Annotated in this window: 51 protein-coding genes and 1 riboswitch (2 of these 52 running past the window's edge); of the genes, 23 read left to right on the top strand and 28 right to left on the bottom strand. The window is 58.4% G+C overall.

Annotation, left to right across the window (positions count from 1 at the left end; translation table 11 throughout):
• On the bottom strand, nt 1-1653 hold the 5' portion of the coding sequence (locus ACUTSW_RS18100) for a ShlB/FhaC/HecB family hemolysin secretion/activation protein (RefSeq protein ID WP_445585005.1). Its footprint begins 63 nt before the window's first position; the window shows 1653 of its 1716 coding nt (coding positions 1-1653); its start codon is at nt 1651-1653; its stop codon lies beyond the left edge, outside the window.
• Between the two features lie 621 nt (nt 1654-2274).
• Between ACUTSW_RS18100 and ACUTSW_RS18095 the strand changes: the two genes are divergently transcribed.
• From ACUTSW_RS18095 to ACUTSW_RS18070, 6 genes are all read left to right on the top strand, one after another.
• Complete coding sequence (locus tag ACUTSW_RS18095) at nt 2275-3204, top strand: aminoimidazole riboside kinase (protein WP_445585004.1); 930 nt, start codon at nt 2275-2277, stop codon at nt 3202-3204.
• A gap of 190 nt (nt 3205-3394) precedes the next feature.
• Nucleotides 3395-4804 (top strand): carbohydrate porin, encoded by a 1410-nt coding sequence (locus tag ACUTSW_RS18090; protein ID WP_004948205.1) that lies wholly within the window; start codon nt 3395-3397, stop codon nt 4802-4804.
• 68 nt (nt 4805-4872) lie between these two features.
• Nucleotides 4873-6243, top strand: a complete 1371-nt coding sequence (locus tag ACUTSW_RS18085; RefSeq protein WP_004948206.1) for a sucrose-specific PTS transporter subunit IIBC — start codon at nt 4873-4875, stop codon at nt 6241-6243.
• Nucleotides 6243-7652: a sucrose-6-phosphate hydrolase gene (locus tag ACUTSW_RS18080; RefSeq protein WP_445585061.1), complete on the top strand. Its 1410-nt coding sequence runs from the start codon at nt 6243-6245 to the stop codon at nt 7650-7652. Before ACUTSW_RS18085 ends, ACUTSW_RS18080 begins: the two co-directional genes overlap by 1 nt.
• Before the next feature lie 21 nt (nt 7653-7673).
• Nucleotides 7674-8717: a substrate-binding domain-containing protein gene (locus ACUTSW_RS18075; protein WP_445585003.1), complete on the top strand. Its 1044-nt coding sequence runs from the start codon at nt 7674-7676 to the stop codon at nt 8715-8717.
• Between the two features lie 31 nt (nt 8718-8748).
• Entirely contained in the window at nt 8749-9567 is an 819-nt protein-coding gene (locus ACUTSW_RS18070; protein WP_445585002.1) for a shikimate 5-dehydrogenase, read from the top strand.
• 71 nt (nt 9568-9638) lie between these two features.
• Here the strand turns inward: ACUTSW_RS18070 and exbD are convergent, their stop codons facing one another.
• Both exbD and exbB read right to left on the bottom strand, forming a co-directional pair.
• On the bottom strand, nt 9639-10061 hold the full coding sequence (gene exbD / locus ACUTSW_RS18065; protein WP_006328132.1) for a TonB system transport protein ExbD: 423 nt from the start codon (nt 10059-10061) through the stop codon (nt 9639-9641).
• Between the two features lie 3 nt (nt 10062-10064).
• Entirely contained in the window at nt 10065-11036 is a 972-nt protein-coding gene (gene exbB / locus ACUTSW_RS18060; RefSeq protein WP_445585001.1) for a tol-pal system-associated acyl-CoA thioesterase, read from the bottom strand.
• A gap of 456 nt (nt 11037-11492) precedes the next feature.
• On the opposite strand from exbB, the gene metC reads away from it, so the two are divergent.
• Nucleotides 11493-12689 carry a cystathionine beta-lyase gene (gene metC / locus ACUTSW_RS18055; protein WP_004948223.1) on the top strand — a complete coding sequence of 399 codons (1197 nt, stop codon included), beginning with the start codon at nt 11493-11495 and terminating at the stop codon, nt 12687-12689.
• Nucleotides 12690-12843: 154 nt separating this feature from the next.
• Nucleotides 12844-13503 carry a DedA family protein gene (locus ACUTSW_RS18050; RefSeq protein ID WP_004948226.1) on the top strand — a complete coding sequence of 220 codons (660 nt, stop codon included), beginning with the start codon at nt 12844-12846 and terminating at the stop codon, nt 13501-13503.
• On the opposite strand, the gene ACUTSW_RS18045 is transcribed toward ACUTSW_RS18050, so the two are convergent.
• Nucleotides 13500-14426 carry a LysR substrate-binding domain-containing protein gene (locus ACUTSW_RS18045; protein WP_445585000.1) on the bottom strand — a complete coding sequence of 309 codons (927 nt, stop codon included), beginning with the start codon at nt 14424-14426 and terminating at the stop codon, nt 13500-13502. The genes ACUTSW_RS18050 and ACUTSW_RS18045 overlap by 4 nt on opposite strands.
• A 108-nt stretch (nt 14427-14534) precedes the next feature.
• Between ACUTSW_RS18045 and ACUTSW_RS18040 the strand changes: the two genes are divergently transcribed.
• Nucleotides 14535-15563 carry a zinc-dependent alcohol dehydrogenase family protein gene (locus tag ACUTSW_RS18040; protein WP_445584999.1) on the top strand — a complete coding sequence of 343 codons (1029 nt, stop codon included), beginning with the start codon at nt 14535-14537 and terminating at the stop codon, nt 15561-15563.
• A gap of 28 nt (nt 15564-15591) precedes the next feature.
• On the opposite strand, the gene ACUTSW_RS18035 is transcribed toward ACUTSW_RS18040, so the two are convergent.
• A complete protein-coding gene (locus tag ACUTSW_RS18035) occupies nt 15592-16497 on the bottom strand; it encodes an AraC family transcriptional regulator (protein WP_424838901.1) in 906 nt (301 codons plus the stop codon).
• A gap of 194 nt (nt 16498-16691) precedes the next feature.
• Here ACUTSW_RS18035 and yqhD point away from each other — a divergent pair, with 194 nt between their 5' ends.
• On the top strand, nt 16692-17855 hold the full coding sequence (gene yqhD / locus ACUTSW_RS18030; RefSeq protein WP_445584998.1) for an alcohol dehydrogenase: 1164 nt from the start codon (nt 16692-16694) through the stop codon (nt 17853-17855).
• 291 nt (nt 17856-18146) lie between these two features.
• A complete protein-coding gene (gene dkgA, locus ACUTSW_RS18025) occupies nt 18147-18971 on the top strand; it encodes a 2,5-didehydrogluconate reductase DkgA (protein WP_013814602.1) in 825 nt (274 codons plus the stop codon).
• 45 nt (nt 18972-19016) lie between these two features.
• On the opposite strand, the gene ACUTSW_RS18020 is transcribed toward dkgA, so the two are convergent.
• The 4 genes from ACUTSW_RS18020 to ACUTSW_RS18005 all read right to left on the bottom strand — a co-directional run bounded on the left by ACUTSW_RS18020 (nt 19017) and on the right by ACUTSW_RS18005 (nt 22473).
• A complete protein-coding gene (locus ACUTSW_RS18020; protein ID WP_445584997.1) occupies nt 19017-20420 on the bottom strand; it encodes a GH1 family beta-glucosidase in 1404 nt (467 codons plus the stop codon).
• Nucleotides 20417-20746, bottom strand: a complete 330-nt coding sequence (locus ACUTSW_RS18015; protein ID WP_073440990.1) for a PTS lactose/cellobiose transporter subunit IIA — start codon at nt 20744-20746, stop codon at nt 20417-20419. The genes ACUTSW_RS18020 and ACUTSW_RS18015 overlap by 4 nt, the downstream gene beginning before the upstream one ends.
• A complete protein-coding gene (locus tag ACUTSW_RS18010) occupies nt 20743-22062 on the bottom strand; it encodes a PTS sugar transporter subunit IIC (protein ID WP_445584996.1) in 1320 nt (439 codons plus the stop codon). Before ACUTSW_RS18010 ends, ACUTSW_RS18015 begins: the two co-directional genes overlap by 4 nt.
• 105 nt (nt 22063-22167) lie before the next feature.
• Nucleotides 22168-22473, bottom strand: a complete 306-nt coding sequence (locus tag ACUTSW_RS18005; RefSeq protein ID WP_006320614.1) for a PTS sugar transporter subunit IIB — start codon at nt 22471-22473, stop codon at nt 22168-22170.
• Nucleotides 22474-22739: 266 nt separating this feature from the next.
• On the opposite strand from ACUTSW_RS18005, the gene ACUTSW_RS18000 reads away from it, so the two are divergent.
• Nucleotides 22740-23345 (top strand): transglycosylase SLT domain-containing protein, encoded by a 606-nt coding sequence (locus ACUTSW_RS18000; RefSeq protein ID WP_062868755.1) that lies wholly within the window; start codon nt 22740-22742, stop codon nt 23343-23345.
• 64 nt (nt 23346-23409) lie between these two features.
• Here the strand turns inward: ACUTSW_RS18000 and ACUTSW_RS17995 are convergent, their stop codons facing one another.
• Nucleotides 23410-25575 carry a YgiQ family radical SAM protein gene (locus ACUTSW_RS17995; RefSeq protein ID WP_445584995.1) on the bottom strand — a complete coding sequence of 722 codons (2166 nt, stop codon included), beginning with the start codon at nt 25573-25575 and terminating at the stop codon, nt 23410-23412.
• Between the two features lie 181 nt (nt 25576-25756).
• Here ACUTSW_RS17995 and ACUTSW_RS17990 point away from each other — a divergent pair, with 181 nt between their 5' ends.
• On the top strand, nt 25757-26644 hold the full coding sequence (locus tag ACUTSW_RS17990; protein WP_445584994.1) for a PfkB family carbohydrate kinase: 888 nt from the start codon (nt 25757-25759) through the stop codon (nt 26642-26644).
• Nucleotides 26645-26681: 37 nt separating this feature from the next.
• Here ACUTSW_RS17990 and ACUTSW_RS17985 read toward each other — a convergent pair whose 3' ends face one another.
• Both ACUTSW_RS17985 and xapA read right to left on the bottom strand, forming a co-directional pair.
• The gene (locus ACUTSW_RS17985) at nt 26682-27941 is read right to left on the bottom strand and encodes a nucleoside permease (RefSeq protein WP_445584993.1); all 1260 of its coding nucleotides are present in this window, start codon (nt 27939-27941) and stop codon (nt 26682-26684) included.
• A gap of 78 nt (nt 27942-28019) precedes the next feature.
• Complete coding sequence (xapA, locus tag ACUTSW_RS17980) at nt 28020-28841, bottom strand: xanthosine phosphorylase (RefSeq protein WP_445584992.1); 822 nt, start codon at nt 28839-28841, stop codon at nt 28020-28022.
• 151 nt (nt 28842-28992) lie between these two features.
• Between xapA and ACUTSW_RS17975 the strand changes: the two genes are divergently transcribed.
• Nucleotides 28993-29931, top strand: coding sequence for a LysR family transcriptional regulator (locus ACUTSW_RS17975; RefSeq protein WP_445585060.1), 939 nt, complete (start codon nt 28993-28995; stop codon nt 29929-29931).
• Here ACUTSW_RS17975 and ftsP read toward each other — a convergent pair.
• The 3 genes from ftsP to parC all read right to left on the bottom strand — a co-directional run bounded on the left by ftsP (nt 29909) and on the right by parC (nt 34824).
• Nucleotides 29909-31324 carry a cell division protein FtsP gene (gene ftsP / locus ACUTSW_RS17970; protein WP_062868767.1) on the bottom strand — a complete coding sequence of 472 codons (1416 nt, stop codon included), beginning with the start codon at nt 31322-31324 and terminating at the stop codon, nt 29909-29911. The two genes, ACUTSW_RS17975 and ftsP, sit on opposite strands and share 23 nt — an antisense overlap.
• A 132-nt stretch (nt 31325-31456) precedes the next feature.
• On the bottom strand, nt 31457-32194 hold the full coding sequence (locus ACUTSW_RS17965) for a 1-acylglycerol-3-phosphate O-acyltransferase (protein ID WP_063200855.1): 738 nt from the start codon (nt 32192-32194) through the stop codon (nt 31457-31459).
• A 356-nt stretch (nt 32195-32550) separates the two neighbouring features.
• Entirely contained in the window at nt 32551-34824 is a 2274-nt protein-coding gene (gene parC, locus ACUTSW_RS17960; protein WP_062868771.1) for a DNA topoisomerase IV subunit A, read from the bottom strand.
• A 324-nt stretch (nt 34825-35148) separates the two neighbouring features.
• Here parC and ACUTSW_RS17955 point away from each other — a divergent pair, with 324 nt between their 5' ends.
• The gene (locus tag ACUTSW_RS17955; protein WP_445584991.1) at nt 35149-35730 is read left to right on the top strand and encodes an NAD(P)H-dependent oxidoreductase; all 582 of its coding nucleotides are present in this window, start codon (nt 35149-35151) and stop codon (nt 35728-35730) included.
• 47 nt (nt 35731-35777) lie between these two features.
• Nucleotides 35778-36086, top strand: coding sequence for a putative quinol monooxygenase (locus ACUTSW_RS17950; RefSeq protein WP_004948272.1), 309 nt, complete (start codon nt 35778-35780; stop codon nt 36084-36086).
• A 21-nt stretch (nt 36087-36107) separates the two neighbouring features.
• On the opposite strand, the gene ACUTSW_RS17945 is transcribed toward ACUTSW_RS17950, so the two are convergent.
• The 6 genes from ACUTSW_RS17945 to nudF all read right to left on the bottom strand — a co-directional run bounded on the left by ACUTSW_RS17945 (nt 36108) and on the right by nudF (nt 41561).
• On the bottom strand, nt 36108-37004 hold the full coding sequence (locus ACUTSW_RS17945) for a LysR substrate-binding domain-containing protein (RefSeq protein ID WP_445584990.1): 897 nt from the start codon (nt 37002-37004) through the stop codon (nt 36108-36110).
• A gap of 90 nt (nt 37005-37094) precedes the next feature.
• Nucleotides 37095-38990, bottom strand: coding sequence for a DNA topoisomerase IV subunit B (parE, locus tag ACUTSW_RS17940; protein ID WP_062868773.1), 1896 nt, complete (start codon nt 38988-38990; stop codon nt 37095-37097).
• Nucleotides 38991-39067: 77 nt separating this feature from the next.
• On the bottom strand, nt 39068-39649 hold the full coding sequence (yqiA, locus tag ACUTSW_RS17935; RefSeq protein ID WP_004948280.1) for an esterase YqiA: 582 nt from the start codon (nt 39647-39649) through the stop codon (nt 39068-39070).
• Nucleotides 39649-40476 carry a 3',5'-cyclic-AMP phosphodiesterase gene (cpdA, locus tag ACUTSW_RS17930; protein ID WP_062868777.1) on the bottom strand — a complete coding sequence of 276 codons (828 nt, stop codon included), beginning with the start codon at nt 40474-40476 and terminating at the stop codon, nt 39649-39651. Before cpdA ends, yqiA begins: the two co-directional genes overlap by 1 nt.
• A 27-nt stretch (nt 40477-40503) precedes the next feature.
• Complete coding sequence (locus ACUTSW_RS17925; protein ID WP_004948286.1) at nt 40504-40929, bottom strand: DUF1249 family protein; 426 nt, start codon at nt 40927-40929, stop codon at nt 40504-40506.
• Nucleotides 40926-41561: an ADP-ribose diphosphatase gene (nudF, locus tag ACUTSW_RS17920; protein ID WP_445584989.1), complete on the bottom strand. Its 636-nt coding sequence runs from the start codon at nt 41559-41561 to the stop codon at nt 40926-40928. Before nudF ends, ACUTSW_RS17925 begins: the two co-directional genes overlap by 4 nt.
• Nucleotides 41562-41845: 284 nt before the next feature.
• On the opposite strand from nudF, the gene tolC reads away from it, so the two are divergent.
• Nucleotides 41846-43348 carry an outer membrane channel protein TolC gene (gene tolC, locus ACUTSW_RS17915; protein ID WP_434461523.1) on the top strand — a complete coding sequence of 501 codons (1503 nt, stop codon included), beginning with the start codon at nt 41846-41848 and terminating at the stop codon, nt 43346-43348.
• Nucleotides 43349-43498: 150 nt separating this feature from the next.
• On the top strand, nt 43499-45448 hold the full coding sequence (gene dhaR, locus ACUTSW_RS17910) for a dihydroxyacetone kinase operon transcriptional regulator DhaR (protein ID WP_445584988.1): 1950 nt from the start codon (nt 43499-43501) through the stop codon (nt 45446-45448).
• Between the two features lie 9 nt (nt 45449-45457).
• On the opposite strand, the gene dhaM is transcribed toward dhaR, so the two are convergent.
• Genes dhaM through ACUTSW_RS17890 form a run of 4 tightly spaced genes read right to left on the bottom strand, consistent with a single transcriptional unit; the run spans nt 45458 to nt 49771 of the window.
• Nucleotides 45458-46888: a dihydroxyacetone kinase phosphoryl donor subunit DhaM gene (gene dhaM, locus ACUTSW_RS17905; RefSeq protein WP_445584987.1), complete on the bottom strand. Its 1431-nt coding sequence runs from the start codon at nt 46886-46888 to the stop codon at nt 45458-45460.
• Nucleotides 46889-46899: 11 nt separating this feature from the next.
• Nucleotides 46900-47532 (bottom strand): dihydroxyacetone kinase subunit DhaL, encoded by a 633-nt coding sequence (dhaL, locus tag ACUTSW_RS17900; protein ID WP_004948299.1) that lies wholly within the window; start codon nt 47530-47532, stop codon nt 46900-46902.
• A 9-nt stretch (nt 47533-47541) separates the two neighbouring features.
• Entirely contained in the window at nt 47542-48612 is a 1071-nt protein-coding gene (gene dhaK / locus ACUTSW_RS17895; protein WP_041417396.1) for a dihydroxyacetone kinase subunit DhaK, read from the bottom strand.
• Between the two features lie 52 nt (nt 48613-48664).
• Complete coding sequence (locus tag ACUTSW_RS17890; protein WP_445584986.1) at nt 48665-49771, bottom strand: glycerol dehydrogenase; 1107 nt, start codon at nt 49769-49771, stop codon at nt 48665-48667.
• A 352-nt stretch (nt 49772-50123) separates the two neighbouring features.
• Between ACUTSW_RS17890 and ACUTSW_RS17885 the strand changes: the two genes are divergently transcribed.
• Together ACUTSW_RS17885 and ACUTSW_RS17880 are read left to right on the top strand one after the other, a co-directional pair.
• Nucleotides 50124-50789: a DUF1190 family protein gene (locus tag ACUTSW_RS17885; RefSeq protein ID WP_004948305.1), complete on the top strand. Its 666-nt coding sequence runs from the start codon at nt 50124-50126 to the stop codon at nt 50787-50789.
• A 3-nt stretch (nt 50790-50792) separates the two neighbouring features.
• Complete coding sequence (locus ACUTSW_RS17880; protein WP_062868785.1) at nt 50793-51953, top strand: glutathionylspermidine synthase family protein; 1161 nt, start codon at nt 50793-50795, stop codon at nt 51951-51953.
• A gap of 57 nt (nt 51954-52010) precedes the next feature.
• On the opposite strand, the gene ygiD is transcribed toward ACUTSW_RS17880, so the two are convergent.
• Complete coding sequence (ygiD, locus tag ACUTSW_RS17875) at nt 52011-52793, bottom strand: 4,5-DOPA-extradiol-dioxygenase (RefSeq protein WP_063200871.1); 783 nt, start codon at nt 52791-52793, stop codon at nt 52011-52013.
• Between the two features lie 208 nt (nt 52794-53001).
• Here ygiD and zupT point away from each other — a divergent pair, with 208 nt between their 5' ends.
• Nucleotides 53002-53769 (top strand): zinc transporter ZupT, encoded by a 768-nt coding sequence (gene zupT / locus ACUTSW_RS17870; RefSeq protein ID WP_037431762.1) that lies wholly within the window; start codon nt 53002-53004, stop codon nt 53767-53769.
• A 254-nt stretch (nt 53770-54023) separates the two neighbouring features.
• Nucleotides 54024-55556, top strand: coding sequence for an alkaline phosphatase (locus tag ACUTSW_RS17865; protein ID WP_445584985.1), 1533 nt, complete (start codon nt 54024-54026; stop codon nt 55554-55556).
• A gap of 67 nt (nt 55557-55623) precedes the next feature.
• On the opposite strand, the gene ribB is transcribed toward ACUTSW_RS17865, so the two are convergent.
• Nucleotides 55624-56277 (bottom strand): 3,4-dihydroxy-2-butanone-4-phosphate synthase, encoded by a 654-nt coding sequence (ribB, locus tag ACUTSW_RS17860; RefSeq protein ID WP_004948318.1) that lies wholly within the window; start codon nt 56275-56277, stop codon nt 55624-55626.
• Between the two features lie 112 nt (nt 56278-56389).
• A riboswitch (FMN riboswitch) is annotated at nt 56390-56551 on the bottom strand.
• A 145-nt stretch (nt 56552-56696) separates the two neighbouring features.
• Here ribB and ubiK point away from each other — a divergent pair.
• Complete coding sequence (gene ubiK / locus ACUTSW_RS17855; protein ID WP_004948322.1) at nt 56697-56975, top strand: ubiquinone biosynthesis accessory factor UbiK; 279 nt, start codon at nt 56697-56699, stop codon at nt 56973-56975.
• A gap of 32 nt (nt 56976-57007) precedes the next feature.
• On the opposite strand, the gene yjeH is transcribed toward ubiK, so the two are convergent.
• On the bottom strand, nt 57008-57303 hold the 3' end of the coding sequence (yjeH, locus tag ACUTSW_RS17850; protein ID WP_006328185.1) for an L-methionine/branched-chain amino acid transporter. 955 nt of this gene lie beyond the right edge of the window; only the last 296 of its 1251 coding nucleotides appear in the window; its start codon lies off the right edge, out of view — the gene reads right to left on this strand; it ends in the stop codon at nt 57008-57010.

Below are 57303 nucleotides of genomic sequence, written 5' to 3'. Positions count from 1 at the left end.
GGAGAACGGCACGCCGGCGAACAGGTCGTAGCCCACCTTGAAGGCGTAACCGCGCAGGCCGACCACCCCGCCCGCCAGGTGTTGCCCGACCAGGTAATCGGTGCCGTAACCGCCCACTTCGCCATAGTCGGCCCCTAGGTACAGTTCTTGCCCCGGCAGCGGCGTGCGCCAGGCCAGATCGTTGCGCACGAACCAGCCGCGGTTGGCGTTCAGGGTGCGTTCACCGTCAAAGCCGCGCACCGTCCAACGGTTGCCGATAGCAAACTGATCCTGCGGCGTCAGCGGGGTATCGCTGATCTGACGCTGGTACTGCACGTTGTATCTGAAGTTCTGGTTGAACAGGCTGAACGGCACGTCAAGCTGGGCGTTGAGCTGCACGATTTTGCTGAGCGCCGTGGCCTCGCCAAAGGTCTCTTCCGGCGCAGGCAATGCGCCGAACCAGCGAGTGCCGCGCTGATAGCTGACGCCGGCATCCAGCGTGGCCTGCTGAATGTAATGGCGGTGCTGCAAGCCCAGCCGCCAGCCGGAGGTGCGGCGGCGCTGCACTTCCACTTCGGTATCGTTGATGTAGTTGCTGGATTCACGCGCCAGCACGTCATAGGTCAGCGTGGTTTTCTGGCTGCCGTTACGGTGCAGCACCCGACTGAGCTGGAAATCCAGGTTTTTGCTCTTGCCGCTGTAGCGGTAATCCTGATTCTGCCCGGCGATGGTCTGGTGATAGTCATAACTGTTGGCGGTCACCCCGGCCATCCAGTAGCCGAACGGCACCGAATAATGGCCGGTGATGTTTTTGGTGCCTCTGCCGCCCTGGTTTTGCAGGTCGGTGGTGCCGGAGATGTAGAACAGATCGCTGAGCGAGAACGGGTTATCCAGCGACAGCGTCAGGCCGCCCTGATAGCGACCGGTGCTCTTGGTGCCAGAGTCATCCAGCGAAGCGCCAACGCGCCACATGCGTTCTTGCTTCCAGCTCAGGGCGATATCGCTTTCGCCGGGCTGCTCGCCGGGGATGATTTCCATATTGGCCTGCACCGTCGGCAGGCGCTGCAGGTTTTCCAGCCCCTGCTCGATATCACGCAAGTCCAGCAGGTTGCCGGCATGGGCCGGGAAACTGCTGTAGGGCTGAATGTAGCGGCCGCTGTCCGGCGTCAGTTTCACCTGGCGCACATAGCCGGGCACTACCACCAGCCGCAGCTTGCCGCTTTTCAGATCCTGCGTCGGCGCCAGCACCCGCGTGGTGATATAGCCGCTATCCACCAGTCGGTTTTGCAGGGTGCTCATCAACAAGTTGATGCCCTGCCCACCCAGGCACTGGCCCTGCGCCTGGTTGGCAATGCGCTGCAACGGCAGCCAATGCGGGAGTTTGTCCTGGCCGGTCAGAACGACCTGTTCGATAGGGAAGCAGGGTTTTTCCTGCGGGAAAGCAATACGGCCAAAACCGGACGAAGGCGGCGACAGCCGCACATCCGGCGTCGGGGGGGTTAGCTGCTGCTCCAGCGCTTTTTGCCGCTGCTGCTGTATGATCAGCTGATCGCCATTTGGCGCTGCCGCCAGAACCGGTTGATTGAATATAAACAGCGGCAAAACAACGGAGCCAAATGGAATACAGCCCTTGCGCACAGCAAGGCTGAGCGAAGAATAAGCAGAGACGCGCATGACTTTTTCCCTGTCGAAGGACAAATAAAAGATAAGAATTGTAAGTAAACGCGAACATTATGCGCGTGAATAGCGCGGGATCAACCCTATTTTGGCCAATAATGAGCGCCGGATAACAAATACGTGGTATGAATAATCCGAGAGGTTAGTTCCCTTACCCTGCCACCCCATGGCTTGACAATTCAACTTACTGTTTATATTAAAAAATAATAATATCACTAAAATATCAACCCAAAAGGGTTAGGAATAATCGCATTCCAATAATGCAATTATTCATCATAACCAGTTATTGAAAAACACTGCCAAAATTTAAGACATTTCCTATTTAAAGCGCATTTAATCATGAATTAATCACCGTAATGAATGATATTGTTATTAATCCCACCTCCAATTTTTAATTATATTCATCCTATTTCTAGCTGTAGCCTTGCTGGCCGTAATTTAAGGTTCACAGGGCGGCGTTATCAACCTGCACCCCTTATTCCCGGAGACAGTAACTGGCTCTCTATCCTTTCTTCCGGCGCCCGGATTTAGGGCCTTTGCGGATTATTTCATTGCATTGCTAAACCGGTTCTTCTATTTTAGCTCGCCATCTGACACAGGTTAAAACAGAGGTTGATCATGGGAAATCGCGTATGGGTGCTGGGTGACGCTGTAGTCGATCTGGTTCCTGAAAATTCAAACAGTTATCTCAAATGCCCCGGCGGCGCGCCTGCCAACGTAGCGGTCGGCATCGCCCGTCTGGGCGGCGATAGCGCCTTTATCGGCCGGGTCGGCAAAGATGGTTTCGGCGCGTTCTTGCAGCAGGTGCTGAGCGAAGAGCAGGTAGATATCCGCCACATGACGCAGGATGACAAATATCATACCTCCACCGTGGTGGTGGATCTCGATCTGCTCGGCGAACGCACCTTCACTTTCATGGTCACCCCCAGCGCCGATCTGTTCCTGCAACCTGAAGATCTGCCTGAGTTCAAAGCGGATGAGTGGCTGCACGTTTGCTCTATCGCCCTGTCGCAAGAGCCCAGCCGCAGCACTACCTTTACCGCGATGGAGAACATCAGGGCGGCCGGTGGCTGGGTGAGTTTTGATCCTAATATTCGTGAAGATGTCTGGCGCCAACCGGAAGCGCTGCGCCCCTGCCTGCAAAAGGCGCTGCTGCTGGCGCACGTGGTCAAAATCTCACAGGAAGAATTGAGTTTTATCAGCAATATCGGTGAGCTGGAAAGCGCCATCGACTGGATGATGCAGCGTTATCCGCTGCGTTTGCTGCTGGTGACGCTGGGCGGCGATGGCGTATGCGTGCATGACGGCAAACGGATCCGTCATTTCCGTGCCCCCTTGATCGTCCCGATCGACACCACCGGCGCGGGCGATGCTTTTGTCGCCGGTCTGCTGGCTGCGCTGGCGCAACTCGGCGCGCTGCCGGAGGATGAACAGTGGCCAGAGGTGATCGCCCAGGCCCAAGCCTGCGGTGCGTTGGCCACCACCGCCAAAGGCGCCATGACTGCGTTACCCACCGCCGACGAGTTGCAGACTTTCCTCCAACGCTAATCTCATCACGGTGGGCCAGGCTCACCGTTTTTCCGCTGCTGGGCCGAATTTGCGCACTCGATCACAATAGCTGAATCGGGTTAGCAAACTTGGTTGCCAGCCGCCTTTCAACTCTCTATCTTTCCCCATGAAAAACCGGTTTAGCAATTTAGCACAAAACAAAAACAACTTACCCGGATGATAGAGAACCATGAAAAAACTTAGCTATTTGGCTGTAACTACAGGGCTCCTCATTTCCACCTCTGCAGCGGCGGCTGGCGCCGACAGCAGTATCGAAGCACGCCTGAATGCGCTGGAACAACGGCTGCAACAGGCTGAACAACGTGCCACCCAGGCCGAAACACGCGCCACGGCGGCAGAACGTCACGCACAACAGCTGGAACAACGCACCGCCAACACCGAGCGGCAAACCGTACAGGTTGCGCAGCGTACCGCAACGCTGGAAACCAAGGCTGCGCCGACTTCCAGCCTGAAGTTGAACGGTTTTAACGATCTGAAACTGTATGGCGACGTCGAGTTCAACCTCGACGGTGCCAGCCGCAGCGGCCAGCTCACCTCGTTGAAAACCAGCAACAACAAGGACTGGAAACCCGGCAACAAAGAGCGTTGGGATATCAATGGCCGCATTCTGGTCGGCGTGGACGGTTACCGTCGCAACCAGGACGGCAACTTCTCCGGTTTCAGCGTACAACCGCTGGCCGACATGACCGGTAAAATGAACCTTGATGATGCCGCCTTCTTCTTCGGCAACGAAAAGAACTGGCAGACCAAAATCGGGCGCTTTGAAGCCTACGACATGTTCCCGCTCAATCAGGACACCTTCATCCAGTATTCCGGCAATACCGCCAACGATCTGTATGCCGATGGCTTCGGCTATATCTACATGATGAAAGAAGGCCGCGGCCGCAGCAGCAGCGGCGGCAACCTGATGCTGAGCAAATACGCCGGCGACTTCTACTTCGAGCTCAATACGCTGGTGGAAGACGGTTCCTCACTGTTCCAGGACAAGGCCTACCACGGCAACAGCCTGGATAATAAGAAAAACGTCGCCTATCTGCGGCCGGTGCTCGCCTGGAAGAAAGACCAGTTCAGCGCGGCGGTGGCGATGGAAAGCAACGTGGTCAACAATGCCTATGGTTATCAGGACAATCAGGGAAAATTCGTCGACCAGTCCAAACGTAACGGCTATGGCATGACCATGACCTGGAACAACACCGCCGCCAATCCGGACAACGGTGTGGTCGCCAACCTGAGTACCGCCTATCTGGACGCGTCGGGCGAAAAAGACTTAACCGCCGGCATCAACGTGCTGTGGCGTCGTTTCGAAGTGGGATATATCTACGCCCACAACGACATCAAAGAGTTTAATACTGCCGGCATGGCGGCCGACATCAATAACCCGCTCAGTGAACCGGGCAAGTATGACATTCACACCATCCATACTTCGTATCAGATACCTAATATCATGAATATGAAGAACTTCAATTTGTACCTCGGGGCCTACGTCTCGATGCTTGAAGCCAATGCCGACAACAAAATAGCCAACGCCAATAACGATCAGCGCTACGGCGTGCGCGCCAGATTCAAGTACTTCTTCTGACGCAGTCTGGTGACGAATTTCCGCCGCGGAAAGCCGCGGCGGTGTTTTGATTTATTAAGGGAGAAAACATGGACATTACCGCAACCGCTAACGCGCTTTTGCCGCTGCTCGGCGGCAAAGAGAACATCGCCAGCGCCGCCCACTGCGCCACCCGTCTGCGGCTGGTGCTGGTGGATGACAGCAAGGTGGATAAAGCTGCAATCGGCAAACTTGACGGGGTGAAGGGCTGCTTCAGCAATGCCGGGCAGATCCAGGTGATTTTCGGCACCGGGCTGGTCAACAAGGTGCATGCGGAATTTATCAAGGCGGCGGGCGTCAGCGAATCCAGCAAGTCTGAAGCCGCCGACATCGCGGCGAAAAAACTCAACCCGCTGCAACGTATCGCCCGCCTGCTGTCGAACATCTTTGTGCCGATCATTCCGGCTATCGTCGCCTCCGGTTTGCTGATGGGGCTGCTCGGCATGGTGAAAACCTACGGCTGGGCCGACGCCAACAGCGCGCTGTTCGTGATGCTGGACATGTTCAGCTCGGCGGCGTTTATCATCTTGCCGATCCTGATCGGCTTCACCGCCGCGCGCGAATTCGGCGGTAACCCTTATCTGGGCGCCACGCTGGGCGGCATTCTGACCCACCCGGCGCTGACCAACGCCTGGGGCGTCGCCGGCGGTTTCCACACCATGAATTTCTTCGGACTCGAGATCGCCATGATCGGCTATCAGGGTACGGTATTCCCGGTGCTGCTGACGGTGTGGTTTATGAGCGTGCTGGAAAAACAGCTGCGCAGAGTGATCCCCAACGCGCTGGACCTGATCCTGACGCCATTCCTGACGGTGGTGATCTCCGGCTTCGTCGCCATGCTGTTTATCGGCCCCGCCGGGCGCGCACTGGGTGACGGCATCTCCTTCGTGCTCAGCACGCTGATTGCCCACGCCGGCTGGTTCGCCGGATTCCTGTTCGGCGGCCTGTATTCCGCCATCGTCATTACCGGCATTCACCACAGCTTCCACGCCGTAGAGGCCGGGCTGCTCGGCAACCCGAAAATCGGCGTTAACTTCCTGCTGCCGATCTGGTCGATGGCCAATATCGCCCAGGGCGGCGCTTGCCTGGCGGTGTATTTCAAAACCCGCGACGCCAAGATTAAAGCCATTGCGGTGCCTTCGGCATTTTCCGCCATGCTCGGCATTACCGAGGCGGCGCTGTTCGGCATCAACCTGCGCTTTGTGAAGCCCTTCCTGGCGGCGCTGGCAGGCGGTGCGCTCGGCGGTGCCTGGGTGGTGGCCAATCACGTCGGCATGAACGCCGTCGGGCTGACGGCGATCCCAGGGTTGGCGATCGTGCAGGCCAGCTCGCTGCTGAGCTATATCATTGGTCTGGTTATCGCCTTCGGCAGCGCCTTTACGCTCTCGCTGCTGCTGAAATACAAAACGGACAGTGAATGATGGAAGAACTGAATTTGATGAAACAGGCCGTTCAGGCGCTGATGAAGGGCATGCCGCTGGCGCTGCGCGATCCTCATCGCCCGGCATGGCATCTGGCCCCCAGCGTCGGCCTGCTGAACGACCCCAACGGGTTTATTCAGCATAATGGGGTTTATCATCTGTTCTATCAGTGGAACCCGTTGGGCTGCGATCACCGCAACAAATGCTGGGGCCATTGGCAATCGACGGATCTGCTGAACTGGCAGCATCAGCCGGTGGCGCTGGTGCCCGGCGCTTGTTACGACAGCCACGGCTGTTACTCGGGCTCGGCGGTGGTGGCAGACGGAAAAATCATGCTGGCGTATACCGGCAACGTAAAATACCCCGACGGTTCTCGCACCGCGTACCAGTGCCTGGCGCTGGAAAATGCGCAGGGCGGGTATGACAAGCTCGGCCCGGTGCTGCCGCTGCCGGAAGGCTACAGCGGCCACGTGCGCGATCCCAAGGTTTGGCGCCACCAAGACAGCTGGTACATGGTGCTCGGTGCCCGTGACCTGCAGGATCGCGGCAAGGTGCTGTTGCTGCGCTCCGCCGATCTGCGCAGTTGGCAGCTGTTGGGGGAGATTGCCGGATCGCAGTTGAACGGCATGGGCGATTTCGGCTATATGTGGGAATGCCCGGACCTGTTCATGCTGGCGGGTGCCGAGGTGTTGATTTGTTGCCCGCAGGGGCTGGCGGCGCAGGACGAACGTTATCTCAACGTTTACCAGGCGGGCTATCTGACCGGCAAGCTGGATTATCGGCAGGCGGCCTTTGAACATGGCGAATTCCACGAGCTGGACGCCGGGTTCGAATTCTATGCGCCGCAAACTACGCTGGCCGAAGACGGCCGCCGGCTGCTGGTCGGCTGGATGGGCGTACCGGAGCAGGACGAAGCCTGTCACCCAACGTTGCAATACGGCTGGATCCATACCATGACCTGCCCGCGCGAGCTTTCTTTGCACAACGGCAAGCTTTACCAACAGCCGGCCCGTGAGTTGCAACGGCTACGCGGCGAGGGCAGCCAATGGCAGGGAATCGCGGATAACGCACCGGGTTGGCCGGTCGGCAGCGCCGAAGTGATGATGACGCCCAACGGCGCATTCAGCGCCGACTTTGGCGATGCGATGACGTTGAGTTGGGACGGCGCCTTGCTGCGCCTGACGCGCAACAACCTGCGCAACGGGCAGCCTGAACACCGTTACTGGCGCGGTGAGGTCACCCATCTGCAAATGCTGTTCGACAGCTCCAGCGTGGAGATTTTTATCAACCACGGCGAAGGGGTCATGAGCTCACGCTACTTCCCTGGCCCGCAGCCGCGCCTGCGTTTGAGCGGTGAGGCGCAGCTTGCACTGGAGCACTGGCCGCTGACGCCATGCATGCTAGAATGACGCATCTCCCGTTGAACTCAGATGCCGTCAGTGAAAAAAAACAAACGCATAACCATCAGTGATATTGCCGCGCTGGCCGGCGTGTCGAAATCGACCGCCAGCCTGGTGCTTAACGGACGCAGCAAAGAATACCGGGTGTCCGACGACACCCGTGACCGCATTCTGGCGCTGGCCAGCGAGCACCACTATCAGCCTAGCTTCCATGCACGTTCGCTGCGATCCTCCCGCAGCCATACCCTGGGGCTGGTCGTGCCGGAAATGACCAACTACGGTTTTGCCGTGATTTCACGCGAGCTGGAAACCCTGTGCCGCGAGGCGGGTTTGCAGTTGCTGATCGCCTGTTCCGATGAAAACCCGGCGCAGGAAATGATGGCGGTGAACAGCCTGGTGCAACGTCAGGTCGACGGCTTGATCGTCGCCTCCAGCCAGCTCAGCGATGTGGAATACCAAAAGATTAACGCCGGCCTGCCGGTGGTGCAGATGGACCGCCTGATCACCGGCTCCGAGTTGCCGCTGGTGATGACAGACTCACTGACCTCGACCGCCACGCTGGTGGAAAACGTCGCGCGCCAGCATCCGGACGAATTTTATTTCCTCGGTGGCCAGCCGCGCATCTCGCCAACACGCGATCGCTTGGCCGGTTTTCAGCTCGGCCTCGAACGCGCCGGGGTGACCTGTAAACCGGAATGGATCATCAACGGCAATTACCACCCCAGCTCCGGCTACGAGATGTTCGCTCAGCTTTGCGCGCAGCTTGGCCGGCCGCCGAAAGCGCTGTTTACCGCCGCCTGCGGCCTGCTGGAAGGGGTGCTGCGCTATCTGAATCAGCATCAGTTAATGGAAAGCGACCTGCATCTTTGCAGTTTCGACGACCACTACCTGTTCGATGGCCTGACGCTGAAAATCGACACCGTAGCCCAGGATTGCCGCTCCCTGGCCCAGCACAGTTTCGATATGGTCAGCCGGCTTATCGACGAGCAGCCGTTGGCGCAGAATTCATTATATCTGCCGGGCAGCATCCACTGGCGTCACCCTGGTTCGAAGGCACTGCTCGGCCAGCCCTAAATTCAGGTTTTCCCCGATTAAGGAGCCCATCATGAGTCGTGAGATTAACAAAGATACCCAGCTGTGCATGTCGCTGGCCGGCCGCCCTGGCAACTTCGGCACCCGCTTCCATAACTATCTGTACCAGGAACTGGATCTGAACTTTATCTATAAGGCATTCACCACCCAGGATATTCAGGCGGCGGTAGGCGGCGTGCGCGCTCTGGGTATTCGCGGTTGCGCGGTCTCCATGCCGTTCAAAGAGAGCTGCATTCCCTTCCTCGATGAGTTGGACGCTTCCGCCACGGCGATTGAATCGGTCAATACCATCGTCAATGACGGCGGCTTCCTGCAGGCCTATAACACCGACTATATCGCCATCGCCAAACTGCTGGCACAGCATCAGATCCCGGCGGACACCACTTTCGCCCTGCGCGGCAGCGGCGGCATGGCAAAGGCGGTGGTCGCCGCCCTGCGCGACGCCGGTTTCAAGCGGGGACACATCATCGCCCGCAATCCGGTGGCAGGCCAGGCGCTGGCTAGCGCTTACGGTTATCAGTGGCTGGCGGAAGTCGGGGAGTTAACTGCGGATATGTTGATCAACGTGACCCCCATAGGTATGGCCGGCGGCGCAGAGGCGGAACAGCTGGCCTTTGCCCCGGCAACCCTCGAAGCGGCGAAAATCGTTTTCGACGTGGTGGCGCTGCCGGCGGAAACCCCGCTGATTCGCAACGCGCGCGCACAGGGCAAACGGGTGATCACCGGTGCGGAAGTGATTGCATTGCAGGCGCTGGAGCAGTTCGTACTCTATACCGGCGTGCGCCCTACCGATGAGCAGATCGCCCGCGCCGCGGCGCATGCTCGCGGCTGAATTCTATCAAAGCATTTAAATAGAAAAAGGGCGCCTCAGCGCCCTTCTCATCGTTAGCGATATCCGGCCCGCTACTTCGCGGCGCCTTCCATCCCCACCAGCCCCACTTTCAGGTAGCCGGCTTTACGCAACGTATCCATCACGCTCATCAGCGTTTCGTAGTCCACGGTCTTGTCGGCCTGGAAGAAGATGGTGGTCTCTTTGTTCGCCTGAGTGCGCTGATCCAGCACCGCCGTCAGTTGATCGGCGCTGACCGCTTGCTCACCCACGTACAGCTGCTTATCCGCTTTCACCGACAGGAACACCGGTTTTTCCGGGCGCGGCTGCGGTTTGGCTGAAGAAGCGGGGAGATCGACGCGGATATCTACCGTTGCCAGCGGCGCGGCCACCATAAAGATGATCAACAGCACCAGCATGACGTCGATAAACGGCGTCACGTTGATTTCATGCAGTTCGCCGCTGTCGTCCAGATCTTCATTTAAGCGCATCGCCATAACTCACCCCACCCGCAGTTGGTGTGAATGCTGTGAGCGTTTGGCCTCTACCGTCGCGGCCAGATCCAGATCGCGGCCCAACAGCAACAGCACCTGCGCCGCCACGTCGCCAACCTGAGCACGATGGCCGCTGATGACACGGGCAAAGACGTTATAAATCACCACCGCAGGGATCGCGGCGACCAACCCCAATGCGGTCGCCAGCAGCGCTTCCGCAATGCCGGGCGCGACGACGGCCAGGTTGGTGGTTTGCGAGTGGGCGATGCCGATGAAGCTGTTCATGATGCCCCAAACGGTACCGAACAGACCGACGAACGGCGAGATAGCGCCAATGGTCGCCAGGAAGCCATTGCCACGCCCCATGTTTCGGCTGTAACCCGCTACGCGGCGCTCAAGGCGGAAACCGGTACGTTCTTTGATACCGTTGTTGTCGTTGGACTCCGCCGACAGTTCCAGCTCGTTTTGCGCGTCGTTCAGCAACACCACGCTGATGCTTTCTTCGGAGAAACCCTGCGCCAGTTCGCTGGCTTCATCCAGCGTACGCACATTGGCCAGCGCCAGCTGCTCGCGGCGCAGACGGCGCTTGGCGCGGAACAGTTCGCTGCCTTTGGAGAACAAAATGGTCCAGGTGACGATAGACGCCAGCACCAGACCGATCATCACTATCTTCACAACGATGTCCGCGTGCTGGTACATGCCCCAAACGGACAGATCCATGCCGCGGGTTTCCGGTGGCTGAAGGGTCGGCGCCGGATTGAGCGGGGTCAGGCTTTCAGGTGCTGCAGCAGCAGGTGCGGCGGCCGGAGCAACGCTCTCGGTCACGGCGGGGTTGGCCGCCGGTGCAGCCTGTGCGCTGCCGGCCAGCCCAATCACCAATACCATCGAAGCGATCAGACCACGGCCTAACGCCTTGCCCCATTGCGCCCGGCCTTGGCCGAACGATCCTTGATTTAAATGCTTGCCAGCCGTTTTCACGCTGTGCCTCCACCCGTTACCGATCAAAATTGAGGAATAATTCAGCGTGCGATCATATCAAACCAATCAGGGATTGATAGTAGTTCTCATTATTATTTACCAAATAATCGGCAATATTTCAGATCTCGCGGCGTCGGAGCCGCAACATTCGCCCATTCGCTGCCGGTTAGGCCCTTTACTCCCCTTTTAAAGGGTTTTTCGTTACTTTTCGCCCACAGAGATGCAACAAACGCGCGCCGACAGCATTTTTGCCTGTGGGCTGTCCGTTTGCCGATATGCGTGCGAGTTAAACGCCGTCATGCAGAATGATGGCATGCCAGAACGCGCTCCGACAGAGGATTATGGCCGTTTCTATATCTGGAAGTTAAAACGTCTGGATGGCTATTATATGTCATGTTAACCTAAGGGCTATCGCAAAAACGCCAGTGAAAAGCCAGTAAAAGTGAGCCCATTCCTATGACGTCAAAAAATATCGAAACCACGCTGATCGCCGCCGGGCGCAGCAAACGCTATACCCTGGGCTCCGTCAATCCCGTCACCCAGCGCGCTTCCTCACTGGTATTTGACTCCGTTGCGGCCAAGAAACACGCCACAGCCCAACGCGCCCACGGCGAACTGTTTTATGGCCGCCGCGGCACCCTGACCCACTTCGCGTTTCAGGATGCGATGGTCGAGCTGGAAGGCGGCGCGGGCTGCGTGCTTTATCCGTGCGGCGCGGCGGCGGTATCCAACGCCATTTTGTCTTTTGTCGGCGCCGGCGACCACGTGCTGATGACCGGTTCGGTCTATGAGCCGACGCAGGATTTTTGCAGCCACATCCTTAGCCGCATGAACGTGACGACCACCTATTTCGACCCGCTGATCGGCGCCGACATCGCCGGGCTTATTCAGCCCAACACCCGCGTGGTGTTTCTTGAATCCCCCGGTTCCATCACCATGGAAATTCAGGATATCCCGGCGATGGTGCAGGCCATCCGCGCCGTAGCGCCGGAAATGGTGATCATGATCGACAACACCTGGGCGGCCGGCGTGCTGTTCAAGGCGCTGGATTTTGATATCGATATTTCGATTCAGGCCGGCACCAAATACATCATCGGCCATTCCGATTACATGCTCGGGACCGCCGTGGCCAACGAACGCTGTTGGGACCAACTGCGCGAATATTCTTACCTGATGGGCCAGATGGTGGACGCCGATACCGCCTATATGGCAAGCCGCGGCCTGCGTACGCTGGGCATACGTCTGAAGCAGCACGAGCAAAGCAGTATCGAAGTCGCCAACTGGCTGGCGGAACGGCCGGAGGTAGAGGTGGTCAATCACCCCGCGCTGCCCGGCTGCAAAGGCCATGAATTCTACCGCCGCGATTTCAGCGGCTGCAACGGCCTGTTCTCTTTCGTGCTGAAACAGCGGCTCAGCGACAAACAACTGGCCGACTATCTGGATAACTTCAGCCATTTCAGCATGGCCTATTCCTGGGGCGGCTATGAGTCGCTGATCCTGGCTAACCAACCGGAAGAGCTGGAGGCGATCCGTCCGGCGGGCGGCGTTGATTTCTCCGGCACGCTGATACGCCTCCATATCGGCCTGGAGAACGTGCAGGATCTGATCGCCGACCTCGCAAAAGGGTTCGAGCGTATCGCCAACGCACGCTGATCCGCAGCCCGTTGCGCTGCCAATTTTATTCTGCTTCGTTTAATGTGTGCTTAAGCTATTAGCAGTACACTACGCGAGTAATGGTCAGATACGGTCAACATCGCCTCCTGGAGAAGGGGGCCCCGGGCGCAACCGGCATGCAACAGGACTTAAAATGGATGTATTACGAGAGATTGTTCATGCGCTTTGGCAGCAGGACTTCATTGCCCTTGCCGACCCAAGCGTAATTTGGGTGGTTTATGCCGTGCTTTTCACCACTTTGTTCCTTGAAAATGGATTACTGCCAGCCTCCTTCCTGCCCGGCGACAGCCTGCTGCTGTTATCCGGTGCATTGATCGCCAAAGGCGTGATGGCTTTTGTCCCCACGCTGATTATTCTGACCCTCGCCGCCAGCCTCGGCTGCTGGCTCAGCTATTTGCAGGGCCGCTGGTTGGGGCATACCAGCCTGGTGAAAGGCTGGCTGCTGCAACTGCCCGCCCAGTACCACCAACGCGCGCACAACCTGTTTAACCGTCACGGCCTGATGGCCCTGATGATCGGCCGCTTCCTCGGCTTCGTTCGCACCCTGCTGCCGACCATAGCCGGCATCTCTGGGCTGAACAGTACGCGTTTTCATCTGTTTAACTGGTTAAGCGCGGCAGTTTGGGTCGGCACTCTGGTCAGCCTCGGCTACGCTTTCAGCCAGATCCCGCTGGTGAAACGCTACGAAAGCCAGGTGATGACCGGGCTGATGCTCTTGCCGCTGCTGCTGCTGTTGGTGGGCTTACTGGGCGCCATGCTGGTTATCTGGCGCAAAAAACGCGCTTCCGCCTAGCCGACAGGCTTCGCTTCGATCAATTCCATATTGGCGGGCAACTCGCTCGCCAACCGATCCACCGCCAGCCGCACCTTCAACGGCAGATGCGGCGTCTGCGGCCACACCGCATGAGCGTCGAAAAACAGCCCTGGCCTATCCCGCATAACCCGCACCAGTTCACCTTTAATCAGTTGCCCGCGCACCAGCCAACACGGCAGCCAGGCAATGCCGAACCCGGCAACCGCCGCATCCGCTATCGCCTGCAGATCATCCATCTGCAGATGGGTGCCTGGCATCATCTCCCGCGTCACGCCGTCCGCTTCGGGGATCAACCAGTTACGCACCACGCCGGCACGCACATAAGCCACCGCGTCGTGCTGCGCCAGTTGTTCAATGTTCTGCGGTTCACCGCGGCGCTGCAAATAAGCCGGCGCGGCGCAAAGCGCCATGCGATGGTTACCGAGCCGCCGTGCCACCAGCCCGCTGCTGTTGCCCAACTCGCCGTTGCGGATTGCCAGATCAAAACCGTCCTCAATCAAATCCACGACGCGATCGTTAAACGACAGCTCCAGCTCCAACCCGGGATGCTCGCGCGCCAGTTCAGTCAGCAGCGGCGCGATGCAGATGCGGCCAAACAGCACCGGCATCGTTACCCTTAGCCTGCCGCTGACTTCTCGTTTGCCCGACTCCAGCAGCGTTTCCGCCGTGCGGATTTCCTCCAGCGCTCGTAGGCAGCGTTCGTAGAACAGCGCCCCGTCGTCGGTCAGGCTCAGGCTGCGAGTCGTGCGGTGGAACAGGCGCACGCCAAGCCGCTGTTCCAGTCTGGCGATGGTCTTCCCCACCGCCGAGCGCGAAAGATGCAGCCGGCTGGCAGCCAGCGCAAAGCTCCCCGCTCCCACTGCGGTGACAAATACCGAAATGCCGTTCAACCGATCGGTCATGGTTTGTATCTCTGAAGGAAACAATCAAAGGAAATATTATCGCCACTGGCGAATATCAATCAACGATAATATTGACAGGTCTACTTATTACCGACTTTGGAGTGAACCATGACTGACACAATGCAACGCTGGACAATGACCGCCCTGGGGCGTGAACACCTGCAACTGACCGAAAGCGCCATCCCGCAACCGGGGCCGCACGAGATCAGGGTGAAAGTGAAAGCGGTGTCGCTTAATTACCGCGACAAACTGGTGATTGAAACCGGGATGGGGATGACGCTGCCGCAACCCTTTACTCCCGCCTCCGACATGGCCGGCGAAGTGGATGCCATCGGCACCGGCGTCAGCCGCTTCCAACCCGGCGATCGGGTGATCTCCACCTTCAGCCCCGACTGGATCGATGGCCCCCGGAAACCGCACGGTGACGCGCGAACGTTGCCCTACCGCACCCTTGGCGGTTTCTATCAAGGCATGCTGGCGGAATACGTGGTGCTGCACGAAGACTGGCTGACGGCAGCGCCTGCTTCGCTGGACGACGTTCAGGCCAGCACCCTGCCGTGCGCCGGGCTGACCGCATGGTTCGCGCTGGTGGAACAGGGCCGCCTGCACGCCGGCGAATCGGTGTTGGTGCAAGGCACCGGCGGTGTGGCGCTGTTCGCGCTACAGATAGCCAAGGCGCACGGCGCTGAGGTGTACATCACCTCCGCCAGCGATGAAAAACTGGCGCGCGCCAAAGCGCTGGGTGCCGATCACGGCATTAACCGCCTGAACGGCGACTGGGTGGACGCCGTGTATGAACTGACGCAAGACCAGGGTATCGACCATATAGTTGACACCGTTGGCGGCCCCAACCTCGGCAATTCGGTTCGCGCCGTGGCGGTTCACGGGCGCATCTCGGTGATCGGTGCCCTGGAAGGTTTCGAAGTCTCTGCCCCTGCCGGCCCGCTGCTGATGAAATCGCCGGTGATCCAAGGGATTGGCGTCGGCCATCGCCGCGCGCTGGAAGATCTGGTGCGCGCCGTAGATACCCTAGGGCTGCAGCCGGTGATCGACCGGGTTTACCGCTTCGATCAACTGCCGCAGGCGCTCGATCATCTTGACCGTGGGGCCTTCGGCAAAATCGTGCTGACACCGTAAAGCGCTGCCCGGCGGCAGGCAGCCGACGTTAACCGAGTGGGCTGTCGCGCAGCCGGGCAATTTCATCGCTCGGCGTCACGCCAAAGAAGCGTTTGAATTCGCGGCTGAACTGCGAGGCGCTTTCGTAGCCGACGCGGATCGCCGCAGTGCTGGCCTTCAGGCCGTCGTGCACCATCAATAAACGCGCCTTGTGCAGCCGATACGATTTCACATATTGCAGCGGCGAAGTGTTGGTCACCGCCTTGAAGTTATGGTGAAACGCCGAGATGCTCATATTGACCTCACCCGCCAGTTGCTCCACGTTGAGGCCTTCCGCATACTGGTTCTCGATGCGCCGCAGCGCCTTGGCGATCTGGCTAAAATGCGTATGGCGGTTGACCAGTTCCTGCAACGATGCCCCGCAGGAGCCGCGCAGCACGTGATAGAGGATTTCACGCACGATCTGCGGCCCGAGCACCCGGGCGTCCAGCGGTTTGGCCATCACGTCCAGCAAGCGCTCGGTGGCGCACAGCATCTCTTCCGACAGCGCAGCCAGATTCACCCCGCTGCTTTCCCGGCGCGGCTGCATCAGATAGTCGTCATCGCCGATGTCGATCAACAGATCCTGCAGCATCTGGGTATCGATATTGACCGCCAGCCCCACCAACGGCAGCTCAGGGCTGGCGAAGGTTTCGCACTCGAACGGCAGCGGTACCGACATCAGCAAATAGTTGCGCGGATCGTATTGGAACACCTTGTTGCCGCAATAACCGACCTTATGCCCCTGAAAAACGATCACTACCCCAGGTTCATACATCACCGGTTGACGCGGGCAGTAGCGATCGACGTACAGGATCTTGACCCGCGGCACCGGCGACGGCGTATAGCCGTTGCCCTCGGCAAAGCGCGTGGCCTGGCGCGCCATGCGGCAGCGCAGCTCATCGATTTCCGTCACTGAAACACCCTCTTACACTCAGAACAATCCGGCATAAATAATAGTTTAAAACTCTATTTTTCTACAACATTTTGTAGGAATAGGCAAGACTTGCACAGGAATGTGCATTGTGCTGCGAGGCTAAGTTACTGACAATACGCCTCAGATATTTTTGCGCCGCCGGCGCTTTCCCCATGCAGAAGAGAAATGACCCCATGCAAAACTTTATTCTCCATACCCCAACCAAAATCCTGTTCGGCCAGGACCAAATTGCCGGCCTGGCACAGCAGATCCCTGCGGACGCACGCATCCTGATCACCTACGGTGGCGGCAGCGTGAAGAAAAACGGCGTGCTGGATCAGGTTTATGCCGCGCTGGCCGGCCGTAACGTGCAGGAGTTCTCCGGCATCGAACCTAACCCAACCTACGAAACGCTGATGAAAGCGGTCGAAGTGGTACGCGCGGAAAACATCGATTTCCTGCTGGCGGTCGGTGGCGGTTCCGTGGTTGACGGCACCAAGTTCATTGCCGCAGCGGCGCATTACCAGGCGGACAGCGATCCGTGGCACATCCTGAAAACCGTCGGCAGCCAGATCACCGGTGCGGTGCCAATGGGCTGCGTGCTGACGCTGCCAGCTACCGGTTCTGAATCCAACAGCGGTGCGGTGATCACCCGTAAAAGCAGCGGCGACAAGCAACACTTCTTCTCGCCGCACGTGCAGCCGCTGTTCGCGGTGTTGGATCCGGTAGTGACCTACTCGCTGCCGCCGCGCCAGATCGCCAACGGCGTGGTAGATGCCTTTGTGCACACTATTGAGCAGTACCTGACTTACCCGGTCAACGCCAAGGTGCAGGACCGTTTTGCCGAAGGCCTGCTGCTGACGCTGCTGGAAGACGGCCCGCGCGCGCTCGCCGAGCCGGAAAACTACGGAGTGCGCGCTAACGTGATGTGGAGCGCCACCATGGCGTTGAATGGCCTGATCGGCGCCGGCGTGCCGCAGGACTGGGCGACCCACATGCTGGGCCATGAGCTGACCGCAATGCACGATCTGGACCACGCACAGACGCTGGCGATCGTTCTGCCGGCCCTGTTGACCGAGAAAAAAGCGCAGAAGCGCGAAAAACTGCTGCAATACGCTGAACGCGTTTGGGGCCTGCGCGACGGCAGCGAAGACAGCCGTATCGACGGTGCCATCGCCGCCACCCGCGCCTTCTTCGAGCAAATGGGCGTGCCGACCCGCATGGCGGATTACCAGCTCGACGGCAGCTCGATCCCGGCACTGCTCGACAAGCTGCATCAGCACGGCATGACCGCACTGGGCGAACACCAGGACATCACCCTGGAAGTCAGCCAACGTATTTATGAAGCGGCGCGTTAATCGCAAACCGGCGATTTCCTGCTAGGCTTTAGTTTCTGTTTACCGTTTCTGCACCCTGCGCCCGACCGATCACCGGGCGCAGTTCAGCGCTTTCTCTGCGCTGCCGATCGCATCGCATCACCTCGTCTCGTTAATTTAATGGGAGAAAAACATGACCTGTACCAGACCGTGCCGCAACCGCTGAAATTTGGTTAGCAAACTCAGCACCACCCCGGTTTGCCAACTAGAATTTATTTATAGCCGTTTTCCGGCGCATGCTGTGCCGGGCAATCAGTTCACAAGGAGACGCGCATGACAACGCAACAACCCATCATCAAACTCCACGATGGTAATCTGATGCCGCAGTTGGGTCTCGGCGTTTGGCAGGCGAGTATTTCAGAGACCACCAATGCAGTGACCAAAGCGCTGGAAATTGGTTATCGCTCGATTGATACCGCTGCGATCTACAAGAACGAGGAAGGGGTCGGCGCCGCGCTGCAATCGGCCTCGGTGCCGCGCGAGCAGCTGTTCATTACCACCAAACTGTGGAACGACGATCAGGGCGATCCGCAGGCCGCGCTGGAAACCAGCCTGGAAAAGCTCAAGCTGGACTATGTCGATCTGTATCTGATCCACTGGCCAAAACCGCAGCAGGATCAGTATGTCGACGCCTGGCGCGGGCTGATCAAGCTACGCGAACAGGGGCTGATCAAGAGCATCGGCGTGTGCAACTTCCACATTCCGCACCTACAGCGTCTGCTGGATGAAACCAGCATCGCACCGGTAATCAATCAGATCGAGCTGCACCCGCTGCTGCAACAGCGTCAGCTGCGCGCCTGGAATGCCACACATCATATCGCCACCGAGTCCTGGAGCCCGCTGGCACAGGGTGGCGAAGGAGTATTTGACCAGCAGGTGATCAAGCACCTGGCGGACAAATACGAGAAGACACCGGCGCAGATCGTGGTGCGCTGGCATCTGGACAGCGGTCTGATTGTGATCCCGAAATCGGTCACGCCGTCGCGCATCCGTGAAAACTTCGAGGTATTTGATTTTAAACTGGATAAAGACGAACTGAGCGAGATAGCCAAACTGGATATCGGCAATCGCCTGGGGCCGGATCCCGAGTCGCTGTGATGTTCCCGGCCCTCTCCCCAACGAGAGGGCTATTTTATTTCCCCGCTATAACTGCTCGCCGTTGGTGGCGATCACCCGCTGATACCAGCCAAAGCTCTGCTTCTTCTTGCGCGCCAGATTGTCGTTATGATCGACATAGACGAAACCGTATTGCTTCTGATAGCCGTTGAGCCAGGAAAGCAGATCGATAAACGACCAGGGGTAATAGCCGCGCACATCGGCACCCTGTTCGATCGCCGCGCCGATCGCCTGAATATGATCGCGCAGATAATCAATGCGCGGCTGATCGCGCACCTCGCCGTCGACAATCGGATCCTTGGCCCCCAGCCCGTTCTCGGTGATGTAGAGGGGAATATTGCCGTAGCGTTTGACGATGCGGCCAATGGCGTCGGTCAGCCCTTGCGGGTAAACCTCCCAATCCCAATCGGTGTAAATGCCGTTCGGGTTGCGCACCAGTTTGAACAGCCCCTTAAAGCCCAGTTCGCGCCCGCTGCCCTTCTGGCCGCTGGTGTTGATGGCATAGCCGTCCACGTCGTCGTTATGCGCCACCATCTCACGCTTGTAGTAATTCAGGCCGATAAAATCGACGATGTTCTGCTTCAGCAGTTCTTCGTCACCCGGCGCGAAATACGGCACGCCAAACGCCTGCTGCGCCATCGCCAGCAGCTCTGCCGGGTATTCGCCCTTCAGCACCGGATCGTACAGCCAGTGGGTGAAGATCCCTTCGGCGATCTCGCAGGCGCGCCGATCCTGCGGCGAATCGCTGATCGGATCGTTAGGTTGCAGTACGTTGACGAAGCCGATCTGCCCGTCGATCCCCATTTCGCGGAAGCTTTTCACCGCCCGCGCATTGGCCAGAAACACGTGGTGGCAGGCCTGAATGCCCTTTTTCGGGTTGGTCAGTCTGGGTGGATGCGCGCCGGTCATGTAGCCCATACCGATAAACACGATGGTTTCGTTGAAGGTTGACCACAGCTCGACGCGATCGCCAAAACGCTGATAGCACAGGCGAGCGTATTCATCGAAGGCGTCGACGATCTCACGCAATTCCCAGCCGCCGAACTGTTCCTGCAAAGCCTGCGGCAGATCCCAGTGATAAAGGGTGATCATGGGTTTGATATTGTGCTTCAGCAGTTCGTCGATCAGTTCGCTGTAGAAGCGGATCCCGGCTTCGTTCACCTCTCCCCGCCCCTGCGGCAACAGCCGCGGCCAGGAGATCGAAAATCTATAGGTCTGCATGCCCAGTTCGGCCATCAGCGCCACGTCTTCCCGGAAGCGGTGATAATGATCGACCGCCACATCGCCGTTGGTGCCCTGATAGGTAGTACCGGGCAGATGGGAAAACAGATCCCAGTTGGACAGGCCCTTGCCGTCGGCATCATGGCCGCCCTCAACCTGATAAGACGCGGTCGCCGCGCCCCAGAGGAAATCCTTTGGAAATACGCTCATGCGGTTTGCACTCCGTTCTGCTCCAGCAATCGATAAATTCTGACCAGCTCTTCCACCAGATCGCGCGCCAGCATGGCGTTCATGATGTGGTCCTGCGCGTGCACCATAATCAGGTTGACCGGCAGCTTGCCTTCGCCCTCGTCAAAGCCGATCAGCTCAGTCTGGGTCGCGTGGGCACGCTTTGCCGCCAGTTGCGATTCCGCCAGCAGAATATCCACCTGATCCCACTGGTATTTACGCGCCGCGTACAACGCCTGCATGGCGCAGCTCCGCGCCTCGCCGGCATTGATGATCAGCTCCATTACCGCCGTTTCCATGTCGATCATTCGGTCACTCCTTGCGTTTGTTCAATCGGATCCGCGTCACTCACTTCCTGATCCAGCAGTTGCTGTTCATAGACTTTAAAAAACGGGTAGTAGATCAACGCCGATACCGCCGCCAGCACCATCACCAGCAGCGCGGCGCGGAAATCCCAGCCGGTGGCCCAGGCTGCGCCAATCGGCGCCGGTGCGGTCCAGGGCACCACCGAGATCACCCGGCCGATCAGATCCAGCTTCACCGCCGCATAGGCGATGATCGAATTGACGATCGGCGCGGTGATAAACGGGATAAAAAAAGTGGGATTCATCACGATCGGCGTGCCGAAGATCACCGGTTCGTTGATGTTGAAACAGCTCGGCACCAGGCTCAGCTTACCGATCGACCGCAGGTGCGCCGAACGGCTGCGCAAATAAAGCAGCACCAGCCCAAAGGTAGCACCGGAGCCGCCAATCACGATAAAGAAGGTCCAGAAAGCTTCCATAAAGATATGCGGCAGCGGCTGGCCGGCCGCGAGCATATCCTGGTTGATGCCCAGATTGGTCAGCCAGAACGCCTGCAGCATGCCGGAGACAATCACCGCGCCGTGAATGCCGGCAAACCACAGCAGATGGCCGATCAGTACCGCCAGCAGGATAGCCGGCAACGAGTCGGCGGCGGAAATCAGCGGCTGGAACAGCGCCATGATCGCCTGCGGCAACAGCAGGCCAAACTGGTGTTGCACCAGCAGGCTGAGCGGATACAGCGTGATCACCACCGCCAGGATCGGGATCAGCAGATCGAAAGACTGCTTGATTTTGGCCGGCACCTGCTCCGGCAGCGAGATACCGATATTGCGCACTTTAAGGAAACGGATCAGCTCGGTGGTGTAGACCGCCACCAGAATGGCGGTGAAGATCCCCACGCCGCCCAACGCGGCAGTCGGCAGCACCTTCTCGGTTTGCGGCGCGGCGATCAGTAAAAAAGACATCAGCGCCAGCATCGCCGCCATAAAGGGCTCGAGCTTATAACTCTGCGCCAGATTGTAGGCGATGGCGGCGGTAATATAGATCGACATAATGCCCATCGTCATATTAAACGGGGTAAGAATGGCGACCTGATGTTTTTCCGCAGCATTCAGCCACCATTGGGCTATTCCCCAACTGCTGTCGGCGGCAAAAGGCGGATAGGCGAAGACCAGTAAAAATGAGCCGACGATCATGAACGGCATGGCGGAAATAAAGCCGTCGCGGATCGCCATAATATGGCGCTGGGTCGATAATTTACCGGCAATCGGGCTGATGCGGTTTTCGATGAAATTGAATGCGGCCTGGCTGATACTCATGGTTCAACCCTCGGGACGTTTGGTGAGTAATGGAGCAAAAAACGGCTCAGCCGGGGCCGGGAAACCAGGTACAACAGGGGTGGCACGGCCCTGGTTCTCTCGGTGTCATGCGATCATCGCTAATGCTTCGGCCAAAATCTTATCGCCTCGCATCATGCCGTAATCCATGCTGTTAATAACCGCAATCGGTTTATTTTCCCGATCGGCGATCTTTTTAAAATCGGCCAGCTTATATTTTATTTGTGGCCCCAGCAGGCAGCATTGGTAATTAGCCAGCGTAGATTCGAATTCTTCTATACCCACGGCAATAATATCCACCTCAATTCCCTGCTGTTCGGCAGACTTTTTCATTTTATTCACCACCATACTGGTCGACATGCCGGCGGCGCAGCAAAGAAATATCTTTTTCATCCGATCTCCTGAGGCTAATCGCGTACAAATGATTCAGTTGAGAAATGAGTATGGTGGTAAACCTGAAAAAACAGCAACCGGTTTCAGTAACCGGTTTCATCATTTAATCGGGTTATGTGAGGAAGATCCAGAATTGCCGCCAGCGATGAATTCATCATTGTGCGGCACAAGAAAACAGCCACTTTTTTGCTAAAGATCTTTTACCCGGCTGACGCTATCATGACGCACCTGAGGTTACCCCCCACTCAACTAAAGCACGGAGCACCATGAAATTTTCTCTACGGCAGTGGTCACGCCTGGGCATCGTCTGCGCGATGCTGGTATTGGCAGGCTGCGCCGGCAAAAAGCATCGCGTCAGTTACAATCCTCACGCCTACGACGACGAGATAGAAGATGCTGCCGATAAATACGGCGTCGACCAAAAACTGATCGCCGCGATGATTAAGGTAGAATCCGGCTTTAACCCAGAGGCGGTGAGTAAGTCCAACGCCATCGGTTTAATGCAGTTGAAAGCCGACACCGCCGGCTGCGATGCCTATCGCTACAAAGGGAAACGCGGCTGCCCGGACGAAGACGATCTACTGGATCCCGATACCAACATCGATCTCGGCGCCGCCTATCTGGCCGTGTTGCAAAAACAGCAGCTTAGAGGGATCTACGATCCAGTGACTCTGCGTTACGCCACCATTATCGCCTACGTAAACGGCACCGGAGCGCTGTTACGGACCTTTTCCAGCAATCGCGAGCAAGCCATCTCGATGATTAACACTCTGTCGCCGGAAGCCTTTAACTGGCATGTGCGCAAATATCATCCCGCTCCGCAGGCACCGCGCCATTTGATGAAAGTCGAAGCGGCCTACGAGCAATTGTGATTTTCAAAAGCAAAAAAGGAGAACCCGAGGGTTCTCCTTTCGTTTAAGCACCTGACTCGGGCCGTTACGGCTTACCGTTGCGGATAGGCTTGCGCGGCGGCTTGTTCGACGGCGTGCGCTGCCGGGTAATGTCGGTATGCTTGGTCAGCGCCGGGCGAGTATGACGCTGCAGGCGTTTCGCTTCGCGCTGCTCGTCGATGCTTGGCGCCGGCACCAGACACTCGCGGAGGCTGCCGATCAGGTGCTTCATGCCCATTTCTTCCAACGCGGTGCGGATCATCGCCCAGTTAGCCGGGTCATGATAACGCAACAGCGCCTTGTGCAGGCGACGCTGACGATCGCCGCGCGGCACTACCACGTCTTCCGACTTATACCCTACCTTGCTCAACGGATTCTTGCCGGTGTAATACATGGTGGTGGAGTTGGCCATCGGTGAAGGATAGAAGTTCTGCACCTGATCGAGGCGGAAACGGTTTTTCTTCAACCACAGCGCCAGATTCACCATGTCCTCATCGCGGGTGCCTGGATGCGAAGAGATAAAATACGGGATCAGATACTGCTCTTTGCCCGCCAACTTCGAATAATGGTCGAACAGCTGTTTGAACCGATCGTAGCTGCCCATGCCCGGTTTCATCATTTTCGACAGCGGCCCTTCCTCGGTGTGCTCCGGGGCGATCTTCAGATAGCCGCCGACGTGGTGGGTTGCCAGTTCTTTGATGTAGCGCGGATCTTCCACCGCCAGGTCATAACGGACACCGGAAGCGATCAGGATCTTCTTGACGCCCTCCAGCGAACGCGCGCGGCGATACAGGTTGATGGTCGGCTCGTGGTTGGTGTCCATGTAGGTGCAGATTTCCGGATAAACGCACGAGGCGCGGCGGCAGGTCTGCTCGGCGCGCGGGTTGGTGCAGCGCAGCATGTACATGTTGGCGGTCGGGCCGCCCAGATCGGAGATCACGCCGGTAAAGCCCGGCACCTTGTCGCGGATCTCTTCGATTTCACGAATAATCGAATCTTCCGAACGGCTCTGGATGATGCGCCCTTCATGCTCGGTGATCGAACAGAACGAACAACCGCCGTAGCAACCGCGCATGATATTGACCGAGAAGCGGATCATGTCGTAGGCCGGAATGGTTTCCTTGCCGTAGGACGGATGCGGAATACGCTGATATGGCAGGGCAAACACGCTGTCCATTTCCGGCGTGGTCAGCGGGATTGCCGGCGGGTTGATCCACACATAGCGGTCGCCATGCGATTGCATCAGCGCACGGGCGCAGCCTGGGTTGGTTTCATGGTGCAGAATTCGCGAGGTGTGCGCATACAGCACTTTGTCGGCCTTCACTTTTTCGAAGGACGGCAGCAGCACGTAGGTTTTTTCCCACGGCTTTGGCTTGGCGGCGCGCACAGTGACCGGCTTGGCTTCCGGCTCTGGCGTACCGCCGTCGGCGCACGGCAGATCCTCGCCGTAAGGGTTAGGGATTGGCTCAATGCGGCCCGGCTTGTCCAGACGGGTGGAATCCACGCCGGTCCAGCCCGGCAGCGCGCCTTTACGCATCACCGCCGTGTTGCGGATATCGTGGATCTCGCTGATTTTTTCACCGGCGGCCAGGCGGTGCGCCACTTCCACCAGCGGACGCTCGCCGTTGCCGTAGATCAGCATATCGGCTTTGGAATCCACCAGCACCGAACGGCGCACGGTATCCGACCAGTAATCGTAATGCGCGATGCGACGCAGGCTGGCTTCGATGCCGCCCAGCACGATCGGCACGTCTTTATAAGCTTCTTTGCAGCGCTGGCTGTACACCAGCGTCGCACGATCCGGGCGTTTGCCGCCCACGTTGCCGGCGGTATAGGCATCGTCGTGGCGCAGTTTGCGATCGGCGGTGTAGCGGTTGATCATCGAGTCCATGTTGCCGGCGGTGATGCCGAAGAACAGGTTCGGTTTGCCCAGGCGCATAAAGTCGTCTTTATTGCTCCAGTCCGGCTGCGCAATAATGCCCACGCGGAAGCCCTGCGCTTCCAGCATGCGGCCGATGATCGCCATGCCAAAACTCGGGTGATCGACATAGGCGTCACCACTGATAATGATCACATCGCAGCTGTCCCAGCCCAGTTGATCCATCTCTTCGCGCGACATCGGTAAAAACGGCGCGGTGCCATAACATTCGGCCCAATAAGGCTTATAGGAAAACAATTCACGGTCGGGTTGGATCAGGCTGGTCGTGCTCATTCTGGTGCTCTTTCACAGGTTAATTAATCGCCGGGCGGCGATTATACGCACTAGTGACAAAAAGAGCATGGTTATTTCACACATTAGTCACATCGCCAACCCGCTTGCCCCTCGACTCCGGGCGTTTGCGACGTCATCATAGCCTATCTGTCCGGCCCGATGGCCGGCAGCGGAGGACAAAATGAATGAGCTTTTAGCAGTAAAACCGGTTCTGGTACTGGGCAGCGCAATCGGCGAAATCGATCTGGGGCAACAGCGGCAGATTGGCGGCAGTGCATTTAACGTGGCGCGCGCGCTAAGCCGCCTGCAGGTGCCGGTGGTCAATGGCATGCCGGTAGGCAATGGCGAATGGGGCGCGATGATTGAAGCCGCCATGAATGAACTCGGTCTGCCGGTGCTGCTGCGCCACGGCCAGAGGGATAACGGCCAGCGTCTTACGCAGCTGGAACCCTGCGGCAAGCGCACCTTTGTCAGGGTGCCGGGCTGCGAAACGCAGTGGAACAAGGCCCAGCTCGCCACGCTGCCGTTGACGCCTGAAACGCTGATCTACATTCATGGTGACGAACTGACGGGCGAGAGCGGTGAAGCGCTGCGCGACTGGCTGACACGGCTGCCGTTCGACCAATGGCGCCTGATCGATCCCGGCTCGCGGGTTGGCCTGCTGGATGCGGATTTCTTCGCCATGCTCAGCGACAGCGACACGGTACTGACGCTCAATCGCAACCAGGTAACAACGCTGTGTGGCGAAGGCGACGTGCTCACTGCCGCACAACGCTTTGCCGCCGCGCACAATATTACGCTGATATGCCGGCTGGAGGGGGAAGGCGCATGGATTTGCGATGGCCGTAATCCGCCGCTGAACCTTGCCGCCTCTCAGGCCCAGGCTGTGGATACTCTCGGTGCCGACGACGCCCACTGCGCCGGTCTGTTGGCCGGTCTCTCCGCCGGCTGGCCACTGCCGCAGGCAGTCAGCCTGGCCAACCGCGTGGCCGCCTGCGTAGTGGCAAGCCAGGGCGCAGCAGACGCGCCGAACTGGCAACGGCTGCAACAAGGCTTTCCCGAAAGCTGAAGCACAATGGGCGCACCTCTGCGCCCATTTCCTTGATCTAATGAGCACGCTCTACCGGCCCGGCGTGCTCCTCCGGCCGGTGCTGATAATGGAAGGTCAGTGCGAAGACCACGCCCAGCACCAGCGTATACAGCGCGAAAACCAGCCAGATGCTCTGCCAGTCTTTTATGCCGTTGCGGGTAAAGAAATCCACCACCTCGCCGCTGGCGATCGCCCCCAGATAAGCGCCCAGACCATTCACCATCGTCATGAACAGCCCCTGCGCGCTGGCGCGGATGCGGTGATCAGCCTCTTTCTCTACGAAGATCGCACCGGAAATATTGAAGAAATCAAAAGCACAGCCATAAACGATCATCGAAAGCAGCAGCAACACGAAGCCAAAACCGACCGGGGTACCGTAGGCCAGGAACAGGAAGCGCAACGTCCAGGCTGCCATACTGATCAACATCACCTGCTTAATGCCGTATCTGCGCAGGAAAAACGGAATGGTGAGGATGAAAAACACCTCGGAAATTTGCGACAGAGACAGCAGCACCGCCGGGTATCTGACGCTGAAGCTGTCCTGGTACAGCGGGTTTTGCGCGAAATCGTGCAGGAACGGGTTACCGAAGGTGTTGGTCACTTGCAGCGCCGCGCCCAGCAGCATGGCAAACAGGAAAAACAGCGCCATGCGCCGTTGGCGGAATAATACCAGTGCGTCCAGCCCCAGTACGCTGAACCCGCTTTTTGATTTTTCCACTTTGCTGGTCGGGCAGTTCGGCAACGTCAGCGAATAGCCGGCCAGCAGCAGCGACACTCCGGAAGCCAGATACAGTTGCATATTGCTGAGTTCAATTTTGCTGAAACCGATCAACCACATCGCCACAATAAAACCCAGAGTGCCGTACACCCGCACCGGCGGGAAATCCTTCACCGTGTCGTAACCGTGCTTCTCCAGACAAAAATAGGCAATGGCGTTGGACAGCGAAATGGTCGGCATATACATCATGGCATTGAACAGCATGACCCAGAACATCATCATCGGCTGCTCAACCTGGGCGGCACAGTACAGCGCGATCGCACCGAACAGATGACACAGCGCATACAGATAATTGGCTTTGACCCAGCGATCGGCAATGATGCCCGCCAGACCCGGCATAATCAACGCCGCGATGCCCTTGGCGCTGTACACCATACCTACCTGCATCCCGCTGAAATGCAAGGTGTTAATCATGTAAGATCCCAGCGTGACCAGCCAGGCGCCCCAAATAAAAAACTGCAAAAAAACCATTACCTTCAGTCGCGTTTTTATTGCCATCACCATCACCTTATTATTTTGATTGAAACGATGATTCGCGCGGCAAGGTCCCTGCACCCTGCCGCGGGGTTTACAGCATTAAAGCGTTTTGAAAAACTCACGGATCAGGCGCATAAAATCGTCGGCCGCCAGCGCGGCGCAGCTCAGGGTTTGTTCATGGGAGAGCGGCGTATCGGACAGCCCTTCGGCGTAGTTGGTCATCGCCGACACCACCAGCACCTTCAGGCCGCAGTGGCGGGCCGAAAGCACTTCCGGCACGATCGACATGCCGACCACGTCGCACCCCAGCGTCTGCATCATGCGAATTTCCGCCGGGGTTTCGAAGTTAGGCCCGGTGTAGGCGGCAAAGACCCCTTCGGCCAGCGGAATGCCCGCACGCTCGGCTACCTGCGCCAGTTGGCCGCGCAGTTCGTGGTCATAGGCGTTGGCCAGGCTGAAGAAGCGTGGACCGAAACGCTCATCGTTGTCGCCAACCAGCGGCGATTCAGGCATAAAGTTGATGTGATCGGTAAGTGCCACCAGGCTGCCCGGCGGCACCGACTGGCGCAACGAGCCGGCGGCGTTGGTTGCCAGCAAGAATTCGCAACCCAGCAGTTTGAACGTGCGCACAGCGGTGGTCATCACCTGCATGCCGCGCCCTTCGTAGTAGTGCCCGCGGCCTTTCATGCACAATACCGGCACGCCTTCCAGCCAGCCTGCGACCAGTTGCCCGGCGTGGCCCGCAACGCCGCTGACCGGGAACCCAGGCAGCTCAGCGTAGTCGACGATCAGGGTGTCGGTCATCACCTCCGCCAGCGCGCCCAGCCCGGAACCCAGTATCAGCGCGGCGCGCGGCTGGAAGCTCGGCAGGCGGCGGCGGATCGCTTCGGCACAGGAAAAAGCATCTTCTTGATTAAACATAGTATTCTCTTCTGTGGGAGGGTGAAATAATCCCCATAGTAGAGAGCGATGCGCGACGGCGACCAATACATTATTGGCAGCCGATTTATTCCGTTTACCTATAAATTGGTAGCACCAGGAGGCCATCATCAGCATAAAATCGCCCCGGCAACTGCCGGATCCCAGCCGGATTAACTTCCGCCTGCTGCACTATTTCCGCGTCGTGGCGGAGGAAATGAACTTCACCCAGGCGGCGCTACGGCTGAATATTTCGCAACCGCCGCTCAGCAAGCACATTAAAGAACTGGAGAGCCAACTCGGCGTCGCGCTGTTCAAGCGCACCACCCGTTCGATGTCGCTGACGCTGGCCGGCCGCACGCTGTTTCGCAACGTCGAGATGCTGTTGGATCAGGCCGGTCATGCGCTGAATCAGGTGCAACAGTTAGGCCGTGGCGAGGCCGGTCATATGGTGGTCGGTATGGTCGGCACCTCGGTGTGGGGCGGGTTGATCCCGGCGTTGAAGCGCTTTGCCGGGCAAACGGACAACGTCACCTGGGCGTTGAACGAGCTGACGCCCAGCCAGCAGATCGCCGCGCTGCAAAAGCGTCATATCGATATTGGCGTCTGGCGGGAGGCCAGGGAACAGGCATTGCCGGGGTTGGCCTGCCAGCTGTTGGCGCGGGAGAATATTGCGGTGGTGCTGCCGCTCGATCACCCGCTGGCACAGGCGGAAAGCCTGCCGTTGGCGGCACTGCAGCATGACAAATTCATGGTCCTGCCGCCGCACGAGGCCAGCCTGGGACTGTATTTGCACAACCTGTGCCTGCAGCAAGGTTTCAAACCGGACATCGCCTATCAGGTCAATGAGCCGCAAACCCTGATGGCGTTGGTGGCCGAAGGTTATGGCATCACGCTGTTGCCGGACAGCTACGGCCGCATTCCGTGGCCCGGCGTGCGGTTCTGCCCGCTGCAGCAGGCGCCGTCAGCGGATTTGTACGCCATTTATCATGCCGAGAGCGCCACGCCGGTAGTGCAGGCGTTTCTGGACATGCTGCGTGCGGCCCCTGACGGCGCCGCACAGGGCCGGCTTACAGCGCCGGCTGCACCATAAACTGACCGGCGGTACCGCGATCCGCCATCTCCAGCGTCTGGCTGTAGAACAGGAACGGGAAGTGCTCCGAGGTGGACTGATTGAAGTAAACCAGCAACTCGACGTCGCCATCGACCCATACGGTGTCCTTCCAGCCGCGATCTTCCGCCATCGGCTGCGCGCCATTGACGCGTTTCACCAGGAACTGCACGCCCTGAATGTGGAACGCCTGCGGCGTATCCGCGTGAATGTTCCAGCGCTCCCAGGTGCCCTGCTGCGTTTGCACATCGATGCGGTTCATGTCCCAGATAGCGCCGTTGATCCCAGGCTGGCTGTCGCCCAGACGGAATTCGCGGGTGCGACTGGCGCTGCCGTCCAGCAGTTGATCCGCCAGCAGGCGCATCGGCAGGTTATCGGTCACCAATGGCAACAGGCCGGTAGGCCTCAGCGTCAGCACCTGGGTGGAGACCAGAATGCTCGAAGGTTCAAACAGGCCGCGCAGGCGGTCCATCATGCCCGCCGCTTCACCGGCGGTGATGGTTACCTCATCGCCTTTTGACATATCGACCAGCACTTCACGGCGTTCGCCCGGCGCCAGCGAAAGCTGCTGCACCGCCACCGGCGCAGGCAAGAAACCCTGATCGCTGGCGACAACGTTGAACGGCCGGCCGTCGCTCAGTTGCAGCATGTAGCGGCGCGAGTTAGAGGCATTAAGCAGGCGCAGGCGCACCCAGCCGCGAGAAACCTCGACGTAAGGGTTTTGCACACCGTTGACCAGCAGCGTGTCACCGATAAAACCGCCCTGCGACGGCGGATCGTATTCCGGCGTACCGAAATTATCCAACCGTTTGTCCTGAATGATCAGCGGGAAGTCGTCAACGCCGTAGTGGTTTGGCAGCGGCAGCGCTTTGCTGACCTCATCCTCAACCAGCCACAGCCCGGTCAGGCCATTGTAAACGTGCGGCGCCATTCGGTTCGGCGTGCTGGCGTGATACCAGCAGGTGGCCGCACTCTGGCGAATAGGCAATACCGGCGACCAATCGACGTTAGGCGACATCATGCGCGGCGCGCCGCCCATCAGGGTGCCGGGCACCTGCAGGCCGCTGATGGTCATCGCCACCGGCTCCGGCAGACGGTTGCTGTAGATCAGCTTGACGTCGTCCCCGTTATAAACCCGCACCGTCGGCCCAAGATACATGCCGTTAATGCCCCACACCGACGCCTTGCGGTTATCCATAAACGCCCAGTGGGCGCGCTGCAAGGTTAAAAACAGCGGCTGACCGCGGCGGGATTCCAGCAGCGGAGGAATCGGTAATGGCGTCTGCGTTCCGCTCGCCTCAGCCCTCAGCGGCACGGCTCCTGCGCACAGCGCCAAGCCCGATGCCTGAATAAACTGACGTCGACTGAGTGACATATTTTCTCCATGAAAAGCAATGACTAAACCGTGTGCAAAGACCGGGCCCCTGTTAATCAGATTAGCAGGAGCCCAGGCGTTAACGGCATCAAGCGCCGTTTAAAAGTTCATTCTTTGAAGCCGGTGGGAATATTATTTTCCGGCCGCATTGCGCTGAGCGACTTCTTCGTCCAGCTCGGCGATCTTCGCCAACATCAGCTCATGGCAATGGGCCGCCAGCTCGCGCACATTTTCTCTGCCGTAATTGCTGATGTCGATCGGTTCCAGTATTTCTACGATCGCATGGCCATTATTCCAACGGTTAAGATTAATTTTACCGGTGGTGGTAGACACGCAGATCGGCACAATCGGCACCCCAGCGGCGATTGCCGCGTGGAATGCACCGGTTTTAAACGGCATCAGCCCGCGCCCGCGGCTGCGGGTGCCTTCCGGAAACATCCAGATCGAGATATCTTTCTTCTTGAACTGTTCGGCTACCTGAGCAATGGTGCCATGCGCTTTGGCACGGTTATCCCGATCAATCAGCAGGTTACCGGTCAGCCAATACAGCGGGCCAAAAAAGGGAACCCACAACAGGCTTTTTTTGCCGACGGTCACGGTTCGCGGCTGCACGGCTTTGGCGGCCGTTACCATATCGTAGTTATTCTGGTGGTTAGCGATATAAATGCAGTTGCCGTTTTTGGCGGCCTCGGCCGGTACGCGGACTTCTACTTTCAAACCGAATAACCCGGACAGACGGCCAAACAGATGACCGAACGTCGCCACATGGCGGGGATCGCGGGGACGGAATAATAAACAGTAAATAGAACCGAAAATGCACACCAGAAGACAATACAGAGTGGCGAGCACGGCACGTAAAATTAATAACATAACAACCTCATTAGCACACTGCCGACGCAGCCTGAAGCGCTACGCAGATCCCTTTATCCCCTTCATACTTGAAGCTGCATCTGTGTTGGCTGCGTCCGCGCACCCCAATCACTTAGTTTACTAAGCTCCTGGGGATTTACGGCCTTGCCGCCTTGATGCAACTCCAATTATTTTGGGTAAACTCATTCTTTGATTGCAGAGCCGAAAACCTGCCCTGCATTTTTTTCTATTTTCCCGCCAGCCGACGATACGCACAATAATTTTATGCAGAGAAATGTTAACTATTTGAAAATAATTGCCGGTGGCGGGAAATAAAGCGGGCGCAGCATGCTGCGCCCGTTTGTTATGCCGTCAGCTTACTCTTCGCTGTCGCCCGCAGGCGCACGCGCCGGTGCATCGATTTCTACGCGATCGATACGCTGCAAGCCACGTGGCAATGAGGTGCCTTTACGGCCGCGCTCCGCACGGAATTTCTGCAAGTCTTCCGGACGCAGCGTCAGCTTGCGTTTACCCACATGCAAGGTCACGGAGGTTTGCGGTGGCAGCACGAACAACCATGTCAGCTTGTCTTCGCCGGAAGCGGCCTGCGCCGCCGGGATGGAAACAATCTTGTTGCCCTTGCCCTTCGACAACTGTGGCAGGTCGGCAACCGGGAACAGCAACATGCGTCCGGCAGCAGTGATCGACAGCAACATGTCGTCGTCGCCGTGGATCTCCATCGGTGCCAGCGCTTTGGCGTTGTCCGGCAGAGTGATCATCGCCTTACCGGCACGGTTGCGCGCCACCAGATCGTTGAAGGTGCAGACAAAACCGTAGCCGGCGTCAGAGGCCATCAACAGTTTCTGATCGTCCGCCGCCATCAGCACTTGCTCAATGGTCGCGCCCGGCGGTGGCGTCAGCTTGCCGGTTAACGGCTCGCCCTGCCCGCGCGCCGAAGGCAGCGTCAACGGATCGAGCGCGTAACTGCGCCCGGTGGAGTCGATAAATACCACCGGCTGGTTGGTTTTGCCGCGCGCCGCGCTGCGGTAGCTGTCGCCGGCTTTGTAGCTCAGGCCGCTTGGATCGATATCGTGGCCCTTGGCGCTACGCACCCAGCCCATTTCCGACAGTACGATAGTCACCGGCTCGGACGGCACAAAGTCATGCTCGCTCATCGCCTTGGCTTCCGCACGCTCGGTAATCGGTGAGCGGCGATCGTCGCCATAGGCCTGCGCATCGGCCTGGATCTCTTTCTTGATCAGGGTGTTCAGCTTGCGTTCAGAAGCCAGCAATGCCTGGAGGTGATCGCGTTCTTTGGCCAGCTCATCCTGCTCGCCGCGGATCTTGAACTCTTCCAGCTTCGCCAAATGGCGCAGTTTCAGCTCGAGGATCGCTTCCGCCTGGGTGTCGGAAATGCCGAAACGCTGCATCAGCACCGGCTTGGGTTCGTCTTCGCTGCGGATGATGTGGATCACTTCATCGATATTGAGGAACGCCACCAGCAAACCTTCCAGAATGTGCAGGCGTTTCAGCACTTTTTCCAGACGGTAATTCAGACGGCGGCGCACCGTGTCGCGACGGAATGCCAGCCATTCGGTAAGGATTTCCACCAGCCCTTTGACCTGCGGGCGGTTGTCCAGACCGATCATGTTCATATTGATGCGGTAGCTGCGTTCCAGATCGGTGGTGGCGAACAGGTGGTTCATCACCTGGTCCAGATCGATACGGTTGGAGCGCGGCACAATCACCAGCCGCGTCGGATTCTCGTGATCGGATTCGTCACGCAGATCTTCCACCATCGGCAGCTTTTTGGCGCGCATCTGGCTGGCGATCTGCTCCAGCACCTTGGCGCCGGAAACCTGGTGCGGCAAGGCGGTAATCACCGCACTGCCGTCTTCTTTTTTCCATATGGCGCGCATACGCACCGAACCGCGGCCGTTCTGGTAAATTTTACGGATTTCATCGCGCGGCGTAATGATTTCGGCTTCGGTCGGGAAGTCCGGGCCCTGCACGTACTCGAGCAACTCCTCGAGCCCTGCGCCGGGTTTGTCGATCAACGCCACCACGGCGGCGGCCACTTCCCGCACGTTGTGCGGCGGGATGTCGGTCGCCATGCCGACGGCAATGCCGGTGGTGCCGTTCAGCAGGATGTTGGGCAGGCGCGCCGGCAACATCTTCGGCTCCTGCATGGTGCCGTCAAAGTTCGGCACCCAATCAACGGTACCCTGGCCCAGTTCGGCCAGCAGCACTTCCGCGTATTTGGACAGGCGGGATTCGGTATAACGCATCGCCGCGAAGGATTTCGGATCGTCCGGCGCCCCCCAGTTCCCCTGGCCGTCTACCAGTGGATAGCGATAAGAGAACGGCTGCGCCATCAGCACCATAGCTTCATAGCAAGCGCTGTCGCCGTGCGGATGGTATTTACCCAGCACGTCACCCACGGTACGGGCGGATTTTTTGAATTTGGCGCTGTTGTTCAGCCCCAGCTCGGACATGGCGTAGATGATGCGCCGTTGTACCGGCTTTAGACCGTCGCCAATGTACGGCAACGCCCGATCCATGATGACGTACATGGAATAGTTCAGATAGGCGTTTTCAGTGAATGTGTGCAGCGGTAAACGCTCTACACCGTCATGAGTCAGATCACTCATTACTCAATTATCCTCAGACCGTGGCTTGGCAATCCCTGGACGACAAAGGGTATAGCTTGTCGATTCTGTCGGCGATAGTAACCCATCAGCAGGGTAGCTGTCACAGTTGGCGCAGCAATCGCCCGGTGAAGCCGGTTCAACCGCCGATTTTATGCAAAAATTCATTACCTGGCAGCGCCTTTATTGACTCAAAGTCAACACTGTTGTGCGCTGGATCCCATTTTTACGGCTATTGCTAACGATTACACTCCCTGTCAACGAAATGCTTTCCGCGCTCAAACGCGGAAAGCCGTACCCATTTTAACTCTGACAGGAGCCGCGAAAATGAGCAACATCCTGATTATCAATGCTAAAAAGCAATTCGGCCATTCCAACGGCGAACTTAACCAAACGCTGAGCGACGTGGCGGAAAGCTTCTTGCACGACGTGAAACACGATGTGCAGGTCACCGTGGTCGACGACGGCTATGACATCGAAGCCGAAGTGCAGAAATACCTGTGGGCCGACGTGGTGATTTATCAGATGCCGGGCTGGTGGATGGGTGAGCCCTGGATCCTGAAAAAATACATCGATGAAGTGTTCACCGCCGGGCACGGCAGCCTGTACGCCAGCGACGGTCGAACCCGCGCCGACGCCGGCAAGAAATACGGCTCCGGTGGCCTGATCCAGGGCAAGAAATACCTGTTGAGCCTGACCTGGAACGCGCCGCTGGAAGCCTTTACCGATCCGCAGCAGTTCTTCCACGGCGTGGGCGTTGACGGCGTTTACCTGCACTTCCACAAGGCCAATCAGTTCCTGGGCATGGAAGCGCTGCCGACCTTTATCTGTAACGACGTGATTAAACAACCTGATATCGACAGCGATATCGCACGTTATCGCGCGCACCTGGCAGAAATTTTTGCTTAACTAAGGCCGCGTAAGCGCATAAATCCGCATAAATCAATGAGGTTGTGATGATCACCGTAATTGCAGAAATCAAGACCAAACCGGGCCACCGTGAAACGGTGCTCAAAGCGATCGAGAAACTGATCCCGTTGGTGCTGGCGGAAGAGGGTTGCGGCGAATATACGCCGATGATCGACAGCCATACTCAGGCACCATGGCAGAAACTGTCGCCGGACTCGGTGTTTATGCTGGAAAAATGGGAAAGCCAGGCGCACCTGGAAAAACATCTGGATATCGCTCACATGCACAAGCATCGCGATACCATTAAAGACAGCGTGGTTGGCGTGACCATTCACGTGCTGGGTAACGCGCTGTAATGCCCGGGGCCGCTCTGGCCCCTACAGCGTCTGCGCGTCGATATGCGCGCTGACGTAGTCCAGAAAACAGGTAATACGCGCCGCCAGCTGGGTATTGCGGTAATACACCGCATTAATCGGCTGGCGCACATCCAGCGTGTCCTGCTCCAGCAACTGCACCAACCGCCCGCTGCGCTGATCGTCACGCGTCATGAAATCCGCCAACTGCACTATCCCTTCGCCACGTAACGCCAGTTGCCTTAGCGTTTCGCCGCTGGATGCCGAGAGAGTCGGCGTGATGGCGAAATGCGGCGCCTGAGGGTTGCGCAGCGGCCACAGATTGAGTGATTCCGGTTGGGTAAAGCCGAGCAGGCAATGGTCGCGCAGCGCTTCCACGTTGTTCGGGGTGCCGTAACGTTCAAGATAATCCGGGCTGGCGAGAATACGCAAACGGCTGGCCCCCAGCAGACGCGCATGAATGGTTGAATCGCGCAATATGCCGATGCGAATGGCGATGTCGGTACGCTTCTCCAGCAGATCGATAATCAGGTTGTCAGTATTCAACTCCAGCTCGATCTGCGGATAACTTTGGCGAAATCCCGCCACCAGCGGCACGATCACGTGTTCCATAAAGGGGGCGGCGGCGTTGACCCGCAATTTACCGGCCGGGATCAGCCTGCGCAGCGCCATCTGCTCTTCGGCGTTCTCCACCGAACGGATAATGTCGCGCGCATGACCAAGAAAGCTTTGGCCTTCTTCGGTCAGCTCAAGCCGGCGCGTGGTGCGGCGCATCAGGGTGGTGTCGAGTTTCTTTTCCAGGCGACTGAGCGCGCGGCTGATGCCGGACGTGGTTTGGCCGAGCTGTTCAGCGGCGGAGGTAATGGAGCCGCTGTCGACCACGGAGGTAAACGCCAGCAATTCTTCGAGGGTGATTTTCATGCATTCCGCCCAGAGTGGTCGGGTGCGGCTTGCCGCGCCCCTGCGGGAAGAAGGCCCGGCACAGAAGCCGGGCCTGACAAGAGATCAGACTCAGACGGAAAGATCGGCCATATCGCCTTTGTCCTGCAGCCAGTTACGGCGATCTTCAGAACGTTTCTTGGCCAGCAGCATGTCCATCATCGCCAGCGTCTGGGCCACATCGTCATCGTTCACCGTCAGCTGTACCAGACGACGGGTGTTCGGATCCAGAGTGGTTTCACGCAGTTGCAACGGGTTCATCTCGCCCAGCCCTTTAAAGCGCTGAACGTTCGGTTTGCCCTTTTTGCGCTTCAACTGTTCCAGCACGCCGGCTTTCTCTTCTTCATCCAGCGCGTAGAACACCTCTTTACCGAGGTCGATGCGATACAGCGGCGGCATTGCCACGTACACGTGGCCGCCCTTCACCAGCGAACTGAAATGGCGTACGAACAGCGCGCACAGCAGCGTGGCGATGTGCAGGCCGTCGGAGTCCGCATCCGCCAGGATACAGATTTTGCCGTAACGCAATTGGCTGAGATCTTCGCTGTCCGGATCGATGCCGATCGCCACGGAAATGTCATGCACCTCCTGCGAGGCCAGCACTTCGTCCGAGGACACTTCCCAGGTATTCAGGATCTTGCCCTTCAGCGGCATGATGGCCTGATACTCGCGATCGCGAGCCTGCTTGGCTGAACCGCCCGCCGAGTCCCCTTCCACCAGGAACAGTTCGGTCATGTTCAGATCCTGCGACGTACAGTCCGCCAGTTTACCCGGCAGAGCCGGACCGCTGGTCAGCTTCTTGCGCACCACTTTCTTGGCGGCGCGCAGACGGCGCTGGGCGCTGGAAATAGCCAGCTCGGCCAGCTGTTCCGCCGCCTGTACGTTCTGGTTCAGCCACAGGCTGAAGGCGTCTTTCACCACGCCGGAAACGAAGGCCGCGCACTGGCGCGACGACAGGCGTTCTTTGGTCTGCCCGGCGAACTGCGGATCCTGCATCTTCACCGACAGCACGTAGGCGCAGCGGTCCCAGATGTCTTCGGCGGACAGCTTCACGCCGCGCGGCAGGATATTGCGGAACTCGCAGAACTCGCGCATGGCGTCCAGCAGCCCCTGACGCAGGCCGTTAACGTGGGTGCCGCCCTGCATGGTCGGGATCAGGTTAACGTAGCTTTCCGTCAACAGCTCGCCGCCTTCAGGCAGCCACAACAGCGCCCAATCCACCGCTTCGGTATCGCCGGCGAAGTTGCCGATAAACGGCGCTTCCGGCAGGGTGATCAGGCCGTTGACCGCTTCCATCAGGTAATCGGTCAGACCGTCCTGATAGCACCAGCGCTGCTCGGTGTTGTTCAGCTTGTCGATAAAGTAAATTTCAACGCCGGGGCACAGTACCGCTTTGGCTTTCAGCAGGTGGCTCAGGCGCGAAACCGAGAAGCGCGGGCTGTCGAAGAACTTTTCGTCAGGCCAGAAGTGGATGCTGGTGCCGGTATTGCGTTTGCCGCAGCTGCCGGTCACCGCCAGTTCTTGCACCTTGTCGCCGTTTTCGAAGGCGATGCTGTAGACGTTGCCGTCACGCTTAACGTTGACTTCCACCCGCGTCGACAGGGCGTTAACCACCGAAATCCCCACGCCATGCAGGCCGCCGGAGAACTGGTAGTTCTTATTGGAGAATTTACCGCCCGCGTGCAGACGACACATGATCAACTCAACCGCCGGGACGCCTTCTTCAGGGTGGATATCCACCGGCATACCGCGGCCGTCGTCGATCACTTCCAGTGACTGATCGGCGTGCAGAATCACGTCGATGCGCTTGGCATGGCCTGCCAGGGCTTCATCGACGCTGTTATCGATCACCTCTTGGCCGAGGTGATTTGGGCGCGTCGTGTCGGTATACATGCCGGGACGACGGCGCACTGGTTCCAGACCGCTGAGGACTTCAATGGCATCAGCGTTATAGGTGGATTGAGTCATCGTTGAATTTTTTTCGTGGTTAGAAGGAAGGTGCCTATACCCGTCGTCTTTCAAGCCGCAGGATATAACTCGCTTATTCACACAGCGTTTAGCCCTAAAAAATCCACAATCTGGGGGAAGTAGTGCTCGAAACCGACGAAGGCGTGGTTTCCACCCGACTCCACCGTTTGCCGGCACGCAGTGTAATAGGCCACCGCCTGCCCATAATCGAGAATTTCATCGCCCGTTTGTTGCAGCAACCAGATTAAATCCGGTGACTCCAAGGGATCGATCTGCATCGTTTTCAGATCGTAAACGTGACGTGACTCTAACACATATTGTTGACCGGTGTAGGGGTTCTCGTTTTTGCCAAGGTAGTCAATCAACAGCTCAAACGGCTTCACAGCGGGGTTAACCACTACCGCCGGCAGTGAAAAACACTGCGAAAGCCAGGTGGCGTAGTACCCGCCCAGCGAGGAACCCACTACGCCCAGCGTCTGCCCGGCGCGCTCCATCACCATATTCTCAAGCATCTCGGCGGCATCGGCCGGGAAAACCGGCAATTGCGGCACCAGCATCTCGATGTCCGGGTGGTTCTCAGCCAGCCACGCCTTGAAAGAGGTTGCCTTGGCCGAGAGCGGCGAACTGTTAAAACCGTGCAAATAAAGTAGCGTCGACATCAGTACCCTTCCGAATCCATGTCGGGGCGAAAATCATCGTTTTCCAAGCGGAAAACCTGGGTCTCAACGCGACCGTCCGGCAGCAGATCGAGATAGCGCCAGCCGGGTGAAACGTCGTCGATGGTAAAATTGGTGCAGTGCGGCTTGAATTGCACGCAGGTGGAAGGCGATGCCAGCAAACGGCGGCCCTGCCATTCCAGATCCAGATCCTGGTGAATATGCCCGCACACCACGGTGTTTACGTTCGGGTAGCGCAGCAGCACCGCGCCCAGCATGTGCGGGTTGCGCAAGCTGTGCTGATCGAGCCAGGTGCAACCGGAAGGCAACGGGTGATGGTGCAGCAACAGTAACGTATAACGCTCGGGATGGGCCTGCAGGCAGCGCTCCATCCACTCGAGCTGGTAGTCGCTCAGCTCACCGTGCGGCACGCCAAACACCTGGCTGTCCAGCAGCAACACCTGCCAGTTCTCGCCCAACAGCACATGCTTTGACGGGGCAATGCCAGCGGCGGCCAGCGCATCGACCATCGCCGGCTGAAAATCATGGTTGCCCGGCAGCCAGACGCAAGGCGCAGGCAACCGCGCAATACCTTCGGCAAAGTGCCGGTAAGCAGCCAGCGAATGATCCTGAGCCAAGTCGCCGGTGGCGACGACCAGATCAAAATCGCGCTGCTGCGCCATAATGGCGTCCAGCACCGCGTGGTAGCTGCGATAGGTATTGATGCCGAGCAAGGTTTCGTTTTCGCCGGCAAAAAGGTGGGTATCTGTTATTTGCAGAATCCTGACCCTGGCCCCACTTGCCACGGTCAGTTTAAACAGGCTTTCCAAATGGTGTCCTTTGTTATTTCAGTCTACCTAACAAACCGGAACCGCCATTGCTCCATGCGCCAAACAGTAGCGCAACCAATCAGCAAGAAACTGGTTAATTTGATGCTTTTCGTCGCGTTGATGCAACTTTTTATTGGGATAATCATAACGCGCTTTAAAGCGGTAGATCTGCTGACTGGAACACACTTCCGCAACCATCGCGTCATGATACAGTCGAACCGTCATGGCGGGCAGGCTCCAATAGCTGACCGCCGGCGCGGTCTGCTCTATCTGCACCAACGAGGTGTAGCGCGTGGATTCAACAATAGTCAGACGATAGCTGGCGCCGTTCACCTGATAAGTCACCGTTTCGCCCACTTCATCGTTGCGCGGCAGCAAGCGACGCAATTGCGCGAAGTTGGTTTCACACAATCTCATCATTTCCGGGAAATCAGGGGTATAGCGCTGTTTCATTGGTTGGCCCACTCTTTTCTTAACGATTCATGGTGCAACGCCAGCCACTGCAATGCAATCACAGATGCGGCGTTATCAATCGCGCCTTCTTCAACCCAACGGTAAGCCTGTTCGCGGCTGACGACGTGGACACGGATATCTTCATGCTCTTCTTCCAATCCATGGATGCCTTCGGCAGTGGTCGCGTCCACCTCGCCCACCATGATTGACAACCGTTCGCTGGTGCCGCCGGGGCTTGCCAGGTAGCTCAGCACCGGTTTGCAGCGCCCGACCTCGACGCCGGCCTCTTCCTGCGCTTCACGGCGGCATACGTCTTCGACGCTCTCGCCGGTTTCGATCATACCCGCCACCATTTCCAGTAGCCAGGGGGAGCTACTGGTATCGATCGCGGCGATCCGCAGTTGTTCAATCAGCACCACCTCGTCACGCACCGGGTCATAGGGCAGCAGCACCGCCGCGTGACCGCGTTCGAAAATCTCGCGCTTCACCTCTGGGCTCATGTCGCCGTTGAACAAACGATGGCGGAACCGATAGAGATTGAGTGAAAAAAAACCACGGTAAAGCGTCTCACGTGCAATAATTTCTACATCATTTTTATCGAGAGTAACGGGCGACGGCTGTGAGTGGTTCATAAGCGAATTCTCCTGCGTGAGTATGCCGATAAAATAAACAGTTTTGATGACAGAAACGGCGGGGTAATCTTCCGCAGCTTTATGCTAGATTGTGAACCATGATATCAGGTGTAACGTGCTCGGCCAGTTGAACTAAAGTAAACACGGCAGTCTGAAAGGCAAAAGATACGCGAGATGGCACATTCAGCCACCTTATGCGAACAACAGACTCTGCTAGAATCGGCAACTATTTCGTCTATCGTCAGCGCTAACATAGCAATATTGCTGCACAACAAGGAATGCAAATGAAGAAACTGCTCCCCCTTCTTATCGGACTGAGCCTGGGCGGCTTCAGTGCAATGAGCCAGGCAGAGAACCTGCTGCAGGTTTACAAACAGGCCAGGGAAAGTAATCCGGATCTGCGCAAGACTGCCGCTGACCGTGACGCCGCATTCGAAAAAATCAACGAAGCGCGCAGCCCGCTGCTGCCGCAGTTGGGTTTGAGCGCCGGTTATGACCGTAGCTATGGCTATCGCGACAACCGTGACCAAAACGGCAACACCACCAGCGGCTCGCTGGCGCTGACCCAAACCATTTTCGACATGTCGAAATGGCGCGCGCTGACGCTGCAGGAAAAAACCGCCGGTATCTCCGACGTAACCTTCCAGACCTCGTCGCAACAGTTGATCCTCGACACCGCTACCGCCTATTTCAACGTGCTGAGCGCGATCGACTCGCTGTCCTATACTCAGGCGCAAAAACAGGCGGTTTACCGCACGCTGGATCAAACCACCCAACGCTTTAACGTGGGCCTGGTGGCGATCACCGACGTGCAGAATGCCCGTTCCAACTACGACACCGTGCTGGCGTCCGAAGTGACCGCTCGCAACACCCTGGATAACGCACTGGAAAAACTGCGCCAGGTGACCGGCACCTTCTACCCAGAGCTGGCCTCGCTGAATACCGACCGTTTCAGCACCCAGCGTCCGGACGCGGTGAATAACCTGCTGAAAGAAGCCGAAAGTCGCAACCTGAGCCTGCTTTCCGCCCGTCTGAGCCAGGATCTGGCGCGCGAGCAGATCAAATCAGCGCAAACCGGCTATATGCCGACCGTTGATTTCAGCGCTTCAACTGCCGTGTCCAACAACAGATACAGCGGTTCCCGTAGTATTTCTACGGATAACGATGCCGGCGAGAACAAAGTGGGGCTGAGCTTCAATCTCCCGCTGTACAGCGGCGGCCAGACCAACTCACAGGTGCAACAGGCGCAGTACAACTTCGTCGGCGCCAGTGAGCAACTGGAAAGCGCGCACCGCAGCGTAGTGCAGACCGTGCGTTCGTCATTCAACAACGTGAACGCCTCGATCAGCAGCATCAACGCCTACAAACAGGCCGTGGTCTCTGCCCAGAGTTCATTGGATGCAATGGAAGCCGGCTATCAGGTGGGTACCCGTACCATCGTTGACGTGCTGGATGCAACCACCACGCTGTATAACGCCAAGCAGCAGCTCTCCAGCGCGCGTTATACCTATCTGATCAACCAGTTGAACATCAAGTCCGCACTCGGCACGCTGAATGAAAATGACCTGCTGTTACTGAACGGCGCGTTGGGCAAACCGATTTCTACCTCGCAGGATGTGGTAGCGCCGCCGACCACCGCGCAAGACGCTTACGCGGAAGGTTATAACGGCAATGCCCCTGCGCCGCAAACGGCTGCACCGGCACCGGTCGCTACCCGCGCATCTGCGCCGGCGATCACCACCACCCAGCCGGCGCGCAGCAACAGCGGTAACCCATTCCGCAACTGATTCGCGCACTGCTGAACACGGGGCCCGGCATCTGCCGAGCCCCGTTTTTTTTGCCGCAACGCCGGTTCTGCCCGCCGCCTCACAGCCAGCACCCCGCCCTGCGGTGGTATCATCGGCGCCACTGCCTTATCTCAGTCCGGATGGGATCCAATGGAGAACACCTCAAGCTGGCAACAGTTGATGGCCGATGGCGCATTGCCGCCCGCACAGCGCCCTGCACCGGCAATCTATGCTTCCTGGCTGCGCTGCCGCAGCCTGATGCAACCCGCCGTGTGGAAAGCACCGCACTGTGCGCTCGGCGCCACCTTCAACTCTATCTGCCAGCGTAAAAACGATCTGCTGACGCTTGGCCAGGCGGCGCTGGAAGACGCCTGCGAATATATGGAATCCCGCCGCTGCCTGCTGATGATCCTCGACGAAAGCGGCTGCATGCTGTGGCTGTGCGGTGACGCCCTGACGCGTGAGCGCCTGCAGCAATTGGGGTTTACCCCCGGCGCCTATTGGGCCGAGGGTGACATTGGCACCAACGCGCCTTCGCTGGCGGCGGCAGAAGGCCACCCGATACAGGTAAGCGGCAGCGAGCATGTGCGCCAGGCACTGCATGACTGGTCATTCTGCGCCACGCCGGTTTATGACAACAGCGGCCGCCAGCGCGGCTCGATTGCGCTGGGCTGCCTGCTGGCTGACTCCGCCGCCGGCGATCTGTCACTGACGCTGGCGATAGCACGCGAGATAGGCAACTCGCTGAACGCCGACGCCCTGCTGGCGGAGTCCAACCGTCACCTGAACCAGCTTTACGGTTTGCTTGACGGGGTGGATGACGGGGTGATGGCCTGGGACCATCGCGGCTACCTGCAATACATCAACCAGCGGGCCGCCACCCTGCTGAAGCTGGACGAACAGCAAAGCCAGGGCAAACCCCTGACGCAGTTGCTGACGCTGCCCGCCCTGCTCAACCGGGCCATCGCCCAGCGTCAGCCGCTGCAGCACGTTGAGGTCACCTTCGAAAGCCAGCGGCAGTTTATCGCCGCGCTGCTGACCCTAAAACCGATCTTCGACGGCGAGCGCTGCAGTTTTATCGCCCTGCTGCACCCGATTGAACGGCTGCACCAGTACGTCAGCAGCCAGCTGGGCCGCGTCAGCCACAGCTTTGAACAGATGCCTTCCGCCTCTCTGGAGATGCGCCGACTGATCCGCTATGGCCAGCAGGCGGCGAAGGGCCAGCATCCGATCCTGCTGTGCGGCGAAGAAGGGGTCGGCAAGGAGTTGCTCAGCCAGGCGATCCACAACGCCAGCGAACGCGCCGCCGGGCCGTATATCGCGCTCAACTGCCAGTTGCTGCCGGAAGCGCAGGGGCTGCGCGAACTGCTGGGCAGCGACGCCAGCGAGGAGGAAGCGGGCCAGCTCAGCAAGTTTGAACTGGCCAACGGCGGCACCTTGTACCTGGAGCAGATTGAGTATTTACCGGCGGAAATGCAGTCGGCACTGCTGCAGGTGCTGAAGACCGGCGTGGTGATGCGGCTTAATTCCAACCGGGTGATCCCGGTCGATGTGCGGGTGATCGCCGGCAGCGCCGCCAATCTGCCGCTGTTGGTGCAGCAGAACCGCTTCCGCCGCCAGCTGTTTTACAGCCTGCAAGCGTTCGAGATCCAGATCCCGGCGCTGCGCCAGCGGCTGAGCGACATTCCGCTGTTGGTAAAGCACCACCTGCGTGCGCTGGAACAGCATTTCCAGTGTCGGTTCCGGGTCGATGATGAAGTCATGGCCCAGCTTGGCCTGTATCTGTGGCCCGGCAACGATCTGGAGCTGAAAGGCGTGGTGGAACGCACGGCGATGATTTGCCACGGCCACCATCTCCAGTTGGCGGACTTGCCCGAACACTTGCTCAGCCACCAGCCGCTGCTGGAAAGCGAACCGCAGCCGGGTATGCCGCTGCTGACGCTGGCGGAAATGGAACGCCAGGCGATCATTCGCGCGGCCAACGTCAGCCGCGGGCAACTCAACGAAATGGCGCAGCTGTTGGGCATCGGCCGCACCACACTGTGGAGAAAAATCAAACAATATCAAATTGATATCCGGCAGTTTAAGCTACGCGCCTGATACCCGCACTCAATGGCTGAGCTGCAATACCCCGCGCGCCGCGTCCAGCATCGCTTTCTGACCGCTGCGGGTTTTGCTCATACAGTCGTTCATGCCGACCACCATCGGGATGCCCATCGCTTTCGCCAGGATCGCGCTGTGCGACAGCGCATTGCCGCCGCTCAGACAGATGCCGAGCACCAGGCGACGATCGAGCATCACCACGTCGGAAGGCATCAGTTCATCCATCACCAGTATCGAGGGCGCAATCAGCGTAATCGGCAGCAACGGCTGCTGTTGCAAATGGCTCAGTGTACGGCGCAGCATGTCCCGCACGTCCAGTTCGCGCGCCCGCATGTACTCATCGTCCAGCGCGCGATAATCCTCGATGATCGCTTCCATTTCCTGCCGCCAGGCCTGCTCGGCACTGCATTGTTGCTGAGCAATGCGCGTATAGGCCGCCTGTTGCAGATCCGGATCGTCCAGCAGCATGCTGTGCGCGCCGAAAATCGCCGCCTGCGGTTTGCCAATCAGCGTGCCGGTACGCTCCGCCAGCCGACCAAGATCGCCCAGGGTATGCTGCAGCGCCTCACGCAGCCGCTGCTGTTCGGTCAGCACGTCGTCCGCGCCAATCGGGCGCTCGGTCACCGTCGGCCAGAAGCTGAGCGCCTGCAACACCGGCCCGCTGGTCACGCTTTCCGCCACCGGGATGCCGTGCAGCGAGGGCAGTTGCTGCTCTGATACCGTTTCACCAAAGTGCTGTTCCGCCAGTGCCCTGAACGCCGCCAGCGCCTGCTCAGCCTGTGGGCCGTCGGCAATCAACCGAACGGTGTCGCCGTGCCTCACCTGCAGCAACGCCAGTTGATTCAGGCTGCGCGGATTGGCGCATTGCCCCTGTTTTTCCAACACCAGCTCGGTGTCGAAGGGCGCCAGCGTTTCCGCCAGCCGCGCCGCCGGGCGGGCGTGCAACCCATGCGGGTTCTGCACCGTCCAACTGGCGCTCTTGCCGTGGGTCAGCGGCAATTCAACGCTTTTTACCGCAGGCGCGGCTTCCCCCAACTGCACCTGTTTGGCCAGCAGAGCGCCCTGCGCTTCCGCCAGAACCTGTTCCAGCCCGGCGCCGGAATTGGCGGCGACCACTGCGGCCAGCGTCCCTTCCACCAGCGGTGCCGAACACAGCCGCACTTTGGCGGCCAACTGCGGATCCAGCAGGTCGAGCGCGGTTTCGGCACTCAACAACGCACTGCCCAAATCCATCAGCACCAGGATGCCCGCACCGTCCGCCACCGACTCAATGGCCTCCATGACTTTGATCGCATCGGTGCCTATCGGATGCTCGGCGTCCTCGACGCCCGCCGCCAGCACCAGTTTGCAGCCGTCGCCACGCATCATCTGCCGCGCCAGCTCTTCAACCCCGCGCGCCAGCTGCGCGCTGTGGGAAACTACAACGATATTGATCATCTCGCCTCCTGCTAGTGGCCGGCGACCTCGGCCAGCGTTTTTATCATCAGCATCACCGAGGTGGCGCCCGGATCCTGATGGCCGATGCTGCGCTCACCCAGGTAGCTGGCCCGCCCTTTACGCGCTTGCAGAGTAATGGTGCCCTCCACCGCCTGTTCCGCCCGCTCACTGGCGCGCTGCAAGGCCTCTGCCATGCTCAACTGCTGCTGCGCCGACTGTCCGAGGCTTTCCACCACCGGCCACCAGACGTCGCACATGGTTTTGTCGCCCGGCTCCGCCTTGCCACGCATCACCACGCCCTCTACGCCCTCTTGCATCAACTGATGCAGCTCCGCCAGATCCAGACTTTGCTTGGCATTGGCCGCCTGTGCCGCGCGAATAAAGAAAGTGCCGAACAGCGGGCCGCTGGCGCCACCAACGCTCGACAGCAGCGTCATGCCGGTGTTTTTAAGGATAAAACCGATGTCTTTATCCGCCACCGACGGCAGCTTTTCCACCACCTTGTTGAAGCCGCGGTTCATGTTCAGACCGTGGTCGGCATCGCCGATTTCGGTATCCAGCCGGGTCAAAAAGTCACGTTGCTGGGTAAACACCTCACCGCAACGCATTAGCCAGTCCACGACCTGTTGTTTCGTTAATGCCATAAATCCTCCTCAGCAACCCCAACGCAGCGCAGGGGTTTTCACCGGCGCATCCCACAATGCCAACAGCTCGTCATCCACCTTCAGCAGGGTGATCGATACCCCCTGCATGTCCAGCGAGGTGCAATAGGAACCCACCAGACTGCGTTCAACGATCATGCCCGCCTCGGCGCAGCGCTCCGCCAGCCGGTGATAAACGCCGTACAGCTCGGAAAGCGGCGTCGCACCCAGGTTATTCACCAGCACAATCACCCGATCACCGCGCGTCAGCGGCTGCTTGGTCTGCACTTCATCGCGCCATTCACCCTGCCGGCGATCCCAGGCACGAATGGTGCGCTGGTAATGACCGTGTTCGATCAGGGTATGAAACATGTCGTCCACCGCCGCGTTGAGGCCGGTGAACGGACGCCGCGCAATGCCAGGCTCGCCGTGAATACCGACGCCGAACTCCATCTCGTTTTCCGCCAATACAAACGAAGGTTTGCCGGCTGCGGGCACGGTACAGGCGCCCAGCGCGATGCCAATCGAATGCCCTTGATTGTTGATCCTATGGCCCAGCGTCACCACGGTGTCCAGATCGTCGCCACGCGCCGTCGCTGCACCAAGCAGTTTTTCCATCAGTACGGTATTCGCTACCCCACGCCGGCCGGCGGTGAACAGGCTGTCTTTGACCGCCACGTCATCGTCCACCAGCACCGTCGCCACCTGGGTGCCGCTGTCATGCAGCAGTTCGGTGGCGGTTTCGAAGTTCAACACGTCGCCGGTGTAGTTTTTGATCAGCAACAAGACCCCGGCCCCACCGTCGATTGCCTGGCCGCACTCGTACATTTTATCCGGCGTCGGCGAGGTAAAAATCTCGCCAGGGCAGGCGCCGTCGAGCATGCCTTCGCCGACAAAGCCACAGTGCATAGGCTCGTGGCCGCTGCCGCCGCCGGACAGGATAGCCACCTTGCCCGCTACCGGCGCGTCGGCGCGGGTCACGAACACCGGCTCCTGATGCACCAGCAGTTCGGGGTGCGCTTCCGCCAGCCCCAGCAGTTGCTCTTCCAGTACCGACTCAACCTTATTGATCAGTTTTTTCACGGTCATTTCCTCGTTTAGCCAACGGGACGCAGCCTGCTGCGCCCCTGCGGTATCAGCGTTGGTGTTGTTGCAGCCAGGCGCTGCCCAGCCGGTCTGCCGTCAAGATTGCGGCCTGCACGCTGGCCGGCGTCACCTTGAACGGCATGTTGTGGATGGTTTCGCCGGCGGCGCAGCTGGCTTCGGCAACCGCCATGATTTTCTCTGCCGCATCGCCGCTAACGCCCATCTCGGCCAGCGTGACAGGCAGGCCGATGCGGTGGCAGAAATCCAGCACCGTTTCGATCTGCGCCATGCTGCTGTTTTGCAGTACCAGTTGCGCTAGCGTGCCGAAAGCCACTTTCTCGCCGTGGTACAGGTGATGACACTCGTCCAGCACGGTGAAACCGTTGTGAATAGCGTGCGCCGCCGCCAGCCCGCTGCTTTCAAAACCAATGCCGCTCAGATAAGTATTGGCCTCGATAATGCGTTCGACCGCTTCCGTCACTACCCCGGCCTCAACCGCCAGTTTGGCTTTGACGCCTTCTGCCAGCAGCGTCTCATAGCACAGTCGCGCCAGGCTGAGCGCCGCCAGCGTCGATTTGCCGCCCGCCATGCTGGTTGCCTGAGCGTCGAAACAGGCCTGTGCCTCAAAATAGGTGGAAAGCGCATCGCCCATTCCTGCGACCAACAGGCGCACCGGCGCCTTGGCGATAATCGCGCTGTCCATCACCACCATATCCGGGTTGCGCGGGTAGATCAGGTACTCGGCAAATTCGCCCTGTTCGGTGTAGATCACTGACAGCGCGCTGGTCGGCGCATCGGTGGAAGCAATGGTGGGGATTAACACCACCGGCAATTGCTGGTAGTGCGCGATGGCTTTGGCGGTATCGAGGGTTTTGCCGCCGCCGACGCCAATCACGCCGCGACAGCCATGGGCCTTCAGTTCGCGCCCCAACCGGTCGATTTCCTTATGGCAGCATTCGCCGTTGAACAGGCAGGCGTGATGTTTCACTCCGTGCTGTTGCAGGCTGCCCATCAGGGTATCGCCCGCCAGCTTCATGACGAAGTCGTCGGCAATCACGAAATAATGGTCGGCAAGCGCTTTCGCGTATTGGCCCACGGCGACCAGTGCATTGGCGCCCTGAATGTACTTGCCTGGAGACTGGATGATTCTCAACATAACCGGATCCTTGTAGGGAAATTGGCGATGGTAACGTTCAGATATCAGGTGATGATGCGTCCGGTCTATGCCGTCGCGTTGTTATGCACTGACTATAGGGCTAACGGAGAGCTTTGCGACAGACCGTGTTTTTGTTCCATTATGGAACATAACAACCTCCACGCCGTTTCATAATGAAACTCTGCCGCCGCTTTTCCAGCCGGTAAAGCGAGCTGGCGCACAGCCTAACGTATAACTGCGTAAAGAGTGGATTCTACGGGCGTTTCAGCTTTAATTTTGACCATCTTTCCCCTATTCTTACCGCCACTACTGGGAAAGGGCGAAAACAGCCCGACTGATGGGATTAATAACGATGAAACGGACAAAAAACATCAACCAAGAGACGTTCCGCAAATCCTGGCGCACCTATCGCGTTGCGCCCGTAGCCTTGGCAATCAGCGGAGTCTTTATGCTGGCCGGCTGTGAAAAAGCGGATGAAACGGTCTCGATGTATCAAAATGCCGACGAGTGTTCGCGCACTAACCCTTCCATGAGCGAGCAGTGCACCACTGCCTATAACAACGCCCTGAAAGAAGCCGAAAAAACCGCGCCTAAATACGCCACCCGTGAAGACTGCGTCGCCGAGTTCGGTGAAGCGCAGTGTACTCAGGCCCCCGCTCCGGCGCAGGCAGGCATGGCGGCTGAATCGCAAAGCAGCGGCAGCTTCTGGATGCCACTGATGGCAGGCTACATGATGGGCCGCATGATGGGCGGCTCCGGCTTTGCCCAACAGCCGCTGTTCACCTCCAAAAACGCCGCCAGCCCGGCCAACGGCAAGTTCGTTGACGCCACCGGCAAGAGCTACGGCCCGGCCACCGCAGGCGGCCGCACCATGACGGTGCCGAAAACCGCGATGGCGCCAAAACCGGCGGTCACCAACACCGTTACCCGCGGTGGCTTTGGCGAATCCGTGGCCAAGCAGACCAGCATGCAGCGCAGCAGCGCGACTTCCGGCAGCTCACGCAGCATGGGCGGTTAAGGCATGAAACGCGTTGCGATTACCGAGCGCCCGAACTGGCGCGAAAAAGCGACCGAGTTCGGCTTCAAATTCCATACCATGTATGGCGAGCCGTACTGGTGTGAGGATGCCTATTACCAGTTTACGCTGGCGCAAATCGAAGAGATTGAAAGCGCCACCGCCGAGCTGCATCAGATGTGCCTGCAAGTGGTGGAGAAAGTGGTCGGCAGCGATGCGCTGATGGCCAAATTCCAGATCCCGAAGCACACCTGGGATTTCGTGCGCAGCTCATGGCGTACCAGCCAACCTTCGCTGTATTCGCGCCTCGATCTGGCCTACGACGGCGTCAATCCACCCAAGTTGCTGGAGAACAATGCCGATACGCCAACCTCGCTGTATGAAGCGGCCTTCTTCCAATGGCTGTGGCTGGAAGACCAGATCAACGCCGGCAATCTCAGCCCGGAGTCCGATCAATACAACAGCCTGCAAGAAAAGCTGATTGAGCGTTTTGCCGATCTGAAAGCGCACCACGGCTTCGGTCTGCTGCATTTGGCCTGTTGCCAGGACAGCGAAGAAGATCGCGGTACGGTGCAATACTTGCAGGACTGCGCACTGGAAGCCGGCGTGCCGACCGAGTTCCTGTTTATGGAAGACATTGGTCTCGGCGAGAAGGGGCAGTTTACCGATCTGCAAGACCAGGTTATCGGTAATCTGTTCAAGCTCTATCCGTGGGAGTTTATGCTGCGCGAGATGTTTTCCACCAAGCTGGAAGATGCCGGCGTGCGCTGGCTGGAGCCGGCCTGGAAAAGCATTATCTCCAACAAAGCGCTGCTGCCGATGCTGTGGGAAATGTTCCCGGATCACCCGAACCTGCTGCCGGCCTACTTCGCGCAGGACGAACATCCGCAGCTCGATCACTACGTCACCAAGCCGCTGTTCTCACGTGAAGGCGCCAATATCCAGATCGTGCAGAACGGTCAGGAAGTGGCGCGCGTTGACGGTCCGTACGGCGAAGAAGGCATGATTGTGCAACAGTTCCACCCATTGCCGCAGTTCGAGGGCAGCTATACGCTGATCGGCAGTTGGCTGGTGGACGATCAACCCTGCGGCATCGGCCTGCGTGAAGATCGCGAGCTGATCACCCAGGATCTGTCGCGTTTCTACCCGCACATCATCCTCGGCTGACGAAGTCTTGCCAGATACCTGAAATGCAAACGCCAGTCTGAGACTGGCGTTTTTTATTTAACCGACCTGCACCGACAGCATGCTCAAAGCGCCCATCTCGATGCCGTCCACAGGCACGGATATCGCTTCTTCGCCATCCCAACTGCCCAGCACATACAGCAGCGGCAGATAATGTTCCGGCGTCGGGTTCGACAATGCCGCCCCCTGATGCTGCATGAAATTCACCAGAGGATGATTATCCCCCTGATAATTCAGATTATCGCGCACGAACTTGTCAAAGGACTCCGCCCACGGATAAGGGGTGGTATCCCCCTGCCATTTCACCATTCGCAGGTTATGCACCACGTTGCCGCTGGCGACAATCATCACCCCCTGCTCACGCAGCGCCGCCAGTTTGCGGCCCAGCTGGTAATGGTATTCAGCCGGTTTGGTGCCGTCGATACTGAGTTGTACGATCGGGATATCCGCGTCGGGGTACATCTTGATCAAGACTCCCCAGGTGCCGTGGTCCAGCCCCCATTCGCTGACATCCGCCGTGACCTCAATCGGCGCAAGCAACTGCTGCAACTGCGCCGCCAGTTCAGGAGAGCCCGGCGCCGGATACCGAGTATCAAACAGCGCCTGCGGGAAACCGCCAAAATCATGGATGGTTTTTGGCTTTTCCATCGCGGTCACCGCGGTGCCACGGGTGTACCAGTGCGCGGAAACGGCAACGATGGCTTTTGGACGCGGCAACGTTTCACCCAGCGTACGCCATGCCAGGGTGTAGCGATTTTCTTCCAGCGCGTTCATCGGGCTACCGTGACCGAGGAAAAGAGCAGGCATACGAGAGGTGTTCATACATAATCCTTGGTTAGTCATCTTACGTTCTGCTAACCAGATTACGCCGTTTGCCACGGCAACACAGCCGGATAACCATGATGAAGATCTTCAATAAATTTGAATGGTTTTAACAATGGAAGTCATCCGTCAAACCCGCTCGATTTCAGCTGTGACTCTGTTAGTATCAGAAAATAAACAATAATTATCAGCATACAAGGAGGCTATTCTGTCAGTACCCCTGATCCTGACCCTGCTGGCCGGCGGTGCCACCTTTGTCGGTGCCCTGTTCGGCATCATCGGCCAAAAACCGTCCAACCGGATGCTGGCCTTTGCCCTCGGCTTTGCCGCCGGGATTATGCTGCTGATTTCATTGATGGAAATGCTGCCTGCGGCGCTGCACACCCAGGGTATGTCGCCGATGCTGGGCTACGGCATGTTCATGCTTGGCCTCTTGGGGTATTTTGCGCTGGACCGCATGCTGCCGCATCAGCATCCACAGGATTTGCAGCAAAAGCCGCTCACTCCCTATAACCTGAAACGCACCGCAATGCTGCTGACGCTCGGCATCAGCCTGCACAATTTCCCGGAAGGCATCGCTACCTTCGTCACCGCCAGCGCCGATCTGGAATTGGGGATGGGTGTTGCGCTGGCGGTTGCCATCCACAATATTCCTGAAGGGTTGGCGGTTGCCGGACCGGTGTATGCCGCCACCGGCTCAAAAACCAAAGCGCTGCTGTGGTCGGGCATTTCCGGCATGGCGGAAATTCTCGGCGGCGTGCTGGCGTTCCTGCTGCTCGGCCCGATGATCTCGCCGGTGGTGATGGCGTCGATTATGGCAGCAGTGGCCGGCATTATGGTGGCGCTGTCGGTAGATGAATTGATGCCGCTGGCCAAAGAGATCGATCCGCACAACAACCCCAGCTACGGCGTGTTATGCGGGATGGCGGTCATGGGGTTCAGCCTGACGCTGTTGCAAAGCGGCGGCATCGGTTAACGCCGATTCTGACTGGCGGGGCCCCCAACCCCGCCAAATCGAATGCCGTCCAATCAATTCATAACCTATATGAATATCAAAGCATTACTGCCACACAGGTCTAAATTGTGAACAATTTGCATATGATTTGTTAATTCAAAATATACAATGAATTTCTCTGCCGGCTCCCCGTCGGCAGGTTGCGGCGCTACGGTGAAAACGTCGTACCCGCCGCGCTCGGCAACACGGAACTCAAGCACAACAAGGAGGAATTCATGTTCAGATCCACACTGGCAACCCACCTGGCTCTTTCCGTTACCTTATGCACCGGGTGGGTAGCAACCGTCTGCGCAGAGGAAAAAGCGCAACTGGTACAGCGCGAAGATCCTTACTTCAAACAGGCGCAAGAACAGCTGCAACAAAGGCTGGCACAGCCTAAAAATACCCATCGGGCGAAAAACGTCATTCTGGTCGTTGGCGACGGGATGGGGTTTTCAACCGTTACCGCAGCGCGCATTTTCGAAGGGCAACAACGCGGCGTCGACGGCGAATCTAACGTGTTGGCATGGGAAGCTTTCCCCTACCTGGCCGCAGCCAAAACCTACTCTGCCAACGCCCAGATAACCGACTCCGCCCCCAGCGCGGTCGCCATGACCACCGGCGTCAAAACCCTCAATGACCTGATGGGGCTGGACCATACGGCGAGCCTTAACAACTGCGAGGATCAGAAAACCAAAACGGTCACCACCCTGTGGGAGATGGCCGCCTCCCTCGGCATGTCCACCGGTGCCGTCACCACCGCGACCATCACCCATGCCACTCCCGGCGCCACCTATGCCCATATCGCTAACCGAGACTGGGAATCCGATGCAAAAATGCCGGCCGAAGCCCTGGCCGCCGGCTGCAGCGATATCGCTCGCCAGTTGGTTGAGATGAAATACGGCAACGGCCTCAACGTCGCCATGGGCGGCGGGCGCACCAACTTCCTGCCGGAGAGTGCAACCGATCCTGAATATGCCGCTAAAAAAGGCAACAGGAAGGATGGTCGTGACCTGACGCAAGCCTGGCTAAAACGCTATGGGGAACGCGGCAGCTACGTGTGGAATCAATCGCAGTTCGATCGGATCGACCCCGCGAAGGTTGATCATCTGTTGGCTCTGTTTGAACCGTCGCATATGAACTTCGACCACGATCGGCGGGAAGATGCCGCAGGTGAGCCTTCGCTGGCCGAAATGACCGGCAAGGCCATCGATATTCTGGCCAGGAACCCCGAGGGCTATCTGTTGTTGGTTGAGGGCGGGCGCATTGACCACGGCAGCCATAACGGCAATGCCTATCGCACCTTAACCGATACGGTGGCCCTCAATGAGGCGGTAAAAACCATTATCGGCAAAGTTGACCTGAACGAGACGCTGGTGGTGGTGACCGGCGATCATAGCCATACGCTCACCCTTGCCGGCTATGCCAAACGGGGTAATCCAATCCTCGGCATCTCAATTGGCGTCAACGGCAAACCGCTGCTGGGCAGCGACGGCAAGCCTTATACTACGATCAGCTTCGCCAACGGCCCCGGCGGTGTCATTCCGCTGCCGGAGCGCCCGGCACTCACCATGGAGCAGGCCAGCGCACCCGACTTTGTCCAGCCGGCGCTGGTGCCGATGAAGAGCGAAACGCATGGGGGTGAGGATCTTGGCATCTACGCCATCGGCCCTTGGTCGCATCTGTTCCAGGGCACGGTCGAGGAAAACTACACGTTTCATGTGATGAACTACGCCAGCCGTATCGGCGAACGTCTGTCAAATCTGTAGCCCTTTGTTAATCCGATAAAAAAAGCCGCATTACGCGGCTTTTTTTATCGTCGAAGACCAGGCTGAATCAGCTGGCTTTCTGCTCCTGGGCCTGGCGGTAAGCCACCAAATCCTCGATGGTCAGTACCGTCATATCATGCTTCCTGGCGAACTCGATCACTTCCGGAGCATGCGCCATGCTGCCATCGTCGTTGGTCAGCTCGCACAGCACGCCGGCAGGTTTGAAACCGGCCATGGCCACCAGATCGATGGTCGCTTCGGTGTGGCCACGGCGGCTCAGCACCCCACCCGGCTGCGCACGCAGCGGGAACACGTGGCCAGGGCGGTTCAGATCGCTCGGCTTGGCGTTGTCGGCCACCGCCGCACGGATGGTGGTCAGGCGGTCGGAGGCGGAAACGCCGGTCGTCACGCCCTGCGCCGCTTCGATAGTCACGGTGAAGGCAGTCTGGAACTGGCTGGAGTTGTTGGTCACCATCATCGGCAGCTCAAGCTGCTGACGGCGGTCTTCGGTGATGCACAGGCACACGATACCGCTGCCGTGGCGAATGGTCAGCGCCATTTGCTCAACGGTCATGGTTTCTGCGGCGAAGATCATATCACCTTCGTTTTCACGATTTTCATCATCAAGCACCATCACACCGCGCCCGTTGCGCAATGCTTCAAGAGCGCGTTCAACGCGTTCTACCGGCGTGCCGAAATCTGAAAGTAGCGTCTGATTCATGGTAAAAAACCTCATTAGAAAATTATGGATTACCAGAACCAGGGCGATCTTGAGGAGTAGCTACAACAATAGCTAAAAAAATAACGCAAGCGGGCGCAAACCCGGCAGATACCGTTACTCTCTCCCATCCGGACTATAACCGTCGGCCCCGGAATTACACCGGATCTGCTGACCTCTAACCAAACTACAAGAGACTGGCTGAGCGCTCGCGGGCTTTCACCGTAGAAGGTGATTTACCGCCGGTGGGGACTTGCACCCCGCCCTGAGAATAAGCATTCTGACTATAACGCTAATGATTAATCAGGGCAATTGGCAAAAGCACAATTCGGCCCCCTGCGGAGAATGCGGTTATTGGTTTATCCGGCGGGCAACTCGCATTACACTAGGCGACAGCTATTAAACTCTGAAAGGGATACGCCATGATTGACCCGAAAAAAATTGAACAGATCGCACGCCAGGTTCATGAGTCCATGCCTAAAGGCGTTCGTGAATTCGGGGAAGACGTCGAGAAGAAAATCCGTCAGGTGCTGCAGTCGCAGCTCACTCGCCTGGATTTGGTCAACCGCGAAGAGTTCGACGTGCAAACCCAGGTGCTGCTGCGCACCCGTGAAAAACTGGCATTGCTGGAACAGCGTATGAGCGAGCTGGAAAGCAAGCTGAACGCAGCGCCGGCAGCGCAACAGCCAGACGCAGAATAAGATGTCGCCAAGGGCGCGATACCGCGCCCTTATCAGGAGCCAATCGCCGCCTGCGGCCTGCGCGGCAACACCAGCCAAATCAGCGCGAACATCCCCAACGCATACAGGCTTTTCCAGCCGATAATCACCATCAATAACAGGCACAGCACCAAACCTGCCACCGCCATCAACCGTGAACGCCCGTGCAAAATTCGGCACCCCGCCAGCATGCACAGCAGATAAATCAGCACAAAGATGCCATTGGCATACACCAGCAGCGTATCCAGCGGCAGCTTCAGCGTATAAATCAGCAAGGTGAACAGCAGACAGCACCCCACCACCGCGCTCA

The sequence above is a fragment of the Serratia sp. TSA_198.1 genome, from assembly GCF_052686505.1.
Note: the sequence above shows the minus strand (reverse complement) of the source record. Positions and strands in the feature narration are given on the sequence as shown.

Excerpts from the sequence above, each read along its gene's own strand:
- ACUTSW_RS18095 (WP_445585004.1), top strand. The coding sequence starts at position 2,275 with ATGGGAAATCGCGTATGGGTGCTGGGTGACGCTGTAGTCGATCTGGTT.
- ACUTSW_RS18090 (WP_004948205.1), top strand. The coding sequence starts at position 3,395 with ATGAAAAAACTTAGCTATTTGGCTGTAACTACAGGGCTCCTCATTTCC.
- ACUTSW_RS18085 (WP_004948206.1), top strand. The coding sequence starts at position 4,873 with ATGGACATTACCGCAACCGCTAACGCGCTTTTGCCGCTGCTCGGCGGC.
- ACUTSW_RS18080 (WP_445585061.1), top strand. The coding sequence starts at position 6,243 with ATGGAAGAACTGAATTTGATGAAACAGGCCGTTCAGGCGCTGATGAAG.
- ACUTSW_RS18075 (WP_445585003.1), top strand. The coding sequence starts at position 7,674 with ATGCCGTCAGTGAAAAAAAACAAACGCATAACCATCAGTGATATTGCC.
- ACUTSW_RS18070 (WP_445585002.1), top strand. The coding sequence starts at position 8,749 with ATGAGTCGTGAGATTAACAAAGATACCCAGCTGTGCATGTCGCTGGCC.
- exbD (WP_006328132.1), bottom strand. The coding sequence starts at position 10,061 with ATGGCGATGCGCTTAAATGAAGATCTGGACGACAGCGGCGAACTGCAT.
- metC (WP_004948223.1), top strand. The coding sequence starts at position 11,493 with ATGACGTCAAAAAATATCGAAACCACGCTGATCGCCGCCGGGCGCAGC.
- ACUTSW_RS18050 (WP_004948226.1), top strand. The coding sequence starts at position 12,844 with ATGGATGTATTACGAGAGATTGTTCATGCGCTTTGGCAGCAGGACTTC.
- ACUTSW_RS18045 (WP_445585000.1), bottom strand. The coding sequence starts at position 14,426 with ATGACCGATCGGTTGAACGGCATTTCGGTATTTGTCACCGCAGTGGGA.
- ACUTSW_RS18040 (WP_445584999.1), top strand. The coding sequence starts at position 14,535 with ATGACTGACACAATGCAACGCTGGACAATGACCGCCCTGGGGCGTGAA.
- yqhD (WP_445584998.1), top strand. The coding sequence starts at position 16,692 with ATGCAAAACTTTATTCTCCATACCCCAACCAAAATCCTGTTCGGCCAG.
- dkgA (WP_013814602.1), top strand. The coding sequence starts at position 18,147 with ATGACAACGCAACAACCCATCATCAAACTCCACGATGGTAATCTGATG.
- ACUTSW_RS18020 (WP_445584997.1), bottom strand. The coding sequence starts at position 20,420 with ATGAGCGTATTTCCAAAGGATTTCCTCTGGGGCGCGGCGACCGCGTCT.
- ACUTSW_RS18015 (WP_073440990.1), bottom strand. The coding sequence starts at position 20,746 with ATGATCGACATGGAAACGGCGGTAATGGAGCTGATCATCAATGCCGGC.
- ACUTSW_RS18010 (WP_445584996.1), bottom strand. The coding sequence starts at position 22,062 with ATGAGTATCAGCCAGGCCGCATTCAATTTCATCGAAAACCGCATCAGC.
- ACUTSW_RS18005 (WP_006320614.1), bottom strand. The coding sequence starts at position 22,473 with ATGAAAAAGATATTTCTTTGCTGCGCCGCCGGCATGTCGACCAGTATG.
- ACUTSW_RS18000 (WP_062868755.1), top strand. The coding sequence starts at position 22,740 with ATGAAATTTTCTCTACGGCAGTGGTCACGCCTGGGCATCGTCTGCGCG.
- ACUTSW_RS17995 (WP_445584995.1), bottom strand. The coding sequence starts at position 25,575 with ATGAGCACGACCAGCCTGATCCAACCCGACCGTGAATTGTTTTCCTAT.
- ACUTSW_RS17990 (WP_445584994.1), top strand. The coding sequence starts at position 25,757 with ATGAATGAGCTTTTAGCAGTAAAACCGGTTCTGGTACTGGGCAGCGCA.
- ACUTSW_RS17985 (WP_445584993.1), bottom strand. The coding sequence starts at position 27,941 with ATGGCAATAAAAACGCGACTGAAGGTAATGGTTTTTTTGCAGTTTTTT.
- xapA (WP_445584992.1), bottom strand. The coding sequence starts at position 28,841 with ATGTTTAATCAAGAAGATGCTTTTTCCTGTGCCGAAGCGATCCGCCGC.
- ftsP (WP_062868767.1), bottom strand. The coding sequence starts at position 31,324 with ATGTCACTCAGTCGACGTCAGTTTATTCAGGCATCGGGCTTGGCGCTG.
- ACUTSW_RS17965 (WP_063200855.1), bottom strand. The coding sequence starts at position 32,194 with ATGTTATTAATTTTACGTGCCGTGCTCGCCACTCTGTATTGTCTTCTG.
- parC (WP_062868771.1), bottom strand. The coding sequence starts at position 34,824 with ATGAGTGATCTGACTCATGACGGTGTAGAGCGTTTACCGCTGCACACA.
- ACUTSW_RS17955 (WP_445584991.1), top strand. The coding sequence starts at position 35,149 with ATGAGCAACATCCTGATTATCAATGCTAAAAAGCAATTCGGCCATTCC.
- ACUTSW_RS17950 (WP_004948272.1), top strand. The coding sequence starts at position 35,778 with ATGATCACCGTAATTGCAGAAATCAAGACCAAACCGGGCCACCGTGAA.
- ACUTSW_RS17945 (WP_445584990.1), bottom strand. The coding sequence starts at position 37,004 with ATGAAAATCACCCTCGAAGAATTGCTGGCGTTTACCTCCGTGGTCGAC.
- parE (WP_062868773.1), bottom strand. The coding sequence starts at position 38,990 with ATGACTCAATCCACCTATAACGCTGATGCCATTGAAGTCCTCAGCGGT.
- yqiA (WP_004948280.1), bottom strand. The coding sequence starts at position 39,649 with ATGTCGACGCTACTTTATTTGCACGGTTTTAACAGTTCGCCGCTCTCG.
- ACUTSW_RS17925 (WP_004948286.1), bottom strand. The coding sequence starts at position 40,929 with ATGAAACAGCGCTATACCCCTGATTTCCCGGAAATGATGAGATTGTGT.
- nudF (WP_445584989.1), bottom strand. The coding sequence starts at position 41,561 with ATGAACCACTCACAGCCGTCGCCCGTTACTCTCGATAAAAATGATGTA.
- tolC (WP_434461523.1), top strand. The coding sequence starts at position 41,846 with ATGAAGAAACTGCTCCCCCTTCTTATCGGACTGAGCCTGGGCGGCTTC.
- dhaR (WP_445584988.1), top strand. The coding sequence starts at position 43,499 with ATGGAGAACACCTCAAGCTGGCAACAGTTGATGGCCGATGGCGCATTG.
- dhaM (WP_445584987.1), bottom strand. The coding sequence starts at position 46,888 with ATGATCAATATCGTTGTAGTTTCCCACAGCGCGCAGCTGGCGCGCGGG.
- dhaL (WP_004948299.1), bottom strand. The coding sequence starts at position 47,532 with ATGGCATTAACGAAACAACAGGTCGTGGACTGGCTAATGCGTTGCGGT.
- ACUTSW_RS17890 (WP_445584986.1), bottom strand. The coding sequence starts at position 49,771 with ATGTTGAGAATCATCCAGTCTCCAGGCAAGTACATTCAGGGCGCCAAT.
- ACUTSW_RS17885 (WP_004948305.1), top strand. The coding sequence starts at position 50,124 with ATGAAACGGACAAAAAACATCAACCAAGAGACGTTCCGCAAATCCTGG.
- ACUTSW_RS17880 (WP_062868785.1), top strand. The coding sequence starts at position 50,793 with ATGAAACGCGTTGCGATTACCGAGCGCCCGAACTGGCGCGAAAAAGCG.
- ygiD (WP_063200871.1), bottom strand. The coding sequence starts at position 52,793 with ATGAACACCTCTCGTATGCCTGCTCTTTTCCTCGGTCACGGTAGCCCG.
- ACUTSW_RS17865 (WP_445584985.1), top strand. The coding sequence starts at position 54,024 with ATGTTCAGATCCACACTGGCAACCCACCTGGCTCTTTCCGTTACCTTA.
- ribB (WP_004948318.1), bottom strand. The coding sequence starts at position 56,277 with ATGAATCAGACGCTACTTTCAGATTTCGGCACGCCGGTAGAACGCGTT.
- ubiK (WP_004948322.1), top strand. The coding sequence starts at position 56,697 with ATGATTGACCCGAAAAAAATTGAACAGATCGCACGCCAGGTTCATGAG.